The sequence below is a fragment of the Variovorax sp. SPNA7 genome, from assembly GCF_033807855.1.
Lineage (GTDB): Bacteria > Pseudomonadota > Gammaproteobacteria > Burkholderiales > Burkholderiaceae_C > Variovorax > Variovorax beijingensis.
This window is the reverse complement of the sequence record NZ_CP138513.1, coordinates 5,255,001-5,310,646: the sequence shown is the minus strand read 5'-3', so window position 1 is coordinate 5,310,646 and position 55,646 is coordinate 5,255,001. Positions and strand designations below refer to the sequence as shown.

49 protein-coding genes (1 of these 49 only partly in view) are annotated in these 55,646 nt (G+C 68.9%); 29 read left to right on the top strand and 20 right to left on the bottom strand.

Annotated elements, in window-relative coordinates; translation table 11 throughout:
* Positions 1–540: the 3' portion of an SIS domain-containing protein gene (locus RZE77_RS24830; RefSeq protein WP_319439701.1), read on the top strand. Its footprint begins 105 nt before the window's first position; only the last 540 of its 645 coding nucleotides appear in the window; its start codon lies beyond the left edge, outside the window; its stop codon occupies positions 538–540.
* A complete protein-coding gene (locus RZE77_RS24825; protein WP_319439700.1) occupies positions 537–1,304 on the top strand; it encodes a BON domain-containing protein in 768 nt (255 codons plus the stop codon). The genes RZE77_RS24830 and RZE77_RS24825 overlap by 4 nt, the downstream gene beginning before the upstream one ends.
* Positions 1,305–1,340: 36 nt before the next feature.
* On the opposite strand, the gene RZE77_RS24820 is transcribed toward RZE77_RS24825, so the two are convergent.
* The 3 genes from RZE77_RS24820 to RZE77_RS24810 are packed head-to-tail and all read right to left on the bottom strand — an operon-like array spanning position 1,341 to position 4,501.
* Positions 1,341–2,249, bottom strand: coding sequence for an NAD(P)-dependent oxidoreductase (locus RZE77_RS24820; protein WP_319427908.1), 909 nt, complete (start codon positions 2,247–2,249; stop codon positions 1,341–1,343).
* 43 nt (positions 2,250–2,292) lie between these two features.
* Complete coding sequence (locus RZE77_RS24815; RefSeq protein ID WP_124958857.1) at positions 2,293–3,429, bottom strand: PilT/PilU family type 4a pilus ATPase; 1,137 nt, start codon at positions 3,427–3,429, stop codon at positions 2,293–2,295.
* Between the two features lie 28 nt (positions 3,430–3,457).
* The gene (locus RZE77_RS24810) at positions 3,458–4,501 is read right to left on the bottom strand and encodes a type IV pilus twitching motility protein PilT (RefSeq protein WP_015867574.1); all 1,044 of its coding nucleotides are present in this window, start codon (positions 4,499–4,501) and stop codon (positions 3,458–3,460) included.
* A 51-nt stretch (positions 4,502–4,552) separates the two neighbouring features.
* Between RZE77_RS24810 and RZE77_RS24805 the strand changes: the two genes are divergently transcribed.
* The gene (locus tag RZE77_RS24805; protein ID WP_319439699.1) at positions 4,553–5,251 is read left to right on the top strand and encodes a YggS family pyridoxal phosphate-dependent enzyme; all 699 of its coding nucleotides are present in this window, start codon (positions 4,553–4,555) and stop codon (positions 5,249–5,251) included.
* Positions 5,252–5,257: 6 nt separating this feature from the next.
* Here RZE77_RS24805 and RZE77_RS24800 read toward each other — a convergent pair whose 3' ends face one another.
* Positions 5,258–5,731, bottom strand: coding sequence for an Lrp/AsnC ligand binding domain-containing protein (locus RZE77_RS24800; protein WP_319439698.1), 474 nt, complete (start codon positions 5,729–5,731; stop codon positions 5,258–5,260).
* A gap of 88 nt (positions 5,732–5,819) precedes the next feature.
* On the opposite strand from RZE77_RS24800, the gene RZE77_RS24795 reads away from it, so the two are divergent.
* Complete coding sequence (locus RZE77_RS24795) at positions 5,820–8,792, top strand: L-glutamate gamma-semialdehyde dehydrogenase (protein WP_319439697.1); 2,973 nt, start codon at positions 5,820–5,822, stop codon at positions 8,790–8,792.
* A 15-nt stretch (positions 8,793–8,807) separates the two neighbouring features.
* On the opposite strand, the gene RZE77_RS24790 is transcribed toward RZE77_RS24795, so the two are convergent.
* Complete coding sequence (locus tag RZE77_RS24790) at positions 8,808–9,269, bottom strand: hypothetical protein (protein WP_319439696.1); 462 nt, start codon at positions 9,267–9,269, stop codon at positions 8,808–8,810.
* Positions 9,270–9,470: 201 nt separating this feature from the next.
* On the opposite strand from RZE77_RS24790, the gene RZE77_RS24785 reads away from it, so the two are divergent.
* The 3 genes from RZE77_RS24785 to RZE77_RS24775 all read left to right on the top strand — a co-directional run bounded on the left by RZE77_RS24785 (position 9,471) and on the right by RZE77_RS24775 (position 12,200).
* Positions 9,471–10,742, top strand: a complete 1,272-nt coding sequence (locus tag RZE77_RS24785) for a Glu/Leu/Phe/Val family dehydrogenase (protein WP_319439695.1) — start codon at positions 9,471–9,473, stop codon at positions 10,740–10,742.
* 31 nt (positions 10,743–10,773) lie between these two features.
* Positions 10,774–11,427 (top strand): nucleoside/nucleotide kinase family protein, encoded by a 654-nt coding sequence (locus RZE77_RS24780; protein ID WP_319439694.1) that lies wholly within the window; start codon positions 10,774–10,776, stop codon positions 11,425–11,427.
* Between the two features lie 83 nt (positions 11,428–11,510).
* Positions 11,511–12,200 carry a DUF2242 domain-containing protein gene (locus RZE77_RS24775; protein WP_319439693.1) on the top strand — a complete coding sequence of 230 codons (690 nt, stop codon included), beginning with the start codon at positions 11,511–11,513 and terminating at the stop codon, positions 12,198–12,200.
* Between the two features lie 16 nt (positions 12,201–12,216).
* On the opposite strand, the gene rocF is transcribed toward RZE77_RS24775, so the two are convergent.
* The gene (gene rocF, locus RZE77_RS24770; protein WP_319427900.1) at positions 12,217–13,140 is read right to left on the bottom strand and encodes an arginase; all 924 of its coding nucleotides are present in this window, start codon (positions 13,138–13,140) and stop codon (positions 12,217–12,219) included.
* Complete coding sequence (locus RZE77_RS24765; RefSeq protein ID WP_319439692.1) at positions 13,137–15,194, bottom strand: prolyl oligopeptidase family serine peptidase; 2,058 nt, start codon at positions 15,192–15,194, stop codon at positions 13,137–13,139. Before RZE77_RS24765 ends, rocF begins: the two co-directional genes overlap by 4 nt.
* A 188-nt stretch (positions 15,195–15,382) precedes the next feature.
* Between RZE77_RS24765 and RZE77_RS24760 the strand changes: the two genes are divergently transcribed.
* The 5 genes from RZE77_RS24760 (at position 15,383) to RZE77_RS24740 (ending at position 19,851) form a co-directional block, all read left to right on the top strand.
* On the top strand, positions 15,383–17,053 hold the full coding sequence (locus tag RZE77_RS24760; protein ID WP_319439691.1) for a WS/DGAT/MGAT family O-acyltransferase: 1,671 nt from the start codon (positions 15,383–15,385) through the stop codon (positions 17,051–17,053).
* 146 nt (positions 17,054–17,199) lie between these two features.
* Entirely contained in the window at positions 17,200–17,757 is a 558-nt protein-coding gene (locus tag RZE77_RS24755; RefSeq protein WP_319439690.1) for a hypothetical protein, read from the top strand.
* A 17-nt stretch (positions 17,758–17,774) separates the two neighbouring features.
* On the top strand, positions 17,775–18,305 hold the full coding sequence (locus RZE77_RS24750) for a phasin family protein (protein ID WP_319439689.1): 531 nt from the start codon (positions 17,775–17,777) through the stop codon (positions 18,303–18,305).
* Between the two features lie 50 nt (positions 18,306–18,355).
* A complete protein-coding gene (locus RZE77_RS24745) occupies positions 18,356–18,991 on the top strand; it encodes a TetR/AcrR family transcriptional regulator (protein ID WP_015867559.1) in 636 nt (211 codons plus the stop codon).
* A gap of 86 nt (positions 18,992–19,077) precedes the next feature.
* Positions 19,078–19,851: an esterase/lipase family protein gene (locus RZE77_RS24740; protein ID WP_319439688.1), complete on the top strand. Its 774-nt coding sequence runs from the start codon at positions 19,078–19,080 to the stop codon at positions 19,849–19,851.
* 12 nt (positions 19,852–19,863) lie between these two features.
* Here the strand turns inward: RZE77_RS24740 and RZE77_RS24735 are convergent, their stop codons facing one another.
* The 3 genes from RZE77_RS24735 to RZE77_RS24725 all read right to left on the bottom strand — a co-directional run bounded on the left by RZE77_RS24735 (position 19,864) and on the right by RZE77_RS24725 (position 25,495).
* Positions 19,864–23,088: a bifunctional cytochrome P450/NADPH--P450 reductase gene (locus tag RZE77_RS24735; protein WP_319439687.1), complete on the bottom strand. Its 3,225-nt coding sequence runs from the start codon at positions 23,086–23,088 to the stop codon at positions 19,864–19,866.
* Positions 23,089–23,513: 425 nt separating this feature from the next.
* On the bottom strand, positions 23,514–24,776 hold the full coding sequence (locus tag RZE77_RS24730; RefSeq protein WP_319439686.1) for a branched-chain amino acid ABC transporter substrate-binding protein: 1,263 nt from the start codon (positions 24,774–24,776) through the stop codon (positions 23,514–23,516).
* Between the two features lie 32 nt (positions 24,777–24,808).
* On the bottom strand, positions 24,809–25,495 hold the full coding sequence (locus RZE77_RS24725) for a TetR/AcrR family transcriptional regulator (RefSeq protein ID WP_319439685.1): 687 nt from the start codon (positions 25,493–25,495) through the stop codon (positions 24,809–24,811).
* Between the two features lie 86 nt (positions 25,496–25,581).
* Between RZE77_RS24725 and RZE77_RS24720 the strand changes: the two genes are divergently transcribed.
* From RZE77_RS24720 to RZE77_RS24705, 4 genes are all read left to right on the top strand, one after another.
* Positions 25,582–27,195 (top strand): AMP-binding protein, encoded by a 1,614-nt coding sequence (locus RZE77_RS24720; protein ID WP_319439684.1) that lies wholly within the window; start codon positions 25,582–25,584, stop codon positions 27,193–27,195.
* An 11-nt stretch (positions 27,196–27,206) separates the two neighbouring features.
* Positions 27,207–30,503: a carboxyl transferase domain-containing protein gene (locus RZE77_RS24715; RefSeq protein WP_319439683.1), complete on the top strand. Its 3,297-nt coding sequence runs from the start codon at positions 27,207–27,209 to the stop codon at positions 30,501–30,503.
* A 122-nt stretch (positions 30,504–30,625) separates the two neighbouring features.
* Positions 30,626–31,906: a GDSL-type esterase/lipase family protein gene (locus RZE77_RS24710; RefSeq protein WP_319439682.1), complete on the top strand. Its 1,281-nt coding sequence runs from the start codon at positions 30,626–30,628 to the stop codon at positions 31,904–31,906.
* 132 nt (positions 31,907–32,038) lie between these two features.
* Entirely contained in the window at positions 32,039–32,416 is a 378-nt protein-coding gene (locus RZE77_RS24705) for a hypothetical protein (protein WP_319439681.1), read from the top strand.
* On the opposite strand, the gene RZE77_RS24700 is transcribed toward RZE77_RS24705, so the two are convergent.
* The 3 genes from RZE77_RS24700 to purU form a co-directional block, all read right to left on the bottom strand.
* The gene (locus RZE77_RS24700) at positions 32,417–33,694 is read right to left on the bottom strand and encodes a S1 family peptidase (protein ID WP_319439680.1); all 1,278 of its coding nucleotides are present in this window, start codon (positions 33,692–33,694) and stop codon (positions 32,417–32,419) included. It lies immediately after the preceding gene.
* A complete protein-coding gene (locus RZE77_RS24695; protein WP_319439679.1) occupies positions 33,691–34,371 on the bottom strand; it encodes a DUF2846 domain-containing protein in 681 nt (226 codons plus the stop codon). Before RZE77_RS24695 ends, RZE77_RS24700 begins: the two co-directional genes overlap by 4 nt.
* A 77-nt stretch (positions 34,372–34,448) precedes the next feature.
* Entirely contained in the window at positions 34,449–35,306 is an 858-nt protein-coding gene (gene purU / locus RZE77_RS24690; RefSeq protein WP_319439678.1) for a formyltetrahydrofolate deformylase, read from the bottom strand.
* Between the two features lie 67 nt (positions 35,307–35,373).
* Between purU and RZE77_RS24685 the strand changes: the two genes are divergently transcribed.
* Positions 35,374–36,708, top strand: a complete 1,335-nt coding sequence (locus tag RZE77_RS24685) for an omega-aminotransferase AptA (RefSeq protein ID WP_319439677.1) — start codon at positions 35,374–35,376, stop codon at positions 36,706–36,708.
* Here the strand turns inward: RZE77_RS24685 and RZE77_RS24680 are convergent.
* Positions 36,692–37,468: a ChaN family lipoprotein gene (locus tag RZE77_RS24680; RefSeq protein WP_319439676.1), complete on the bottom strand. Its 777-nt coding sequence runs from the start codon at positions 37,466–37,468 to the stop codon at positions 36,692–36,694. The genes RZE77_RS24685 and RZE77_RS24680 overlap by 17 nt on opposite strands.
* A gap of 126 nt (positions 37,469–37,594) precedes the next feature.
* On the opposite strand from RZE77_RS24680, the gene RZE77_RS24675 reads away from it, so the two are divergent.
* Positions 37,595–38,656 (top strand): AbrB family transcriptional regulator, encoded by a 1,062-nt coding sequence (locus RZE77_RS24675; protein WP_319439675.1) that lies wholly within the window; start codon positions 37,595–37,597, stop codon positions 38,654–38,656.
* Positions 38,657–38,732: 76 nt separating this feature from the next.
* Here RZE77_RS24675 and RZE77_RS24670 read toward each other — a convergent pair whose 3' ends face one another.
* Complete coding sequence (locus RZE77_RS24670) at positions 38,733–39,044, bottom strand: BTH_I0359 family protein (protein ID WP_124958830.1); 312 nt, start codon at positions 39,042–39,044, stop codon at positions 38,733–38,735.
* An 87-nt stretch (positions 39,045–39,131) separates the two neighbouring features.
* Positions 39,132–40,367 (bottom strand): DUF3108 domain-containing protein, encoded by a 1,236-nt coding sequence (locus RZE77_RS24665; protein WP_319439674.1) that lies wholly within the window; start codon positions 40,365–40,367, stop codon positions 39,132–39,134.
* Between the two features lie 134 nt (positions 40,368–40,501).
* Here RZE77_RS24665 and RZE77_RS24660 point away from each other — a divergent pair, with 134 nt between their 5' ends.
* From RZE77_RS24660 to RZE77_RS24645, 4 genes are all read left to right on the top strand, one after another.
* On the top strand, positions 40,502–41,569 hold the full coding sequence (locus tag RZE77_RS24660) for a fumarylacetoacetate hydrolase family protein (RefSeq protein ID WP_319439673.1): 1,068 nt from the start codon (positions 40,502–40,504) through the stop codon (positions 41,567–41,569).
* A 76-nt stretch (positions 41,570–41,645) separates the two neighbouring features.
* Positions 41,646–42,257 (top strand): DUF6088 family protein, encoded by a 612-nt coding sequence (locus tag RZE77_RS24655; RefSeq protein ID WP_319439672.1) that lies wholly within the window; start codon positions 41,646–41,648, stop codon positions 42,255–42,257.
* 5 nt (positions 42,258–42,262) lie between these two features.
* Positions 42,263–42,733: a nucleotidyl transferase AbiEii/AbiGii toxin family protein gene (locus RZE77_RS24650; RefSeq protein ID WP_319439671.1), complete on the top strand. Its 471-nt coding sequence runs from the start codon at positions 42,263–42,265 to the stop codon at positions 42,731–42,733.
* A 5-nt stretch (positions 42,734–42,738) separates the two neighbouring features.
* Positions 42,739–43,317, top strand: a complete 579-nt coding sequence (locus RZE77_RS24645; protein WP_319442408.1) for a nucleotidyl transferase AbiEii/AbiGii toxin family protein — start codon at positions 42,739–42,741, stop codon at positions 43,315–43,317.
* Positions 43,318–43,340: 23 nt separating this feature from the next.
* Here RZE77_RS24645 and RZE77_RS24640 read toward each other — a convergent pair whose 3' ends face one another.
* Positions 43,341–44,129, bottom strand: a complete 789-nt coding sequence (locus RZE77_RS24640) for a LuxR C-terminal-related transcriptional regulator (RefSeq protein WP_319439670.1) — start codon at positions 44,127–44,129, stop codon at positions 43,341–43,343.
* Between the two features lie 81 nt (positions 44,130–44,210).
* Here RZE77_RS24640 and RZE77_RS24635 point away from each other — a divergent pair, with 81 nt between their 5' ends.
* From RZE77_RS24635 to RZE77_RS24625, 3 genes are read left to right on the top strand one after another with little or no spacing between them, the layout of a single operon-like run.
* On the top strand, positions 44,211–46,001 hold the full coding sequence (locus RZE77_RS24635; protein WP_319439669.1) for an FAD-dependent monooxygenase: 1,791 nt from the start codon (positions 44,211–44,213) through the stop codon (positions 45,999–46,001).
* On the top strand, positions 45,998–46,228 hold the full coding sequence (locus RZE77_RS24630) for a hypothetical protein (RefSeq protein WP_319439668.1): 231 nt from the start codon (positions 45,998–46,000) through the stop codon (positions 46,226–46,228). Before RZE77_RS24635 ends, RZE77_RS24630 begins: the two co-directional genes overlap by 4 nt.
* A 3-nt stretch (positions 46,229–46,231) precedes the next feature.
* Positions 46,232–47,206 carry a Bug family tripartite tricarboxylate transporter substrate binding protein gene (locus RZE77_RS24625; protein ID WP_319439667.1) on the top strand — a complete coding sequence of 325 codons (975 nt, stop codon included), beginning with the start codon at positions 46,232–46,234 and terminating at the stop codon, positions 47,204–47,206.
* 31 nt (positions 47,207–47,237) lie between these two features.
* Here RZE77_RS24625 and RZE77_RS24620 read toward each other — a convergent pair whose 3' ends face one another.
* On the bottom strand, positions 47,238–48,449 hold the full coding sequence (locus tag RZE77_RS24620; protein ID WP_319439666.1) for a toxin-antitoxin system YwqK family antitoxin: 1,212 nt from the start codon (positions 48,447–48,449) through the stop codon (positions 47,238–47,240).
* Positions 48,446–48,859: a VOC family protein gene (locus tag RZE77_RS24615; protein ID WP_062364344.1), complete on the bottom strand. Its 414-nt coding sequence runs from the start codon at positions 48,857–48,859 to the stop codon at positions 48,446–48,448. Before RZE77_RS24615 ends, RZE77_RS24620 begins: the two co-directional genes overlap by 4 nt.
* Before the next feature lie 108 nt (positions 48,860–48,967).
* On the opposite strand from RZE77_RS24615, the gene RZE77_RS24610 reads away from it, so the two are divergent.
* The 4 genes from RZE77_RS24610 to RZE77_RS24595 all read left to right on the top strand — a co-directional run bounded on the left by RZE77_RS24610 (position 48,968) and on the right by RZE77_RS24595 (position 53,847).
* Complete coding sequence (locus RZE77_RS24610; RefSeq protein ID WP_319439665.1) at positions 48,968–50,122, top strand: TraB/GumN family protein; 1,155 nt, start codon at positions 48,968–48,970, stop codon at positions 50,120–50,122.
* 11 nt (positions 50,123–50,133) lie between these two features.
* Positions 50,134–50,505, top strand: coding sequence for a DUF2946 family protein (locus RZE77_RS24605; protein ID WP_319427871.1), 372 nt, complete (start codon positions 50,134–50,136; stop codon positions 50,503–50,505).
* A 116-nt stretch (positions 50,506–50,621) separates the two neighbouring features.
* Positions 50,622–52,904, top strand: coding sequence for a TonB-dependent receptor (locus tag RZE77_RS24600; RefSeq protein ID WP_319439664.1), 2,283 nt, complete (start codon positions 50,622–50,624; stop codon positions 52,902–52,904).
* 34 nt (positions 52,905–52,938) lie between these two features.
* On the top strand, positions 52,939–53,847 hold the full coding sequence (locus RZE77_RS24595) for a copper chaperone PCu(A)C domain-containing protein (RefSeq protein WP_319439663.1): 909 nt from the start codon (positions 52,939–52,941) through the stop codon (positions 53,845–53,847).
* Between the two features lie 12 nt (positions 53,848–53,859).
* Here RZE77_RS24595 and RZE77_RS24590 read toward each other — a convergent pair whose 3' ends face one another.
* Positions 53,860–55,596: a phospholipase D family protein gene (locus RZE77_RS24590; RefSeq protein WP_319439662.1), complete on the bottom strand. Its 1,737-nt coding sequence runs from the start codon at positions 55,594–55,596 to the stop codon at positions 53,860–53,862.
* Positions 55,597–55,646 lie beyond the last annotated feature (50 nt).

Below are 55,646 nucleotides of genomic sequence, written 5' to 3'. Positions count from 1 at the left end.
CTCGCGTGCGTGACCAGCGGCGGCAAGGTGCTGGCCTGCGGCGCGGGCGTCTCGGGCCTGCTGGCGGCGCAGTTCGCGGCGCAGTTCGTCGGCCGCTTCGAGCGCGAGCGTCCCGAGCTCGGCGCCATCGCGCTGCCCGGCGATCCCACCGATCCGGCGGCCGACAGCGCCGCTGCCACCGACGTCGACCGTTTTGCCCGCCAGGTGCGCGCGCTCGGCCAGGCCGGCGACGTGCTGCTGGCGCTGAGCGCGAGCGGCCAGTCGGCGGCCGTGCTGGCCGCGGTGCTGGCTGCGCACGAGCGCGACATGACGGTGGTGGCGCTGCTCGGCAACGCCAGCGCCGGCCAGCCGGCATCGCCCGGCGCTGGCAGCAGCGGAACCGGTGGCGCCATCGGCCGCGCGCTGCGCGAAACGGACGTCCAGATCGGCGTGTCGCACGAACGTGCGGCGCGTATCCACGAAATCCACCTGCTCGCACTGCACTGCCTGTGCGACGGCGTGGATGCCCAGCTACTCGGAGAACAGGAAGCTTCCACATGACAACGACACCGTTCCAGCGCTTCGCCATTGCACTTGCCTCGGGAACCGTCCTGGTTGCCGGGCTTTCGGCCTGCGTGCCGCTCGTGGTCGGAGGGGCCGCGGCGGTGGGCGTGGGCATGGTCGCCACCGATCGCCGCAGCTCCGGCGCCCAGCTCGACGACCAGGGCATCGAGCTGCGCGCGGCGGCCCGCGTGCGCGAGATCGCCAACGACAACATGTACGTGAGCGTCACCAGCTTCAACCGCCAGGTGCTGCTGACCGGCGCCGTGGGCAGCGAGGCCGACCGCCGCCGCGTCGAAGAAGTGGTGCAGCGCGTGGACAACGTGCGCTCGGTGGTCAACGAGCTCACCATCGGCCAGTCCAGCACCTTCCAGGAACGCTCGAACGACCTGTTCATCAGCGGCAAGGTCAAGGCCTCGCTGCTCGATGCCAAGGACATCTTCGCCAATTCGTTCAAGGTGGTGACCGAGCGCGGCGTGGTCTACCTGATGGGCATCGCGACGCGCCGCGAAACCGACCGCGCGACCGAAATCGCGCGCGGCATCTCGGGCGTGCAGAAGGTGGTGCGCGTGGTCGAGGTGGTGAGCGAGGCCGAGCTGGCCAGCCAGGCGCAGCGCGGCGGCACCGGGGCACCCGCCCCGGCGCCCGCGGCCGCGCCGCAGTCGGCGCCCGGGTCTTCTTCGTCGTCGCGCGTGCCGCTGCCGCCGATGGAGCCGCTGCCGCCGGCCCAGCCCGGCGGCGCAACGACCACGCCGGTACGCTGAGCCATAAAAAAAGCCCGCTTCGCGCGGGCTTTTTGTTTACTTGAGCCGGATGATCAGGCTCGACGTGTCCCAGCGCCGCCCGCCGGCCTGCTGCACGTCGGCATAGAACTGGTCGACCAGCGCCGTCACGGGCACGCGCGCGCCGTTGCGCTTGGCCTCGTCGAGCACCAGGCCCAGGTCCTTGCGCATCCAGTCGACGGCAAAGCCGTAGTCGAACTTGCCGTCGATCATGGTCTTGCCGCGGTTGTCCATCTGCCAGCTCTGGGCGGCGCCCTTGCCGATCACCTCGAGCACCAGCTTCATGTCGAGGCCGGCGCGCTGGCCGAAGGCAATGGCTTCGGACAGGCCCTGCACCAGGCCCGCGATGGCGATCTGGTTCACCATTTTTGCGAGCTGGCCGGCACCGCTGGCGCCCAGCAGCGTGACGGCACGCGCGAAGGCGTCCATCACCGGCTTGACGCGCTCGAAGCTCGACTTGTCGCCGCCGCACATCACGGTGAGCGCGCCGTTCTGCGCGCCGGCCTGGCCGCCGGACACCGGCGCGTCGATGAACTGCAGTCCGGCCGATGCCGCCGCGTTCGCGAGCTCGCGCGCCACGTCGGCCGAGGCGGTGGTGTGGTCGACCAGCACGCTGCCTTTCTTCATGCCAGCAAAGGCGCCGTTCGGGCCCAGCACCACGGCGCGCAGGTCGTCGTCGTTGCCCACGCAGCTGAAGACGATGTCGGCGCCCGCGGCCGCTTCGCGCGGGGTGGCGGCATGGCGGCCGGGCGCGCCGAATTCGGCGACCCAGGCCTCGGCCTTGGCCGGTGTGCGGTTGTAGACCGTGACCTTGTGGCCGGCCTTGGCCAGGTGCCCGGCCATCGGGCCGCCCATGACGCCAAGGCCCAGGAAGGCCACCGTCTGGGAGGGGGTGGATTCGTAGGTTCGGGGATTGATGCTGCTCATGGGCGAGAGCTTAAAGCCAACGCGAAGCCCGCGTCACCTGCGCCTAAACAATCGCAAAGTGCTCCGTACCCGCCGAGAGATCCGTGCTGCGCGCGCGCTGGCTGTTGAGCTTGATCTGCAGGCGCAGGTCGTTGGCCGAATCGGCGTTGCGGATGGCGTCCTCGAAGGTGATCGAGTGGCTCTCGAACAGGTCGAACAGCGCCTGGTCGAAGGTCTGCATGCCGAGGTTGCGGCTCTTCTTCATGATCTCCTTGATCTCGCCCACCTCGCCCTTGAAGATCAGGTCGGAAATGAGCGGCGTGTTCAGCAGCACTTCCACCGCCGCCACGCGGCCCTGGCCGTCCTCGGTGGGCACCAGGCGCTGGGAGATCAGCGAGCGCAGGTTCAGCGACAGGTCCATCAGCAGTTGGGCTCGGCGCTCTTCGGGGAAGAAGTTGATGATCCGGTCCAGCGCCTGGTTGGCGCTGTTGGCGTGCAGCGTGGCCATGCACAGGTGGCCGGTCTCGGCAAAGGCCACCGCGTGCTCCATGGTCTCGCGGTCGCGGATTTCGCCCATCAAAATCACGTCGGGCGCCTGGCGCAGCGTGTTCTTGAGCGCGGCTTCCCAGCTGTCGGTGTCGATGCCCACTTCGCGCTGCGTGACCACGCAGTTCTTGTGCGGGTGCACGAATTCGACCGGGTCTTCCACCGTCACGATGTGGCCGTAGGAATTTTCGTTGCGCCAGTCGATCATGGCCGCCAGCGTGGTCGACTTGCCCGAGCCCGTGGCGCCCACCAGGATGGTGAGGCCGCGCTTGGTCATCGACACGTCCTTGAGCACCTGCGGCATGCCCAGGCCGTCGATGGTGGGCAGCTTGGCCGGAATGGTCCGCAGCACCATGCCGACCTTGCCCTGCTGCACGAAGGCGTTCACGCGGAAGCGGCCGATGCCGGTTGGCGAGATCGCGAAGTTGCATTCCTTGGTGCGCTCGAACTCCGCCGTCTGGCGGTCGTTCATGACCGAGCGCGTGAGCGCCAGCGTGTGCTGCGCCCCCAGCGCCTGCTGCGACACCTTGGTGACCTTGCCGTCCACCTTGATTGCGGGCGGAAAGTCCGCGGTGATGAACAAGTCGCTGCCGTTGCGGCTCACCATGAGCTTGAGCAGGTCGTTGATGAACTGGCTGGCTTGATCGCGTTCCATGATGTGTCGGTGCTCCGAAGGGCTGGGATCAGCCAGGGAAATTCTCGGGGATCTTGGCTTTACCGCGTGCTTCCGCCGCCGAAATGGCATTGCGGCGCACGAGGTCGGTCAGGTTCTGGTCCAGCGTCTGCATGCCCGCGCCCTGGCCGGTCTGGATGGCCGAATACATCTGCGCCACCTTGGCCTCGCGGATCAGGTTGCGGATGGCCGGCGTGCCCAGCATGATCTCGTGCGCCGCCACGCGGCCCTGGCCGTCCTTGGTCTTGCACAGCGTCTGCGAGATCACGGCCTGCAAGGATTCGGACAGCATGGCGCGGATCATTTCCTTTTCCTCGCCCGGGAACACGTCGATGATCCGGTCGATGGTCTTGGCGGCCGACGAGGTGTGCAGCGTGCCGAACACCAGGTGGCCCGTTTCGGCCGCGGTCATGGCCAGGCGAATGGTTTCCAGGTCGCGCAGCTCGCCCACCAGGATGGCGTCCGGGTCTTCGCGCAGCGCCGAGCGCAGCGCGTTGGAGAACGACAGCGTCATCGGCCCGACCTCGCGCTGGTTGATCAGGCACTTCTTGGATTCGTGCACGAATTCGATCGGGTCTTCCACCGTGAGGATGTGGCCGTACTCGTTTTCGTTCAGGTAGTTGACCATCGCGGCCAGGGTGGTGGACTTGCCCGAGCCGGTGGGCCCCGTCACCAGCACCAGCCCGCGCGGCTTGAGCGCCAGTTCCGCGAAAATCTTGGGCGCGTTGAGCTGCTCCAGCGTGAGGATCTTCGAGGGAATGGTCCGGAACACCGCCGCCGCGCCGCGCGCCTGGTTGAAGGCATTCACACGGAAGCGCGCGAGGCCGTCGATCTCGAACGAGAAGTCGACCTCCAGGAACTCTTCATAGTGCTTGCGGTGGGTGTCGCTCATGATGTCGTACACCATGGCGTGCACCGACTTGTGGTCGAGCGCATCGACGTTGATGCGCCGCACGTCGCCGTGGACGCGGATCATCGGCGGCAGGCCGGCCGACAAGTGCAGGTCGGAGGCTTTGTTCTTGACGCTGAATGCCAGCAGCTGGGTAATGTCCACGGGGGTCCTCGGCTCGAGTTCGGTGACGTTTTGATACGATTTTGGAAGATTATGACGATGATTGGCGACGACCTCCAGCAAGTAAAGAACCGGATCGCAAAGGCCTGCGCCGAACATGGGCGCAACCCGGCCGAAGTCCGGCTGCTGGCGGTGTCCAAGACCTTCGGCCCCGAGGCCGTGCGCGAGGCCCACGCGGCGGGCCAGCGGGCCTTCGGCGAGAACTACGTGCAGGAGGGGCTGGACAAGATCGCGGCGCTTTCGGACCTGCGCGCAGAACTCGAATGGCACTGCATCGGCCCTCTGCAGAGCAACAAGACGCGGCCCGTGGCCGAGCATTTCGACTGGGTGCACGGCATCGACCGGATCAAGATCGCCGAACGTCTTTCGGCGCAGCGGCCGGCGCATCTGCCGCCGCTTCAGGTGTGCCTGCAGGTCAACGTGGACGGCGGCGCCAACAAGTCCGGCGTGCCGCCTGAAGAGGCGTTGCCGCTCGCGCGCGCTGTGGCGGCGTTGCCACATTTGCGGCTGCGCGGGCTCATGGCCATTCCCGAACCGGCGCCGGATTTCGCCGCGCAGCGCGAACTGTGCCTGCGCGCCCGGGCGGTGTACGACGCGATCCGCGCCGCTGGCATCGAACTCGACACGCTCTCGCTGGGCATGAGCGCCGACCTCGAAGCGGCCGTGAGCGCCGGCAGCACCATGGTGCGCATCGGAACCGCCATCTTCGGCGGTCGGCCCAAGGCCGCCTGACGGGCGCTAAACGGCCAGCGGCAGCCGCGCGCTGCTCTTGATTTCTTCCATCACCGCGTAGGTGCGGGTTTCGCGCACGCCCGGCAGTTGCCACAGCACCGTGCCCGCGAACTCGCGGTAGGCCGCCATGTCGGCCATGCGGGTCTTGAGCAGGTAGTCGAAGCCGCCCGCGACCATGTGGCATTCCATGATCTCGTCGCGCAGCTGCACCGCCGCCTTGAACTGGTCGAACACGTTGGGCGTGGTGCGGTCGAGCAGGATTTCGACGAACACCGTGAGTCCGCGCCCGAGCTTGTGCGGATCGAGCCGCGCCTCGTAGCCCTGGATGAAACCGTCGCGCGTGAGCCGCTGCACCCGGGCCAGCACGGCGGTGGGCGAGAGCGCCACCGTTTCGGCCAGCTTGAGGTTGGTGATGCGGCCGTCTTCCTGAAGAATCTTCAGCAGCCGGAGATCGATGCGATCCAGATCCAGGTCGAGCATTGGTGAATTATCCGGCTGGGCCCATATTTTTTGGCAAAAGATTCGGTCTATATCCAAAGACCATAGGGGATAGAACCAAGGAACTGCCATGCACCTGCCCATCCCTTACCGCCCTGAAGCCGATGTCGTCTCGCACCGGCTCGCCTCGCTCGAAGGCGCGCTCGACTGGCGCGCCGCGGCCGCCGCCGCCACGCCCTGGGTGGAGGCGGTGCGCCGCCATCCGCCGCCGTTCTGGGCCATGGAAAGCCTGCTGCGCGAATACCCGATCTCCAGCGCCGAGGGCCTTGCGCTGATGCGCCTGGCCGAGGCGCTGCTTCGCGTGCCCGACGCCGCCACGGCCATCGCGCTCACGGCCGACCAGCTGGGCCGGGCCGATTTCGAGGGCACGGCCGATTCCACGCTGTCGCGGCTGTCGTCCGCCGCCATCGCGATGTCGAAGAAATTCCTGCCCGAAGGCGACCATCCGCCCGGCCTCATGGCCAAGCTCGGCTCCCGCACGGTGGTGGCCGCCACGCTGCGCGCGGTGCAGCTGCTGGGGCGCCAGTTCGTGCTGGGCCAGACCATCGCCGAAGCCATGGACGAGGCCCGCTCGGCGCACCGCCGGCAGGGCGCGCTGCGCTTCAGCTACGACATGCTCGGCGAGGGCGCGCGCACCGACGCCGATGCGCTGCGCTACCTCGAGAGCTACACGCAGGCCATCGGCGCCATTGCGGCCGGTGCCGATGCGGCGCGCGGGCCCGAGCACAACGACGGCATCTCCATCAAGCTCAGCGCGCTGCATCCGCGCTACGAGGACGCGCAGCGCGAGCGCGTGATGCGCGAGCTGGTGCCGCGTGTGTGGCAGCTGTGCGAGCTCGCGGCCGATGCCGGCCTCAACCTCACCATCGATGCCGAAGAGGTCGACCGGCTCGAGCTGTCGCTCGACGTGTTCGAGGCGCTGGCTGCGCGCGTGGCCGCCGAACGGCCGCAGTGGCGCGGCTTCGGCCTGGCGCTGCAGGCCTACCAGACGCGCGCGCTCGAACTGATTGCGCACGTCACGGCGGTGGCGCGCCGGCACAAGCTGCGGCTGATGTGCCGCCTCGTGAAGGGCGCCTACTGGGACGCCGAGATCAAGCGGGCCCAGGAACTCGGCCTGCCGCACTATCCCGTCTTCACGCACAAGCACCACAGCGACGTGAGCTACCTGGCCTGCGCGCGCGCGCTGCTGTCGGCGCCCGATGCGGTCTATCCGCAGTTCGCCACCCACAACGCGGGCACCATCGCCGCCATCCTGCAGATGGCCGAGGCGGCCGGCGCGCCCTTCGAGCTGCAGCGCCTGCATGGCATGGGCGAGGGCGTCTACCGCGAAGTGATGAAGAGCACCACAGCGCCGGTGCGCGTGTATGCGCCGGTGGGCCAGCACAAGGACCTGCTCGCCTACCTCGTGCGGCGCCTGCTCGAAAACGGCGCCAATTCGTCGTTCGTGAACCAGCTCGGCGACGAGCAGGTGGACATCGGCGAGCTACTGATGTCGCCGCTCTGGCTCGAAGAGGCGAACCCCGCCCTGCCGCTGCCGCCCGCGCTCTTCGGCCCGGCGCCGGCGCGGCGCAACAGCGAAGGCATCGACCTTGCCGTCGAGCCGATGCGCGCGCCGCTGCTGGCGGCGCTGGAGACCACCGCGGTGCCGCATGTCGAGGTGTTCGATGCCGCCAGCGCGCCCAAGGCCGTGGCCGCCAGCGCCGCCGCCTTCCGCAGCTGGCGCAAGACGCCGGTCGAGGCGCGCGCCGCCATGCTGCGCCAGGCCGCCGACGCGCTGCAGCGCGAGCTGCCGCGCTTCTGCGCGCTGCTGGTCAAGGAGGCCTTCAAGACCTGGGGCGACGCGGTGGCCGAAGTGCGCGAGGCCGTCGACTTCCTGCGCTACTACGCCGACGAGGCCGAACGCATCATGCAGCCGGTGGCGCTGCCCGGCCCCACGGGCGAGAGCAACGAACTGCGGCTCACGGCGCGCGGTCCCTGGGTGTGCATCAGCCCGTGGAATTTTCCGCTCGCGATCTTCGCGGGCCAGGTGGCGGCCGCGCTCGCCACCGGCAACACGGTGCTCGCCAAGCCGGCCGAGCAGACGCCGGCTGTCGCGCTCGAAGCCGTGAAGCTGCTGCACGCCGCCGGCGTGCCGGCCGATGCGCTGCAGCTGCTGCACGGCCCCGGCGAAACCGTGGGCGCCGCGCTGGTGGCGGCGCCGGGCGTGGCGGGCGTGGTGTTCACCGGCTCGACCCAGGTGGCGCGCATCATCCACCGCGCGCTCGCGGCCAAGGACGGCCCGATCGTGCCGCTGATCGCCGAGACCGGCGGCATCAACGCGATGCTGGTCGATTCGAGCGCGCTGCCCGAGCAGGTGGTCGACGCCGTGGTGCAGAGCGCATTCCGCTCGGCCGGCCAGCGCTGCTCGGCCTTGCGGCTGCTGGTGCTGCACGAGGGCATCGCCGACGCGGTGATCGAGATGATCCGCGGCGCGGCCGGGGAACTGGCCGCCGGCGACCCGGCGCTGCTGTCGACCGACGTGGGGCCGGTGATCGACGCCGAGGCGGCCGACAACATCCGGCGCCACCTGAAGCGGCTGGATTCGGAGGCGAAGCGGCTGCTCGCGCCGGCTTCTTCTTCAACCGAAGGCAACCTGATCGCGCCGCAGGCCTACGAGGTGCCCTCGATCGACAGCGTGACCAGCGAGATCTTCGGGCCGGTGCTGCAGATCGCGCGCTGGGGCCAGGGCGCGCTGAGCGATCCCGCCGAGGTGATCGATCGCATCAACGCGCTCGGCTACGGCCTCACGCTCGGCATCCAGACCCGCATCGACTCGCGCGCGCAGGCGCTCGCGACGCGGGCGCACGTGGGCAACATCTACGTGAACCGCAACATCATCGGCGCGGTGGTCGGCGTGCAGCCCTTTGGCGGCGAGGGGCTCAGCGGCACCGGGCCCAAGGCCGGCGGGCCGCACTATCTTTACCGCTTCTGTGCCGAGCAGACGGTCACGGTCAACACCACGGCGGCCGGCGGCAACGCGGCGCTGCTGAGCGCGGTGGCCTGAGGCCGCTGTTCGTCTTCAGCGCAGGGGATTGCCGTCTTCTTCCGCGCGCGCGGAGGATGACCGGCTGTTGAACTCGTCGATCAGCGCGCCGTAGGCCGGGCTGGTGCGCAGCCGCGCATATTCGGCGGCGGCCTGCCGGTAGGCGGGGCTCGACGGATCGGCGCCCGCTTCGCCGTACTGCTGAGCGGCCAGGCCGGAGCGGACCCACAGCTGCGTGTCGGCCGCCACGGCCGCGCGGCTGTTCGCCGACACCCGCGGCTCGGGCTGCGGCGAACCTTCGGCATAGCCTTGCGTCGGCGCGCTCGCGAGCCACTGCCGGGCCTCGGCCGAGACAGCGGCGCGCGTGGTGGAGGAGGCGAACGGCACGGGGCGCGGATCGCCTTCCGCATAGTTGCCGGCAAGGCTCGGCGCGGCGGCCAGGCCCAGCAGCGACGAGATGGCGGCCGTGGCCAGGAGGCGGGTGCAAGAGCGGGTCATGGAATCGGTCCTTTCGATCGGTGGTTGGTAGCACCCACTCTAGAAACCCCAGCTGGGACGCCGATGACCCGGCGATGACCGTTTTGTCATGTTCGGCCAAACCTCTCTTGCATAACCGCCATCGCGGCGCGCATAAGACATGGCGCGGCGGGCGCGAGAGGTCTATCGTTGCGGCCATCCATTCAAACCAAGGGATCTCCCATGAGTGAAAAGCTCTCCTTCGTCAATCCGACCGCCAACAGCCCCTGGGGCACCTACCTTTCGCAGGTCGACCGCGTGGTGCCGTACCTCGGCCCGCTGGCCCGCTGGGTCGAGACGCTCAAGCGCCCCAAGCGCGCGCTGATCGTGGACGTGCCGATCGAGATGGACGACGGCACCATCGCCCACTTCGAGGGCTACCGCGTGCAGCACAACATGAGCCGCGGCCCGGGCAAGGGCGGCGTGCGCTTCCACCCCGATGTCACGTTGGAAGAAGTGATGGCGCTGTCGGCCTGGATGACCATCAAGACCGCGGCCGTCAACCTGCCGTACGGCGGCGCCAAGGGCGGCATCCGCGTCGACCCGAAGAAGCTTTCGCTGCAGGAACTGGAGAAGGTCACGCGCCGCTACACCAGCGAGATCGGCATCATCATCGGCCCGCACACCGACATTCCCGCGCCCGACGTCAACACCAACGCCCAGATCATGGCGTGGATGATGGACACCTACTCGATGAACGTCGGCGGCACCGCCACCGGCGTGGTCACGGGCAAGCCGCTGCACCTGGGCGGCTCGCTGGGCCGCGTCAAGGCCACCGGCCGCGGCGTGTTCGTCACCGGCCGCGAAGCGGCGCGCCGCCTCGGCATGGACCTGCGCGGTGCGCGCATCGCGGTGCAGGGCTTCGGCAACGTGGGCTCGGTCGCGGCCGAGCTCTTCGCGGAAGCGGGCGCGAAGATCGTCGCGGTGCAGGACCACACCGGCACCATCGTCAATTCGAACGGCCTCGACCTCGCGACGCTGATCCCGGTGGCCAACAAGGAAGGCGTCGTCGCCTTCAAGGGCGGCGAGGTGGTGCCCAACGAAGCCTTCTGGGACGTGGCCTGCGACATCCTTATTCCCGCGGCCCTCGAAGGCCAGATCACCGCCGAGCGCGCACAGAAGACCAGCGCCAAGCTGGTGCTCGAAGGCGCCAACGGCCCCACGGTGCCCACGGCCGACGACATCCTGGCCGAACGCGGCGTGCTGGTGGTGCCCGACGTGATCTGCAACGCCGGCGGCGTGACGGTCTCGTACTTCGAATGGGTGCAGGACTTCTCGTCCTTCTTCTGGGACGAGGACGAGATCAACGTGCGCCTGGACCGCATCATGATGAAGGCGCTCAACCAGATCTGGGACACGGCCGACAGGCACAAGATCACGCTGCGCACCGCCACCTATGCCGTCGCTTGCGAGCGCATCCTGATGGCCCGTCAAGAGCGGGGCTTGTACCCCTGATCCGCTGAAGCCAAGGTTGTACGCTCGGGGGATGAGCATCTCTCCCGAGCAACAACTTCCGTCCATTCCCGAAGACAGCCTGGCCCGCCTGCAGGCCCTGATGGCCGATGGGCGGCGCAAGTTGCTGGGGCTGGTCGGTGCACCCGGCGCGGGCAAGTCCACGCTCGCGCTGGCGCTGCTGCGGGCCGTGGGCGCCGGGCGCGCGCAGGTCGTGCCGATGGACGGCTTCCACCTGGCCAACGTCGAGCTGCAACGGCTCGGCCGCGCCGGCCGCAAGGGCGCTCCCGACACCTTCGACAGCGCCGGCTACGTGGCGCTGCTGCAGCGGCTGCGCGAGCAGGGCCAGGACGACCCGATCGTCTATGCGCCCGAATTCCGCCGCGAGATCGAGGAGCCGATCGCCGGTGCCATCGCGGTGCTGCCGCAGACCCAACTGGTCATCACCGAAGGCAACTATCTTCTGCACGACGACGGCCCCTGGGCCGGCGCGGCGGCCATGCTCGACGAGGCCTGGTACGTCGACATCGATGACGCCGTGCGCGAGGAGCGGCTGCTGAAGCGCCACCAGCAGTTCGGCCGCAGCGCCGAGGCCGCGCGCGACTGGGTGGCCGCCACCGATGCGCCCAACGCGCGCCTGATTGCCGCCACGCGCGGGCGTGCGCACCACCTGCTGCACTGGTCCTGAAAATTTGCGGCGGCGGGGAACACCGGCGCTCGGGCGTGCTCGAAGCTTCGCCGGCGGACACGCCGGTTAGGATTCGCCGCTCCATGACCCTGCCTCCCCTTTCCACTTCGGTTCTTTCCGTCCTTCGCACGCCCGCTCTGGTTCTCGGCCTCGCGTCCATGCTGGTGCTCGCCGGCTGCGGCAGCAGCGGCACGCGCCGCGTGTCGTACGAGACCGAGGAGTTCGACTCCACCACCACCCACACGCGCAGCTACGCCGCCACGGAGGCCCAGACCTGCGAAGCCGCGCGCCGCGCGCTGCTGAGCCAGGGCTACATGATCAGCGCGGCCAACACCGACCTGGTGACCGGTCGCAAGAGCTTCCAGCCGGCGTCCGAGGTGCATGTGGAGGTCGAGTTCCGCGTGGTGTGCGCGCGCGAGGGCGGCAAGGCCGGCAAGCGCAGCACCGTGGCCTTCGCGACCGCGCTGCAGGACCGCTACGGCATCAAGAAGGTCAACAACTCGGCCAGCGTGGGCGTGGGCGCCTTCGGCTCGCTCTCGCTGCCCTTTGCCGGCAGCGACGACGCGATGGTCAAGGTGGCCAGCGAGACGCTCACCGACGAGCTGTTCTATGACCGCTTCTTCGTGCTGCTCGACCGCTTCCTCGAAGGCCAGGGCGGCGAAGAGCCTGAAGTTCCGAGCGTGGCGCCCGAGGCGCCGCGGCCCGCCGCGCCGTTGAACCCCGCGGCGCCGGCCACCACCTTTCCGGTGAAGCCGGTGCCGAATCCGGGCTGATTGCGCGCCAGGGCGCTCAGCGCACCAGCGTCGATTTTCCGAACAGGCTCTCGATCAGTTCCACCGCCACCTCCGCGGTCTGGTTGCGCACGTCGAGCGCGGGGTTGAGTTCCACCACGTCGACCGAGCCGAGGCGGCGGGTGTCGGCGACCATTTCCATGCACAGCTGCATCTCGCGGTAGGTCGGGCCGCCGCGCACGCCGGTGCCCACGCCGGGCGCGATGTTCGGGTCGAGGCAGTCGAGGTCGAAGCTCACGTGCAGGTGGGTGTCTTCGTCCACGTCCTGCAGCGCCTCGGTCATGGTGGTGCGCATGCCGTGCTCGTCGATGTGGCGCATGTCGAACACATGCAGGCCGAGCGCGCGGATGGCGTCCTTCTCGTCGGTGTCGACGCTGCGGATGCCGATGAAGCGGATGGCATCGTGCTCCAGCGCCGCGCGCTCGCCGCTCCAGCCGGTGAGCGCCGCCGGCCCGTGGCCCAGCAGGCAGGACACGGGCATGCCGTGCAGGTTGCCGCTCGGGCTGGTGGTTTCGGTGTTGACGTCGGAGTGCGCATCGAGCCACAGCACACGCAGCTTCTTGCCCCGCTTGCGCACATGCCAGGCCACGGCGCTGATCGAGCCGATGGCCAGGCAGTGGTCGCCGCCCATCATGAGCGGCACGTGGCCGGTGCCCAGGGCGGTGTCGACGGCGGCATAGACCGAGCGGTTCCAGGCAATCACCTCGTCGAGGTGGCGCAGGCCGTTGGCCGGCGCGGTCCACGGGGTGGCGGGGCCCGCGAGGTTGCCGCGGTCGATCACGGTGAAGCCCTGCCGCGCGAGCGCCTCCGGCAGCCCGGCCACGCGCAGCGCATCGGGGCCCATGCCGGCGCCGCGCACGCTGGCGCCGACGTCGGTGGGCGCGCCGATCAGTTCGAGGGTGGTGCCGTTGTCGTTGCTCATGTGGATGTTCGTCCGATGTGCTCCCACAGGTAGGCGTAGCCCAGGGCGTCCATAAAGGCCGCCTCCTTGTTGTCGGTGGCTGCGCTGTGGCCGCCTTCCATGTTTTCGTAGAAGCTGCTGTCGTAGCCCATGGCGGCCAGCTTCGCATGCATCTTGCGCGCATGCACCGGGCCCACGCGGTCGTCGCGCGTCGAGGTGGTGAAGAGCGCCGGCGGATAGGGCTGGCCCTTCTTCGCGTTCTCGTAGGGCGAGAAGGCCTGGATCCAGGCCCATTCTTCCGGGTCGTCCGGGTCGCCGTATTCGGCAATCCACGAGGCGCCGGCCGAAAGATGCGTGTAGCGCTTCATGTCGAGCAGCGCCACCTCGCTCACGATGGCGCCGTAGAGCCTGGGATGGAGCGTGAGCATGTTGCCCATCAGCAGGCCGCCGTTGCTGCCGCCCATGGCGCCCAGGTGCCGCGGCGAGGTGATGTTGCGCGCGATGAGGTGCTCCGAAACCGCGGCGAAGTCTTCGCAGGTGCGCAGGCGGTCGCGCTGCAGCGCGGCCTGGTGCCAGCGCGGCCCGTACTCGCCGCCGCCGCGGATGTTGGCGACCACGTAGACGCCGCCCTGCTCGAGCCATGCGCGGCCGATGGCACCGCTGTAGCTGGGCTGCAGCGAGATCTCGAAGCCGCCGTAGGCGTACTGCAGCGTGGGGTTCCTGCCGTCGGCCTGCAGGTCCTTGGGCGCAATCTCGAAGTAGGGCACGCGCGTGCCGTCCTTCGAGGTGGCGAAATGCTGGCTCACGCGATAGCCGGAGGCATCGAAGAAGGCGGGGCTGTCCTTCAGCGGCTCGGGCTCGCCCCGGCCGATGGTCCCGATGTAGAGCGTGGTCGGCTGCAGGAAGCCGCTCACGGTCAGGAAGTAGTCGTCGTTCTCGTCCTCGTCGATGCCGCCGGCCGCGATGGTCGAGAGCTCGGGCGCGCCGCCCAGGCTCTCGCGTTTCCATTCCTTGGAGCCGGCCCCTGGCGTGAGCACTTCGAGCCGGTTCACCACGTCGTGCATCACGTTGAGGATCAGGTGGTGGCGGGTCCACGAATAGTCGTCGAGCGCGGTGGTGTCGTCGGGCTCGAACAGCACGGTGATCTCGCGCTGGCCGGCCATGTAGTCGTCGAAGCGCGCCGCCAGCAGCGAGCCCGGCTTGTAGGTGGCGCCGCCCACGGTCCAGGGGCTGCGCGGCTCGACCAGCATCCACTCGCGCGTGACCTCGGTGCTGGCATCGTCGGGCACGTCGATCTTCACCAGCCGGCCGTCGCCCGCGCGCAGCCAGGTCTCGCTGTCGTAGAAGTCCATCTGGCGCGAGACGAAGTCGCGCTCGAAGCCCGGCGTGTTGTCGCGCCAGGCGCTGACCGTCATGTCGTCCTCGCCGCCTTCGTAGACCGTGGCCGCGCTCGCAAGCGGCGTGCCGCGCTTCCATTCCTTGACGATGCGCGGGTAGCTCGAACTGGTCATCGAGCCGGGGCCGAAGTCGGTGGCCACGTAGAGGTGGTCGATGTCCTTCCACGCCACGTTGCTCTTGGCCTCGGGCAGCGTGAAGCCGCTCGCGACGAACTGCTTGAGCTCGAGGTCGAACTCGCGCACCACGTCGGCATCGGCGCCGCCGCGCGAGAGCGAGATCAGGCAGCGCTTGTAGCCGGGCTGCAGGCAATCGGCGCCGTGCCAGACCCAGTTTTCCTTGTCGGCCTCGGCCAGCGCATCGAGGTCGAGCACGGTTTCCCAGTCGGGCTGGGGCTTGCGGTATTCGGCCAGCGTGGTGCGCCGCCACAGGCCCTTGGGGTTCGTCTTGTCGCGCCAGAAGTTGTAGAAGAACGGGCCGATCTTGCGCACCATCGGAATGCGGGCCTCGGAGTCGAGCACTTCGAGGATGCCCTGCTTCATCCGCTCGAAGGCGGGCGACTGCGCATAGCGCTGCACGGTCTTCGCGTTGTGCTGGCGCGCCCATTCGAGCTGTTCGGCGCCGTCGATGTCTTCGAGCCACTGGTGCTCGTCGGTCTGCGTGGAAGCGGTGGATGTCATGGGCGCAGTGTACGAATCCGCCGTGAAGAAAGGCATGCCGCCGTCAGGGTCGGCCGAAGCTATTGAATTCATAGCGCACCGCGCACCGCTCTAGTGACAAACCCGCGTTCGGTGGTTTGGCCTCGATGCGCGGGGCTCCCACGGGTATCCTGCCGGACGGCGCCTGCGCACACAAGGAGACACGACACATGAAACACCTGAGCGGTCTTGATGCCACCTTCCTGCACCTGGAAACCCCCGAGATGCCGATGCACGTGGGCTCGCTCAACGTGCTCGACCTGCCCAAGGGCTACAACGGCGATTTCTACGAGGACGCCAAGCAGTTCATGGCCAGCCGCATCCACCTGGCCGACGTGTTCACGCGCAAGCTCGCGCTGATGCCCTTCGACATGACCAACCCGGTGTGGGTGGCCGACGACGACATCGACCTCGACTACCACGTGCGCCACATCACGCTGCCCAGGCCGGGCACCAACCGGCAGCTGCAGCAGTACGTGGCCCGGCTGCATTCCACCTTGCTCGACCGCAGCCGCCCGATGTGGGAGTTCTTCATCATCGACGGCCTGAAGAGCGGCCAGGTGGCGCTCTACACCAAGGTGCACCATGCGGGCATCGACGGCCAGGCCGGCGTGGCGCTCGGCAAGGCCATCTTCGACCTCGAGCCGACGGGCCGCGTGGTCAAGCCGCCGCGCGCACGCCCGCGCAGCAGCGGCTACCAGCTGGGCATGGCCGAGCTCGCGACCGCGGCGCTGCGCAACACGGCGCAGCAGTACGTCAAGCTCTTCAAGATGGCGCCGGCCATCGCGCGCGCGCTCGGCGGCCTTGCCAAGCCCGACGAAAAAGCGGCCGAGAAGGACGCCGCCACCGCGCCGAAGAAGTTCAACCTGTTTGCGCCGCGCACCTCGCTGAACGTGTCGATCACCAACCAGCGCACCTTTGCCGGCCGCACCATTTCGCTGGCCGAGACCAAGCACATCGCCAAGCATTTCGGCGTGTCGCTCAACGACGTGGTGATGGCCACCGTGGCCGGCGCGCTGCGCCACTACCTGGCCGACAACAACGAGCTGCCCGCCAAGCCGCTGGTGGCCGGCGTGCCCGTGAGCCTGCGCGAAGCGGGCGACGACACGGCCAACAACCAGGCCAGCATGATCCTCGTGAGCCTGGCCACCGACATCACCGACCCGGTGCAGCGGCTGAAGGCGATCAATGCGTCGTCGAACAGCTCGAAGTCGACCATGAACCGCTTCAAGGCGGTGATCCTGGACGACTTTCCCACCTTTGCCGCGCCCTGGCTGGTGTCGGGCATCGCCTCGATGGTGGGCCGCTCGGGCCTCGTGAACCTGCTGCCGCCGGCCGCCAACGTGGCCATCTCCAACGTGGCGGGCGCGCCGTTCCCGATGTACTTTGCGGGCGCGCTGGTCACCAGCTACTACCCGGTGTCGATTGCGAGCCACGGCACCGCCCTCAACGTCACGGTGCAGAGCTACAACGGGCGCATGGACTACGGCCTCATCGCCTGCCGCCGCGCGGTGCCCGACATCACCGAGATCGGCGACTACATGCTGGCCGAGCACCAACTGCTGCTGGGCCTGACGCAGACGCACCCGGCAGCGGCGGGCGCGGCGCCCGCGAAGACAGCGGCGGCTCCCGAGCCGGCACCCGCCGTGAAGGCGGCGCCCAGGCCGGTTGCAAAAAAAGCCGCAGCGAAGAAGTCGCCGGCGGCAAAAGCCCCCACCGCCAAGCCACCGGTCGCCAAGACCGCCTCGAGGAAAGCACCGGCCAAGGCCGCAGCACCCAAGGCCGCGCCGCGCAGGCCCGCGGCGCCCGCCAAGCGCGCCAGGGTGGCCGCTGCGGCATGATCGGCAGGCCCGCACGCCGGAAAATTGGGGCAGTTGGACTAGTTTTCCGACCGTTCTAGCTTTCCAGGCCTAGGCACTCTGGAAGAAGATCACTTCATCGCGAATCCCATGAATCTCGCTATCCGATCAACTTCCAGGAAATCCAAATGACCACCACGCAAGCTTCCTTCTCTTCCGCCGCCATCCACGTCATCGGCCAGTACAACGACGCCGGCAAGACCCTGGTGGGCGCCTACCGCGCCGGCGTCCATCGCCTGCTCGGCGGCGCTGCTTCGCGCTACAGCGAATTCCTGGGCAGCCGCCAGATTCCGCTGGTGAGCGAGCAGGTCAAGGCCAACCTGATCGGCGCGCAGGAAAAGATCAACGGCTTCCTGGCCAACCGCCTGGACATCGACACCGGCCGCATCGTCTCGGTGATGGACCGCGTCGCCGCGGGCACCACGAGCGGCATCGAAACCGTGGCCGGCCGCGTGGCGCGCGTCGAATCGCCCGTCGTGAGCTCTGTGGTCAAGACGCTGAATGCGCTGAACCAGCCGATCGCCAACGTGTCGGTGCAGATCGCCGACAAGGTGGCTGCCGGTGCCAGGCAGATCGAAGTGCGCGTGAGCGGCGCTGAAGAAGCCAAGCCCGTGCGCAGCGTGAAGGCCAAGGCCGCCGCTGCCAAGAAGCCGGTTCGCCGCACCGCCGCCCGCAAGGCGGCCTGACCCTGGAGCAACAACGCATGGCGACCCGCCCCGATCCGACGGACGATTCCAGGAAGAAGAGGGCGGCGCCTGCGAAGCCTGCAAGGAAAACTCCTGCGGCCAGGAAGGCGCCCGCAGCCGGGAAGAAGGCTGCGGCATCGAAGAAGAGAACGGCTGCTGCCGCACCGGACACCGCGCCGGGCAAGAAGGCCGTCGGCGCCGAGGGCCTGCTGCGCGCCGGCCTCAAGGTGCTCGGCAATGTGCGCGACGACGTCGCCAAGCGCCAGGCCAATGTGATCGAGGGATTGCTGGGCATCGGCCAGGCCCGGTTCGATCCGGCGGCGGGTGCCAAGGCCGCGGTTCCCCGCGGCTTTCCGGGCCTCGACAGCTTCGGCCTGCGCAAGTTCGAGGACGTGTTCGACCAGCGCGTGGCCACCGCGCTGCAGCGCCTGGGCATGCCCAGTGCGCAAGAGGTGCAGGCGCTGCGCGAAGAAGTCATTCGGCTGCGCGAACGCCTCGCGCAACTCGAGCCCAGGAACGCCGGCCCGCGCGGCAGCGGCAAGCGCTGAGCGCCAGCAGCCCGGCGAAGCACCGACGCACGCAGCAGCACCAGCCGGTTGTGGCCAGTTCCAACACCACGCGTGACCGCATCCTGCAGGCCAGCCTCGCGCTGTTCAATGCGCAAGGCCTGGCGGCGGTGTCCACGCACAAGATCGCGGCCGAGCTCGGCATCAGCCCGGGCAACCTGCACTACCACTTCAAGGCCAAGCAGCTGATCGTCGAATGGCTGTTCCGGCGCTTCGAGCAGCGGCTCGAGGTGCTCGACGGCTCCGCGGGTTCGATCACCGCCATCGACGACCTCTGGCTCGCGCTGCACCTGCGCTTCGAAGCCATCGACCAGTACCGGTTCATCTACCGCGACATGGCCTTCCTGGCCGGCGAATACCCCGCGCTCGGCCAGCGCGCCCAGGCGCTCACTGCGCAGAACCTGCTGGCAGCCCAGGCGCTGTGCGAAGGGCTGGTGGCCTCGGGCGTGATCGAGACCAGCGCCGAGCAGGCCCGCATCCTCGCGCTGCAGATGGTCTTCACCACCACCTGCTGGCTCTCGTTCGAACGCCTGGTGCCGGGGCGCGACGCGCTCGCGCAGGCCGACCCGGGATTGGCGGCTTTCTACACGCTCACCCTGATTTCCCCGTATGTTTCGAGCGAATCGAGGGCTTACCTTGATTACCTGCGGGGCAAATACCTCGGATAAAGATCGTTGTTGTCCGACGAGGCGGTGAAACTTTGGTTCGCCATGCTCGTCCCACAGAACAAGGAACAGAAAGGAAAGCCGCCCTCATGACCACCGCCACCCGAGACCCCATCGCGCCGCCGTCGGGCCTGCTGCTGCTGGCCGAAGCGCGCGCGCTCTGGGAAACGGGCGCCGGCATCGCCATGTGGCCGCTGCTGCAGCTTGCGCCGCGCGGCGACGGGCATCCGGTGCTCGTGCTGCCCGGCCTCGTGGCGGGCGACGGCTCCACGCTGGTGCTGCGCCGCTACCTGTGCAGCCGCGGCTACGACGCGCACGGCTGGGGCCAGGGCCGCAACTTCGGCCCGCGCGAAGGCGTGGAAGACGGCATGCTCGCGCTGCTGAAATCCCTCGCTGAAAAAAGCGGCCAGAAGGTCAGCGTGATCGGCTGGAGCCTGGGCGGCGTCTATGCGCGGCTGCTGGCGTCGGCGCAGCCGGCGCTGGTGCGCAACGTCATCACCCTGGGCAGCCCGTTCTCCGGCAGCCCGCGCGCCACCAACGCATGGCGCGTGTACGAGGGCGTGAGCGGCCAGAGCTCGCACGACCCGCGCCGCATGAAGTTCGTGCAGCCCACGCCGCCGGTGCCCACGACCTCGATCTTCAGCCGCACCGACGGCGTCGTCGCCTGGCGCTGCAGCCTCGAGAAGCCGGGGCCGCAGGCGGAAAACATCGAGGTGGTCGCGAGCCACCTGGGGCTTGGCGCGCATCCGGCGGTGCTCTTTGCGGTGGCCGATAGGCTTGCGCAGCCGGAGGACGGCTGGAAGCCCTTCAACCGCGGCCTGCTCGGGCCGCTGGTGTATCCCGATCCAGGCCGCAAGGCCTGAGTTCCGGCGGGGTCAGGCCCCGGCCCAGACGTCCAGCACGTAACGCTGGTCGGCAATCATCTGGTCCATCCATGCCGTGCCGTCATGGCCATGCTCGCGCGCCAGGTCGGCCAGCGTGCGCCGCACATCGGGCTCCATGCGCGAACCGTCGCCGCACACATAGATCACCGCGCCCGCTTCCAGCAGCTTCCACACGGCCGCGCCCTGCTCGCGGATCAGGTCCTGCACATAGACCTTGCGCTCGCCCGCGCGCGAGAACGCCGTGTGCAGCTTCATCAGGCCGCGGTGCGACCAGGCCTCGAGCTCCTCGGCATAGATGAAATCCTGCTCGGGATGGCGGCAGCCGAAGAACAGCATCGCATCGCCCAGCACTTCGCCGCGCTCGACCTGCGCCGCGCGCTCCTGCAGGAAACCGCGGAACGGTGCAAGGCCGGTGCCGGGGCCGATCATGACGAGCGGGCGCTGCGCATCCTCGGGCAGGCGGAAGCCTTCGGCCGTGGTTTCGCGGATCACGCCGTGCACCGTGTCGCCCGCCTCGGCGCGCGCCAGGTAGTTGGAGCACACGCCCTCGAAGGTGCCGTTGCCCGACAGCGCCGGCGCGCTCACCACGCCCACGGTGACGCTGCAGCGCCCCGGCGTCATCGTGGGCGAGGACGAGATCGAGTAGTAGCGCGGCGAGAGCGGCGACAGCATCTCGAGGAACACCGCGAACGGCAGCTGGCAGGCGCGGTGCTCCTCGAGCAGGTCGAGCAGCGACCTGCGCCTGTGCAGCACTTGCGCCTTGTAGGCGGCCTGCGAGGCGTCGTCGCTGCCCGAGAGCGCGGCGAGCTTCGGCCGGGTGGCCGGGCACTCGGTGTATGCCGCGAGCGTGGCGATCTGCTTGCGCGTGGCCACGTCCTGCAGTTCGACATAGTCGCCGAGCAGGCGGTCGACCGCGATCACCTGGTCGACCGGCAGCGCGGTCTTGCGGCCCGAGTCGGCATGCAGCCGCACATGCGCGGCGCGGTCGAATCCGAAGCGCGCCATCGCGCGCTCCACCTGCGCCGGGCTGTTGCGCGGCACCACGCTCAGGTGGTCGCCGGCGCGGTAGTCCACGCCTTCGGGCAGCATCAGCTCGACGTGGCGCGTGGAGCGGCCCGCTTCGCCGGCGCTGCCGGGATCTTTCTGCAGTTCGCGGTTCTCGATCACGCGCAGCGCCACCGCGCCCAGCGCGTCGACGAGCGCGTTCTTCTGCGGCGGCGGCAGTTCCTCGAGCGTGTAGAGCGGCTCGGCCTCGGCAGGCGTGTCGGCGCCGGACTGGATGCCGAAGGCCTTCACCAGTTCGGGCCAGAGCGCGTCGCTCCAGTCCTGGAAGGCGCCGTCCATGTCCTCGCGCGCATCGCCCTCGCCGCGCGGATGCACGCGCGTGGCGCCGAGCGCGCCGAGCCGCTCGTCGATGCGCCGCGGTACCGCCTGGTAGGTGGCGGCCCAGTCGGTGTTGCCGCAGCCGAAGACGCTGAAGCGCACGCCGTTGAGTGAGTCGTCGGCCTTGTCGAGCCAGCGGTGGAACTCGGCCGCGTTGTCGGGCGCCACGCCGTTGTACGAGGCGCAGACGATGGCGACGGCGCCATTGGCGGGCAGACGCTCGGCGTAGTCGTCGAGCGAGGCCACCTGCGTCGAGAAGCCGCGCAGCTCGCCGGCCTCGGCCAGCTGGCGCGCCAGGTCTTCGGCCGTGCCGAGGTTGGAGCCCTGCAGCACCAGGAGCGACGTGCCGTGCCGCGCGGCCTGCGGCTTGCGCGCAGCGGGCCTGGTGGGCTGCACCGGCGCGGCGGCCGCATCGGCGGTGTTGCCGCGCGGCCGCGTGGCCGGGTCGCGCAGCAGCGCCTTGATCCTGAAGTTCTCCGGCTTGATCGTGAGCGCCTCCTTGATCCTGAGCTTGTAGCCCGTGTGATCGACGAGGTCGAAGCGCTGCAGGATCATGCCCAGCGTGAGCACCGCTTCCTGCAGCGCGAACTGGCGCCCGATGCAGGCGCGCTGCCCGTTGCCGAAGGGCTTGAAAGCATTCACTGGCCGCTCGCGCTCGGCCTCGCGGCTGAAGTGGTCGGGGTTGAACTCGTCGGCGTCCTCGCCCCAGATGCCCTTGTCGCGATGCAGCGCCAGCGCATGCATGATGACCATGTTCTTCTTCTTGATCGTGTACTGGCCGCCGATGGTGGTGTCTTCCTTCGCGCGCATCGCGATGGCGGGCGCGGTCGGGTACAGGCGCAGCGCCTCCTTCAGCACCTGCATCACGTACTGCAGCCGGTTGACCTGCGCATAGGTCGGCTTCAGCGAGGTGTCGGGGCCGAACACGTTGTCGACCTCGGCCTGCGCCTTGGCCAGCGCCTCGGGGTTCTTCAGCAGGAAGTAGATCGCGAACGAGAGCAGGCCGCTGGTGGTCTCGTGCCCCGCGATGAGGAATTCGATGCACTCGTCGCGGATCATCTTGTCGGTGAGCTTCTCGCCGCTCTTCTTGTCGACCCCCGCGATCATGTAGCTCAGCAGGTCGGGCTTGGTGGCAATGTCGGCCCCGCCCGCGCGGCGCTCCTCGATGATGTCTTCCACCATCTTGTGCATGAAGCGGATGTCCTTGCGCTGCTGCGCGAGCTCCTTCTTGAGCATGAACTCTTCGAGCGGCAGGCCGCGGCGGTTCTGCACCGTCTCCAGCGTGCGCACCATCGCATCGACGAAGGGATGGAAGCCTTCGCGGTAGAACGAATTGAAGCGGTAGCCGAAGCCGCACAGGCCGATGGTGTCGAGCGTGAGCGCGGTCATGTCGCGCACCACGTCCACCTCTTCGTCGAAGTTCAGCCGCTCCCACTTGGTGACCAACTGGCCGGCGATGTCCAGCATCATCGGGTGGTAGGCCTGCATGGCACGCTGGCTGAAGTTGGCCAAGAGGATGTTGTGCGGCTTCGACCAGGTTTCCTCGTGCGTGTCCGAGGTGAAGAGCCCGTGCGATGCGGCACGCAGCCTGCGCAGCGCGCCGCGCGTGCTCTTGTCGAAGCGCGCCTCTTCGCAGAGCTCGTCGACCAGCGCGGGCGAGGACACCACGATCACCGGCATGCCCGGCATGTCGAGCCAGTAGATGCCGCCGAGCTCCTGCGCGATCTTCCACATGTCGAGCACGGGGGAGTCGGAGCCGATCGACAGCAGGTTGCCGACGAACGGCTTCTTGGCGGGATGCGGGATCGGATGGAGCGAGTTTTTGCCTGCCATGGGTGTCGTGCCTTTGGAGTGGACCCGCTTCGGAGATTCCGGCGTGTGACTCCGGAGTATCCCGAGGGCACCGGTGGGGGGCAGGACGGGGTTTCCCTTAGGCTGGTTCGGTGCTTTGTTCGGTGGCGCCGCTGATTCAGGGCGCGCTCCCGCCGACGGGGTACCTTGCTCCGCGAATGTCCCCCGCGCTTCGCGCTCCTCCTTTATTTCGCTGCGCAAGGCACCCCATCGGCGGGAGCGTGATCAGAGCACTGGTTGATCAGCGGTGCACCCGGAGCGTGCCCTGGTGCACAGAGCATCGGGTGCTCCCCGCAGCGAAATAAAGGAGGAGGGGCGTAGCCCCGGGGGACATTCGCGGAGGGGAGTACCCGGTGATCTGTGCACGCGCCCTGAAGGACTTCAGCCGCAACAGCAAGCAGAAGCCCTCAAGGCCGAACCATCTTGCATTCAGACCCCTGCGCCAGTTCGTTGCCCGTATAGACAGCATCCGTCCGGAAGCCGTAGTTCGTCCCTTCCCAACCCACCTTCACGCTCTTGCCGTCGACCGGCGCAATCGTGTTGACCACCTGCGGCAGCAGCAACTGGTGGTCCTCGGCGCGCATGCGGATCGGCCCCACCACCGAGTCGTAGCTCATGTCCTCGAGCGCACGTGCCACCTTCACCGTGTCGGTGCTGCCGGCCTTGTTGATCGCGGCGGCCAGAAGACGCGGCGTGAAGTCGATGCGCGGCGCCAGGAAGTCCTTGCCCGTCTTCGCCTTGTAGGCCTTGGCCAGCGCATCGGCGCGCGGCGTGTCCGCCTGCCCCGGATGCCATTCGGCCACCCAGGTCAGCTGCCCGAGCTTGGCCTGCGACACCGCCAGCACCGTGCCCGGCACCGAGCCCGCGCTGTGGTTGAAATAGCGCAGGTTGTAGCCGGCGTCGCCCGCGGCCTTGAGCAGCAGCGTCATGTCCTGGCCCCAGTTGCCGGTGATGACCGAGTCGGCACCGCTCTGCTTGATGTTCGCGATGTAGGGTGAGAAGTCCTTCACGCGGCCGATGGGGTGCAGCGTTTCACCGGCGAACTGCACATCGGGCCGCGCCAGGCCCACCAGCTGGCGCCCATAGCTCGCCCACTGCTTGCCGTGGGCATAGTCCTGGTTCAGCAGGTAGACCTTCTTCACGTCGGGCGTCTTCTTGATGTAGTTGGCCAGCGCCTTCATCTTCATCGCGGTGTTGGCCTCGGTCTGGAAGTGCCAGAAGCTGCAGTTCTTGCCGGTCATCTCGGGGTCGATCGACGAATGGTTCAGCACGATCAGCTCCTTGCCCGGGTTGCGCTGGTTCCAGCGCGCCACCGACTGCACCAGCGCCGTCACCACCGAGGAGCCCGACCCACCCGTGACGATGGCCTTGGCGCCCTGGTCGATGGCCGCCTGCAGCGCGCTCTGGCTCTCCTGCGCCGAGAGCTTGCTGTCGAACTGCAGCAGCTGCAGCTTCGTGCCGCCGAGCACGCCGCCCTTGGCGTTGATTTCTTCGATGGCGTACTGCGTGTGCGTGAGCATCAGCTCGCCCACGTTCGCGAACGGCCCCGAGAGCGGGTCGATGTAGGCGATCTTGTAGCTGGGCTGCTGCTGCTGAGCCTGCGCGCCGCCGGCAACGGCCAGCAGGCAGGCGAGGGCGATCGGCGCCAGTGGCGCGTGCTTGGACTTCATGGTTTGTCTCTCTCGGTTTTCTTGGGGGGGAGTCAGTCCGGGCTGCGAAGGCCGATCACCCGGCTTGCGAGCTTCGTGAGCTCGGCCACCACCTCGTCGGGCGAGAGGCGGCCGTTCGGCCGGTACCAGCTGTAGAGAAAGCCCGGCAGGCTGCAGGCCGCGAGCGCGGTGATCTTGGTTTCGGTGAAGTCCAGGTCGCCGTCGCGGCGCGCTTCTTCAAGAAGCGGGCACAGCAGGTCGTAGAAGTGGTGCGCGAGCTTCTTCTGCGCCGCTATGTATTCGGGCCGGTACACCTGCGGCTCGCGGTACGGAAAGAAGGCGCAGGGGTGGTGCGCAATGGTCGCGCGGATCAGCCGCTCGATGCCTTCGAGCACCTTCTCGCTCGCGCGGCGCGGATCGCCGGCCGCAAAATCGAGCGCGGTGAAGCAGTCGACCGCGGGACGCCACGACAACGTTTCGAAGATCTCCTGCTTGTCGCGGAAGTAGTAGTACACGAAGGGCTTGGTCACGCCCAGCGCGCGCACGATCTGCGCCATGGTGGTGTTGGCATAGCCCTGCGCCGCGAAGAGCTGCGCCGCCGCCTGCAGGATGCGCTCGCGCTGGAGGTCGGTGCCCTGCGTGGCCGCGCGCTGGCGCCCGGTGCCCTGCGGCAGGTGCGGCTGTGCGGTGGCGGCGGCCTTGCCAGAGGGTTTGTGCCGTGTCGCGGAAGTTATACCCATGGGTAGGATTGTTGGTGCACCATGCACCCATTGGCAAGCGCTTGGCTCCTGCAGCCGGCTATCGATAACCCTGAGAAAGTGACGCCATGGAGACATTGCCCGACCGTCCGCAACAACCCCTGCACGAGTACCTGCGCGCCCATGCGCGCGAGCGCGGTGAACGCCCGGCCTGCATCTGGTACGGCCACGCCATGAGCTGGGCCCAGCTCGACCGCGCGAGCGATGCCTTCGCGGCGCGGCTGCAGGCCATCGGCGTGAAGAAGGGCGAGCCGGTGGTGCTGTTCCTCAACAACTGCCCGCAGTACCTGGTCGCGCATTTCGGCATCCAGAAGATCGGTGCCATCGTCTGCCCGGGCAGCCCGCTCAACAAGGAGCACGAGCTGGCCTACCAGGTCAACGACCTCCAGGCGCGCGTGATCGTCGCTGCCGCACCGCTGCTGCCGGTGGTGCGCAAGGTGCAGCCGCAAAGCGCGCTCGCGCATGTGTTCGTGGTGCACTACGCCGACCTGCTGCCCGAAGAGCCCGTGCCCGAGCTGCCGGCCGAACTGCTCGCCGAGCGCAGTGCCCCGCGCAGCGTGCCCGAAGGATGCGAGGACTTCCTGGCCGTGATGCAGGGCGATGCGGTGCCCCGGCCCGTGGCCATCGACCTCGACGACGTGGCGCTCATGACCTACACCTCCGGCACCACCGGGCTGCCCAAGGGTGCGATGCTGAGCTACGGCAATGCGCTCTTCAAGACCCGGGCGGCGGCCGACTGCAACGGCGTGGCCGGCGACGACGTGCTGCTTTCCATTGCGCCGCTCTATCACATCGCCGGCATGCTGATGGGCGTGAACGTGCCGGTGCTCAGCGGCGCGGCGTCGGTGCTGCTGCACCGCTTCGATCCGCGCGCGGTGCTGCAGGCCATTGCGCGCTACAGGGTGAGCTGGTGGTACAGCATCGCGCCGATGAACGTGGCCTGCATGCAGGTACCGGACATCGCCAGCTTCGACCTCTCGAGCCTGCGGCGCAATCCGGTCACGAGCTTCGGCATCGCCTTCACCGAGCCGCTGGCGGCGCAGTGGCGCGCGCATGCGCCCAACTGCACGTCGTTCGAAGCCGCCTACGGTCTCAGCGAAACCCACACCTGCGACACCTACACGCCGCACCATGCGCCGCGCTGGGGCACGCAGGGCATCGCGGTGCCGGGCGTGAGCATCCGCATCCTCGACCCCGACACGCAAGCCGACCTGCCCGCGGGCGAGGTCGGCGAGATCGTGCTCGCGAGCCCCGGCTCCTTCAAGGGCTACTGGAACAAGCCCGAGGCCACGGCGGCCACGCTGCGCAATGGATGGGTGCACACCGGCGACATGGGCAAGCTCGATGCCGACGGCTACCTGACCTTCATCGGCCGCTTCAAGGAGATGATCAAGGTCTCGGGCTACAGCGTGTTCCCCGAGGAGGTCGAGACCATCCTCATCAAGCACCCCGCAGTGGCCCAGGCCGCGGTCATTGCGCAGCCCGATGCCGAGAAGGGCGAGGTGGTCAAGGCCTTCATCGTGCGCAAGCCCGGCGCGGCGCTCGAGGCCGATGCGCTCATCGCCTGGTCGCGCGACAACATGGCCAGCTACAAGGCGCCGCGCGCCGTGAGCTTCATCGACGCCCTGCCGACCACCGGTGCCGGCAAGGTGCTGCGGCGCCTGCTGAAAGACAAAGCCTGAAAGGTTCTCCCTTGTTCTCCAAAGTCCTGATTGCCAACCGCGGCGAGATTGCGGTGCGCCTGGTGCGTGCGCTGCGCGACCTCGGCATTGCGAGCGTGGCGGTGCATGCGCGCGACGATGCATCCGCGCTGCATGTGCAGCTGGCCGACGTGGCTGTCGCGCTCGACGCGGCCGGGCCCTCGGCGTATCTCGACATTGCTGCGCTGATCGGCGTGGCGAAGGCGCAGGGCTGCGACGCGGCGCACCCCGGCTATGGCTTCCTGAGCGAGCGCGCGGACTTTGCGCAGGCCTGCGCGGATGGCGGGCTGGTCTTCATCGGCCCCGCGCCCGAGCAGCTGGCGCTGTTCGGCGACAAGGCGCGCGCACGTGCGCTTGCCACGCAATGCGATGTGCCCGTGATGCCCGGCAGCGCCGGCGCAGTGACGCTCGCGCAGGCGCAGGCCTTCTTTGCCGAACAGCAGGCGCAGGGCGCTGCGGGCGTGATGATCAAGGCCATCGGCGGCGGGGGCGGGCGCGGCATGCGCGCTGTCATGAATGCGGACGAGTTGCCCGAAGCGCATGCGCGCTGCATGTCCGAGGCCAAGGCCGCCTTCGGCGTCGAAGGCGTGTATGTGGAGCGCCTGATGCGCAATGCGCGCCATATCGAAATTCAGGTGCTCGGCGACGGCCAGGCCGTGGCCAGCCTCGGCGAGCGCGAATGCACCCTGCAGCGGCGCTTCCAGAAGCTGGTGGAGATCGCGCCCAGCCCCTCGCTGCCCGATGCGCTGCGCACTTCCATCACGCAGGCGGCGCTGCGCATGGCCAGGGCCGCGGGCTATCGCAGCCTGGGCACTTTCGAATTCCTCGTCGATGCCGAATCGGCCACGCTCCCTTTCGTCTTCATCGAGGCGAACCCGCGGCTGCAGGTCGAGCACACCGTGACGGAGGCCGTGACGGGCCTGGATCTCGTGCAGCTGCAGATGGCGGTGGCAGCCGGCCAGCCGTTGAAGGCGCTCGGCGTGGAAGCCGACCGCACGGCGGCGCAGCGCGGGTTTGCGCTGCAATGGCGCATCAACGCCGAGACGCTCGATGCCCATGGCAGCGCGCGGCCCTCGGGTGGCACGCTCGCGCGCTTCGACCTGCCGAGCGGGCCCGGCGTGCGCGTCGATACGCACGGCTATGCGGGCCTCGCACCGTCGCCGCACTACGACACGCTGCTTGCCAAGCTGATCGTTCATTCGCCGTCGCCACGCTTTGCCGATGCGCTGCGGCGCTCGCTGCGCGCACTGGACGAATGCCACATCGACGGCATCGTGACCAATCTCGCATTGCTGCGCGCCATTGCGGCGCGGCCCGAGTTCGCGGCGCAGGCGGTGCACACGCGCTTCGTCGAAGCGCACCTGGGCGACCTGCTGGCCGCCGCGGCATCGCTTGAAAAACATGCAAGGAAGATCGCACCTGCCGATGCGCAGGCGGCGGCAATCGAAGACGACGATGCGGACGACCTGACGGTCAAGGCGCCGATGCCCGCCAAGCTGGTGCAGTTCGAAGTGGCGGTGGGCGATGTGCTGCCTGCCGGCGCGCAGCTCGGCGTGCTCGAGGCCATGAAGATGGAGCACCTGCTGCACGCGCCCGTCGCGGGCCGCGTGGTTGCGCTGCTCGCCGAGCCAGGCGACTACCTCGTCGAAGGCCAGTCGCTGGTGCGGCTGGAAGCGGTCGATGCGCAGGCTGTGGAAACCGAGGCGCGCACCGAACAAGACCTCGATGCGATCCGCCCCGACCTGCGGAAGGTGATCGACCGCCATGCCTTCACGCTCGATGCCAACCGCGGCGCGGCCGTGGCCAAGCGGCATGCGCAGGGCGGGCGCACCGCGCGCGAGAACATCGCCGACCTGTGCGACACCGCCGCCGACCCCGGCAGCTTCATCGAATACGGCGCCCTTGCCATCGCCGCGCAAACGCGCCGCCGCACGCTCGAAGACCTGATCGCCAACACGCCGGCCGACGGCATGGTGACGGGCCTCGGCAGCATCAACGCGAGGCAGTTCGGCCCCGAGGCTTCGCGCTGCGCCGTGCTGGCCTACGACTACACGGTGCTGGCCGGCACGCAGGGCATGCGCAACCACCATAAGACCGACCGCATGCTGTCGATCGCGCACCAGTTGAAGCTGCCGGTGGTGCTGTTCGCCGAAGGCGGCGGCGGGCGGCCGGGCGATACCGACATGCCCATCGTCGCGGGCCTCAACAACCACACCTTCAGCCAGTTCGCGGCGCTCTCGGGCAAGGTGCCGGTGCTCGGCATCGTGCATGGCCGCTGCTTCGCGGGCAACGCGGCGCTGCTGGGCTGCGCCGACGTGATCATTGCCACGCGCGGCAGCAACATCGGCATGAGCGGCCCCGCGATGATCGAGGGCGGCGGGCTCGGCAGCTTCGCGCCCGAGCAGATCGGGCCGAGCAGCGTGCAGTCGCGCAACGGCGTGATCGACATCCTGGTGGAAGACGAGGCCGCGGCGGTGGCTGCGGCAAAGCAATATCTTTCGTATTTCCAGGGGCCGGTGAGCGACTGGCAGTGCGCCGACCCGCGCGCGCTGCGCCACGTGGTGCCCGAGAACCGGCTGCGCGTGTACGACGTGCGCGCCGCGATGCGCGGCGTGGCCGACACGGGCTCGCTGCTCGAGCTGCGCGCGGGTTTCGGCGCGGGCATCGTCACCGCGCTGGCGCGCATCGAGGGCAAGCCGGTGGGGCTGATGGCCAACAACCCGCACCACCTCGGCGGCGCGATCGACGTGGAGGCGGCCGACAAATCGGCGCGCTTCATGCAGCTGTGCAACGCGCACGGCTTGCCGATCGTCTCGCTGTGCGACACGCCCGGCTTCATGGTCGGCCCCGAGATCGAGGCGCAGGCGCAGGTCCGCCATGTCTGCCGCATGTTCATGGTGGCCTCGCACCTGCGCGTGCCTTTCTTCGCGGTGGTGCTGCGCAAGGGCTACGGCCTGGGCGCGCAGGCCATGACGGCCGGCGGCTTCGATGCACCGGTGTTCACGGTGGCCTGGCCGACCGGCGAATTCGGCGCGATGGGGCTCGAGGGCGCGGTGCGCCTGGGCTATCGGAAGGAGCTGGCGACGGCGGCCGAAGGCGCCGAGCGCGACGCGCTGTTCAAGACGCTGGTGGCGCAGCAATACGCCAATGGCGAGGCGATCCACATGGCGCAGACGCTCGAGATCGATGCAGTGATCGATCCCGCCGAAACGCGCACCTGGCTGGTGCGCGGACTCGCCTCCGCGGGGCGTTCCGCGCAGGCGGCTTCGCCCTATGTAGACACTTGGTAACCATGCACTAGACCTCGTCACATGCAATGGCAAGGGGGCTCCTTAAACTGAGTCGCTTTGTGCGCATGAAACTGGGTTTGCATCGGCTTTCCGCTCTTCGCAAAGGTGCTCTGCGGCATTGGATGGCCGCGGTGGGTTGCCTGCTGTTTGCCGTTGCAGTGGCCGTGCAGGCCGTCCAGCCCGATACCGATGGGCAGCCGCAGCCGAAGCAGCCCGTCGAGGCGCACTGGGTGGCCGGATGGGCGGCCGCTCCGGTGGATTTCCGCGAACTCAGCGCGAATCCGCTCCTCACGGCCGCGGCACCCCGGCCCGGCGGCGATGCATTCCGCGGGCAGACGCTGCGGCAGCAGGTCGAGCCCGCGCTGAGCGGCGAGCGCGTTCGTATCCGCTTCTCGAATCGGTTCGGCAAGACGCCTATGCACATCGCCGAAGCCAGCGTGGGGCACGGCACCGGTGGCGGCGCGGTCTCTCCGGCCACGCTGCGCAAGCTGCGCTTCGGCGGGCGCGCAAGCACGGTCGTCGCGCCGGGCGCCGAAGCCTGGAGCGATGGCGCCGACCTGAAGGTCGAGGCCGGGCAGGCGGTGGCGGTGAGTGCCTTCTTCGATCGCGCCGTGCCCTTCGCGACCGTGCACCTGCGGTCGCCCGACACCAGCTGGGTGGTGGGCGGCAATGCGGTCGCAACGCCGAGGCTGCACGATGCCGCGCCCTTGCCGCTGAACCACATCGTGACCGGACTCGACGTGATGACCACGCAGCCCGTGCGCACGGTGGTGGCCTTCGGCGACTCGATCACCGCGGGCGGCGGCGAGGCTGGCGATGGGTCGTATCCCGAACTGCTTGCCACGCGCCTGCGCAACAGCCCTTCGGCGGCGCAGGCGGTCTCGGTGCTGAACATGGGCATCGGCGGCAACCGGCTGCTGGTCGACGGCATCGGCCCCAACGGCCTGTCGCGCTTTGCGCGTGATGCGCTCGGGCAGAGCGGCGCGACGCACGTGATGATCCTGCTGGGCACCAACGACATCGGCCGCAGCGTGTTCGTGCTGCCGGGCCGGCCGACGCCGGAGCACGAGGTGCCGACGGCGGAGCGCATCACCGACGGCCTGCAGCAACTGATCAAGCAAGCCCGCGCCAAGGGCGTGAAGGTGCTGATCGGCACCGTACCGCCGTTCAGGAACACGCCCTACTGGACCGAGGCCACGGAGGCCATGCGCAGCGAGGTCAACCGCTGGATCCGCAGCCGCCAGGACGTGGACGGCATGATCGATTTCGACGCCGTGCTGCGCAACCCGGCCGATCCGACGACGTTGAACCCCGCCTACGACAACGGCGACCACCTGCATCCCAACAAGGCGGGTCATGCCGCCATGGCCGCGGCCGTCGATCTTCGCGAACTGCAGGAGTAGCGGCCGTAGTAAGTGCCTACAAAGGTACTACTTTGGTGGAAACACCTCTACACAAAGTCCCGTCGAGTGCTTACAGGCGCTTCACATGGCTTGGTCAGCATGAAGGCTCCAACCACTCATGAGGGGACCCCCATGAAAAAACTCGCAATTACCCTTTCCGTCGCTGCGGCTTCGCTGCTCTCGGTGGGAGGCGCGCTGATGGCGCCGACCGCCGCCCAGGCGCAGCCCGGGGTGTATGTCGAAGTGCCGCCGCCGCCGCCCCGCCACGAGCGCATTCCGCCGCCGCGCCGCGGCTACGTGTGGGCGCCGGGGCACTACGAATGGCAGAACGGACGCCATGTGTGGGTCCGGGGCATGTATGTGCGCGCCCGCCCGGGCTACGCCTACCGCCCGCCGGAATGGCGCGAGCGCGATGGCCGCTGGGAATACCGCCGCGGCTATTGGGACCGCGACCGCGACGGCGTGCCGAACCGCTACGACCGCCGTCCGAACAATCCGAACCGGTATTGATTAGCGCAGGCTCACCAGTTCGAGGGCTTCATTGACCTGGAATGCCCCGCTGCTCGCGCCGCCGCGCGTCTTCGCCTCGAAGCGAATGACGCGCCCGAGCTCGGGCGAAAACCACACTTCGGCCCGGTAGGGGCCGTACTGGTTGCCGGAAACCGCTCCGGCGTTCGCGAAGCGCTGCGTGAACCCGCGGTATTCGATCCGCACCACCTTGAACTCTTGTCCGCCCACTGTCAGCACGGTGTCTTCCATCACCGTGGCGGAAAGATCCATGTTGATGCGGATTCCGCCCAGCGTGGAGCTGTAGCTCTTCTTCCAGGCGGCTTCTTCCTTGAGGTTTTCCTTGGCCCAGCCACCCGGCGGCATTGCCGTGTCGAACTCGCCGGCGACGGCGCTCGTGACGCTGATCACCTCGCCGCCCGGCTTCTCGATCCATCCGCCGCTGTTGAAGCTGATGCGGTCGTCCGTTGCGGGATCCGCACGGTAGACCACCTTGCGATAGACGTTGGTGAGACGGTCGTGCAATTGGTATTCGATAACGTTCGGCCGGCCGGAGCCCTGGCCCGGCGCCGCAATGCCGCCGCCGGAAAGCGCCGCGGGTTGCGTTGCCAGTCGCTCGATCGCAAGCTGCCCGCGCAGGGGCAACTCCGCAATCCACGATGCGGGAATGGCGAGATTTGCCGAGCCCGATCCAGCAGTCGCTGCGCTGACCAGCCCGGCCAGCCGGCCCTGCGCGTCGAAGAGGCCGGCTCCGCCGAGGCCCGCCTCGGGTTGCGCGGCGAGCTGCAGCGCTTCGAGCTCGCCGGTGTCGTTGCGGCGCAGACCGGCGAGCATGCCGATGCCAAGCGTCAGTTCCTTGCCGCGCGGAGATCCGACGATATGAAGCGGCATTCCGACCTGCAGGTCGTTCGCGGGTGTGATGCCGATCGGCGGTGCGGAGAAATTGGGGATCCGCAGCTGGCACAGGTCGCGTGCGACGTCCGGGAACACCAGCGTGGCGCCATAGCTCACGTTGTCGCGCTTCAGCGCCACGCCGGCGGCCTTCGCGAGCAGCTGGCAGTTGGTGACGGCGGTGCCCGCGCCGGTGGCAACCGCGCTGCCGGTGGCCAGCACCTTCCCTTGCGCATCGTGGGTCTGCACCACCCAGACGCTGGGCGAAACCCGGGCAAAGAGCGCATCGGGTGCGAGCGCGGCGCCGCTTCGCGCATCCTGGGCGGATGCGGCGGGGACTGCCATCGCAATGGCAAGGGCCAGGATAAAAGTCGGAGGCTGGTGTTTCATCGGTTGGCCTGCAGAAGCAGCCGCAGATCGTTGATCGAGGTCTTGGCGAAAGGCGTTGCTGCGGGCGCCGCGGGGGGCGTGCTGCGGACCGGCGGGCGCGCGGTGGCGGCGGCAGTGTCCTGCACGAGCGCCGCGGCACCAACCGCCTTGGGCGGCGGTGTTGCCGGAGGCGTTGTTGTCGCCGCAGCCGCCGGGGGGGGGGGCGCAGCAACAGCAGCGGGCGGCGATGCGTTCGCCGGCGTGGCCGGCAGCGGCATCCTTCCACCATAGGCCAGCGATGGCAGCGCCTTGCGGCCTGCTGCCTCCGCCACCCGTTCGAACGCCGGGCGGCCGACCAGAAAGCCCATGCCGATGCTCATCTCGATATAGGCGGTCTGCCGTGGCCGCAGCACGATGTCGATACTGGCTTCGGCCTCGGTGCGGGCGCTGGCCTTGTAGGCGCCGGCCGGCCGATCGATGAAGAAGAAACTGCCGGGCTGCGACTTTCCGACGACCTGGCCATTGACCGTGACCTCGGGCTGTATCGCGGCACCGAGGATCGAGTCGCGATAGAAATAGATCCGCCCCTCGTTCTCGCCCAGCGAGGGGAGGCTTTGCGCCATCTCCGAATACCGGGGCCCGGTAGCGGAACACCCGAACAGGCAGGCCGCAAATGCGGCCAGCAGGAAACCACCCATCCAACGTCGCATCGCGCCTTCTCCTCTTTTGGCGCTGGATGCTACACCCGCTTACATGCGCTGCTGACCTTGGATGGCTACCGGAACACGACCGTGCGGTGCCCGTTCAACAGCACGCGGTGCTCGCTGTGCCACTTCACGGCGCGGGCCAGCACCTGGCTCTCGGTGTCGCGGCCGCGGGCCGTGAGGTCTTCGACCGTATCGGTGTGGTCGGCGCGCGCCACGTCCTGCTCGATGATCGGGCCTTCGTCGAGGTCGGCCGTCACGTAGTGGGCGGTGGCGCCGATGAGCTTCACGCCGCGGTCGTGCGCCTGGTAGTAGGGCTTGGCACCCTTGAAGCTGGGCAGGAACGAGTGATGGATGTTGATGGCCCGGCCGGCCAGGCTCTTGCACAGGTCGTTGCTCAGGATCTGCATGTAGCGCGCGAGCACCACGAGCTCGGCGCCCTCGGCCTCGATGATCTCCAGCTGGCGGGCTTCGCCCTGCGCCTTGGTGGCGGCCGTCACGGGAATGTGATGGAAGGGCACGTTGTAGCTGGCGGCCAGCTGGTAGAAGTCGCGGTGGTTCGAGATGATGGCGCGCACGTCGATGGCGAGCAGGCCGCTCTTCCAGCGGAACAGCAGGTCGTTCAGGCAGTGGCCTTCCTTGCTGACCAGGATCACGGTCTTCATGGGCTCGGCCGCGGCATGCAGCTGCAGGCTCATGCCGAAGCCGGCGCCGAAGGTGGCGAGCTGCTCGCGCAGGGCCGCCTCGGTGTGGTCGCTGCAGGCGAAGCGCACGCGCATGAAGAACAGGCCCGTGTCATGGTCGTTGTACTGGGCGGCTTCCTCGATGTTGCCGCCGCGTTCGAGCAGGAAGCCCGAAACGGCATGCACGATGCCCGTACGGTCGGGGCAGGAGAGGGTCAGGATGTAAGCGGGCGTAGTGGTCGTCATGAGGGGCACGATTGTCGCAGGGGTGCCAGAATGCCGTTTTTTGGTGCGCGTTAAGCAGGAGCAATCGATGGCTTATCAGGACTTCAACATGGGCAACCAGTGGTTGCCCTTCACTCCCAACCGACACTTCCAGAAAGACCCTCGCGTTTTCGTGGCCGCCGACGGCATGGAGTTCACCACGCACGACGGCAAGAAGGTGATCGACGGCATCTCGTCGCTGTGGTGTGTGGGCGCGGGCCACAACCGCAAACCGATCAACGAGGCGATCAAGAAGCAGCTCGACACGCTCGACTACGCCACCGCCTTCCAGGTCAGCAACGACAAGGCCTTCAAGGCGGCCGAGATGATCGCCTCGCTGGCGCCCGGCGACCTCAACAAGGTGCTGTTCTGCAATTCGGGCTCCGAGGCGGCCGACACCTCGATGAAGGTGGCGCTGGCCTACCACCGCGCGCGCGGCGAGGGCCACCGCAACGTGTTCATCGGCCGCGAGAAGGGCTACCACGGCGTGGGCTTCGGCGGCATGTCGGTGGGCGGCATCCCGGGCAATCGCAAGGTGTTCGGCTCGGCCTTTTTGCCGCGCGTGGACCACATGCGCTTCATCCATGATCCGGTGAACCACGCCTACATCCACAACGAGGAGCCGGTGTGGGCCGAAGACCCGCTGGTCGAGCTCGAAACGCGCATCCTGCCGCTGCACGACCCGAGCAACATCGCCGCGATCATCGTCGAGCCGGTGGCCGGTTCGGCCGGCTGGTACCTGCCGCCCAAGGGCTACCTGAAGCGCCTGCGCGAGATCTGCGACAAGCACGGCATCCTGCTGATCTTCGACGAGGTCATCACCGGCTTCGGCCGCATGGGCACCAACTTCGCGTCGGACTATTTCGGCGTGGTGCCCGACATGCTCAACTTTGCCAAGTGCGTGACCAACGGCGTGATTCCGCTGGGCGGCGTGATCTGCCGCGACAAGCTCTACGACGCGATGATGAAGACCGACGCGCCCGAGCACGTGGTCGAGTTCTTCCATGGCTACACCTACTCGGGCCATCCGGTGGCCTGCGCCGCCGCCATTGCCACGCTCGATCTCTTCAAGGAAGAAAACCTGTTCGCGCGCGCCGGCGAGATGGGCAGGGTGCTGGGCGATGCGTTCCACAGCGCCTTCAAGGGCCTGCCGAACGTGGTCAGCATCCGCAGCCTCGGCCTGGCCGCGGCGGTGGAGCTCGCGCCCATCGCGGGCACGCCGGGCAAGCGCGCCTACGACATCTTCCTGGACTGCTTCCACAAGGGCGCGCTGGTGCGGCCCGCGGGCGACGTGCTGGTGATTGCGCCGCCCTACATCGTGGAGAAGCAGCACATCGACACGCTGGTCAACACGCTGGCGGATTCGATCAAGAAGTTCGCTTGACGATTCCTGCGCAGTAGTCCTTCGGCGGCAGCGGGGCCGTGCGCCAGACGGCGTCGTAAGCGCCCTTGTTTTCGTCCTCGTCCGCCGATTCCCCGGCCTGCAGCCGCACCGACTTGACCGACACGTCGGTCGGCAGGTGCTGCGGCACGCCCAGCACCTTGGTGGCATGGCCCGCGCCGCTGACCAGCAGCACCGTCTTGCCCGGCTGGCGGGCCTTGACGATGGCCTGCGCCATGGCGCGGTCGCGCCCGACCTGGATGCGCGTCATCGGCACGATCTGGGGCTCGGGCAGCAGCTTGCAGTGGCCTTCCCGCACGGCATCCTGCTGCGCGGTGTAGGCCTCGCCGTTGAGCTGCACGTCGAGCGAGACGTCGGCCATCGCGTTCTTCATGCGCGAACGCGGCAGGTTGGCGCCGATGACGGGCACGCCGGCGCGCACCGCGGCCATCACCACCGGGCCGTAGCTCTGCCAGGGCCAGGCTTTGTCGTTCCAGGCCAGCGCGTCACGCACCTGCGCATCGGTGGCCGCGGCGTCGAGGCGAAGGGTGCTGTGGCCTTCCTCGGCCATTTCGAGCAGCAGCGCGGCCAGCTTGCCCCGGCTGGCCAGCGCCTCGACGGTTTCGCGCTCGATCGCGTGGTGCTCCGGGGCGTCGTGCTGCTCGCCGAGGATCAGCGCGTCCACCGGCAGCAGCGCCGCCGCGCGGCGCGCCACGGGCGCATCGGGGCCGTCGAGGAGCGCGGAGCAACCCGCAAGGGCCATGGCAGCGAACAGGGTCAGCAGGAAGCGGGAAGCCCGTACGGGAAAGGGTTGGCATCGCATCGCGCCATACTATGCGCTGGCGCTCGACCGCAGCGCCATCCAATTCCGCTTCTTCCCTTCCCGCCCGTGTCTCTCCGCTTTCCGGTTCGCGTGCTGGCCACGCTGTTGCTCGCGCTCGCCGCGGCCGAAATCTGCCTCGCCCTGCACACGCCCCTGCCGTGGATGATCGGCCCGCTGCTGGCGGTGTCGCTGGCATCGATTGCCGGCGCGCCCACGGCCAGCTTCACGCCGCTGCGCAATGCCGGGCAGTGGACCATCGGCACCGTGCTGGGCCTTTATTTCACGCCCCAGGTGGTGGCGCTGGTGGCCGGCGTCTGGTGGGCCATTGCGCTGGCCATTGCCTGGGCCCTGCTGCTCGGATGGGGATTCGGGCGCTGGCTGCACGGACTGCACGCCCAGCGGATGCCGCATGTGCCGGCCAGATCCATGAGAGCCACGACTTACTTCGCAGGTGCCATCGGCGGCGCCTCCGAGATGACGCTGCTGTCCGAATCGGCCGGCGCGCGCACCGACCTGGTCGCTGCCGCGCACAGCCTGCGGCTGGTGGTGGTGACCATCGCCATTCCGTTCGCAATGCAGTGGAGCGGCCTGCACGGCCTCGAAGTCAATCCGCCCACGGTGCGAGAAGTGAATGCGGGCGGGCTCCTGCTGCTCGCGCTGGCCACCGGCGCCGGCGGGCTTGCGATGCGGGCGCTGGGCCGCACCAACCCCTGGTTCATGGGGCCGCTGGTGGTGGCAATGGGTTTCACCATTGCGGGCCAGCCGCTGTCGGCCGTGCCTGGCTGGATGTCGAACACCGCGCAGCTCGTGATTGCGGTGAGCCTGGGCGTGCGCTTCAGCCGCGAATTCCTGCATACGGCGCCGCGCTGGCTGGGATCGGTGGCGCTGGGCACCGTCGGCATGCTGGTGCTGTGCGCGGGCGCCGCCTGGCTGCTGGCCTGGGCGACGGGGCTGCATCCCGCCACCATGATCCTGGGCACCTCGCCGGGCGGCATCGCCGAGATGTCGATCACCGCCAAGGTGCTGCAGCTGGGCGTGCCGGTGGTGACGGCGTTCCAGGTGTGCCGGCTGGTGGCGGTGCTGCTGCTCGTGGGGCCGATGTACCGATGGATTTACCAACGGAAATGAGCGGCGGGCGCTGAAAAGACGCAAAAAAAGCGCCGGTCGGGCGCTTTTCTGTTCTGGGGGCGGGGAGCCCGGGTTTTCAGTGCACCAGCACCGGGGTGTGGGCCAGCTCGGCATAGCCCTCGAGCGTGTCCTCGACCTCTTCCTGCGTGGGCGTGTTGAGCTGCCAGGCGGCAATCTGCTGCTGGAACAGTTCGGCCCAGGAACCGTCGAGGTAGACCTCCTTGCCCGAGCGCTTGTCGACGATCTCGAAGCCGTGGCGTTCCAGCACCGGGACATTGGGCTGGTCCGGTGTGTCGCTTTCGTTCGGCTGCACGTGCACGACGACGAAGGACTCCGAGTCATAGAGCATGTTCATTGCGGGGCCTGTGAGGATGTCGATGGCGTTCATGGGGGTTAGATAGCAATCAACGCGCCAGTTTCAAGAAGGGTTGTCGCATTGCGGTCACAACGGTGTTTCTTTACCTCATTTGTACTATCAGCTGGACGGCCCCGCGGGAAGGGATTCACGCAACTGCATGTCGGCGAAGTCGCCGTTGGGCTGTGTCTGTTTCATCCGCACCGGTAGGTACCCCAGCGCCGGCGCGAGCCAGATCTCGATCTTGTCGTCGAACTCGCGCCGCGGGCTGCGCGTGAGCTTGCGCACCGCGTAGTCGCCCGCCGGCACGCTCATCTGCTCCTCGCCCTCGATGTTGAACACCCAGACGCCCGCCTCGCGCGGCCCTGCCGTCTGGATGGAAATGCGGCTGCCGGCCGGGTAGCGGCCCGGATCGCCCGCCAGCATGCCGCCCAGCTGCATCACCACGCTGAGCCGGTCCTGCGCGCCGGGCAGCAGGGGAACGCTGGGTGCGTTGTTGCTGAACATGATCTGCCCCTGGTCGCGCAGGAAGTGCGAGGCGACCTCGCCCTTGCGGCTTTCCGAAAAGCGCGCCGGCTCGATGCCGGTCGGCCCGATCCGGCCGGTGCTGTGCTGGCTGCGGATGGTCCGGAACAGGAATTTGAGCGACAGCCGGGCGTCGTAGCTGCTGCCGTCCTGCAGCCAGACCAGGTCGCCGAAAACGCCCTGCATCGGCGAGGCGCCCTGCTGGCCCGTGACCGCGAAGGCAAGCTTGACCGAACCGGGGATGCGCAGCGCTTCAGGCCCGACGACATTGCCCGCCGCGGCGTTGGCGGCGCCCGCCGCCTCGCCGGGCGGCCCGTTTCCGACGCCGGTGTTGGCCGTGCTGCCCGCCCCGCCCAGCACGGCGCCTGCCGGGGCGCTGGCCGCCTGCTCGGGAGGTGCTGCTCCTGAATCAGTAGCGTTCTGCGCCGTGAGGTCGGGCGTTTGTGCGGGGGGCGCCGGGGGCTGTTCCGAAACCTGGGGCTCCGGCGCCGGTTGCGGCACCGGCTCGGGTGGCGGCGCCACCGGCCGGGGCCTGGACGGCTCGCGCGGCCGGCGCGGCTTTGCGGGCGGCGGCGGCTTGGCTTGCGCAACGGGCGGTGCGGCGGCCGGCGCGGCCGGCTTTTCCGCGGCCGGCGGCGCGATCACGATGGTGCGGGTGATGAACTTGTTCGCGAGCGGCGAGGGGTCCGGCCCGATGGCCGTGGGCGCGAGGTCCAGCAGCAGCACATGGGCCAGCGCCACCGCCAGCGTCAGCCCGGCCAGCGCGCGCCATGACGGGCGTGGGGGCGGGGCGGCGGAGGACGGCAACTGGGAGGCGACGAGCGTCGGCATGAGGAGGTGGAGTGAGCGCCGGCGCCGAGGTTCACAAGGAGCACCTCGGTACACTGCCGCCCGTTCAACCAGTTTAGTGGGCGCGGCGCCGGCTCTCGTGTTCGCGCCGTGTCCTTCATCACGCATTTGCCATCATGAAACTCGCCACCCTGAAGGACGGCTCGCGCGACGGCCAGCTCGTCGTCGTCTCGCGCGACCTCACGCTCGCCCACTACGCCACCGGCATCGCCAGCCGGCTGCAGCAGGTGCTGGACGACTGGGGCTTCATGAGCCCGCAGCTGCAGGACCTGTATGACGCGGTCAACACCGGCCGCGCACGCCATTCCTTCCCGTTCGACCCCGCCCAGTGCATGGCGCCGCTGCCGCGCGCCTACCAGTGGGCCGACGGCTCGGCCTACCTGAACCACGTCGAGCTGGTGCGCAAGGCGCGCAACGCCGAAGTGCCCGAGAGCTTCTACACCGACCCGCTGATGTACCAGGGCGGCAGCGACGACTTCCTCGGCCCGGTCGACGACGTGGTCGTGCCCAGCGAAGCCATGGGCATCGACTTCGAGGCCGAGATCGCGGTGATCACCGGCGACGTGAAGATGGGCGCCACGCCCGACCAGGCGCTCGACGGCATCCGCCTGGTGATGCTGGCCAACGACGTGAGCCTGCGCAACCTGATCCCGGCCGAGCTGGCCAAGGGCTTCGGCTTCTTCCAGAGCAAGCCCGCCACCGCCTTCAGCCCCGTGGCCGTGACGCTCGACGAAATCGGCGAAGCCTGGCAGCACGGCCGCGTGCACCTCACGCTGCAAAGCAGTTGGAACGGCCGCAAGGTCGGCATGTGCGACGCCGGGCCCGAGATGACCTTCCACTTCGGCCAGCTCATCGCCCACATCGCCAAGACGCGCAACGTGCGCGCCGGCAGCATCGTCGGCAGCGGCACCGTGAGCAACAAGGGCGTGGAAAAGAACGGCCAGATGGACTGGCCCAAGGGCTACTCGTGCATTGCCGAGAAGCGCTGCATCGAAACCATCCAGGGCGGCGAACCCGTGACCGGATTCATGAAGTTCGGCGACACCATCCGCATCGAGATGAAGGGCCTGGACGGCCGCTCGCTGTTCGGAGCGATCGACCAGGAGATCGTGTCGGCGGCGGGGCGGCCGAAGGTGGCGCCGGTGTCGCTGGTCGATCCGTCGTCTGAAGTCTCGGACGATTGAAGCAGCGCGCCTTCTAGCGGCGAAAAGCTGAATGCCTTGTTTTTGCCACGAATAACTGCTATTTTTCGTGGCAAAAATGGGAAAGCACACCAATTCTGTCGACTCGCTTGTCTTGGCACGGGTGCAATCGCACGAAGCCGGCTGGGTGTTCACGCCCGCAGACTTCATGGACCTGGGCAGCAGGACCGCAGTGGCCACCGCGCTCAAGCGCCACAAGGCCCGAGGAGTGATCCGCCTGCTGGGCCGCGGGCTCTACGACGTGCCGCGCGAGCATCCTGTGCTCGGCCTGCTGTGGCCGTCCATCGAGGCGGTGGGGAAGGCACTCGAGCGCAAGGACGGCCTTCGGCTGCAGCCTTCGGGCGCGTACGCGGCCAATCTGCTCGGCCTCTCGGAGCAGGTGCCGGCCAAAGTGGTGTTCCTCACCGATGGCGCGACGCGCACGGTCAAGGTCGGGCCGACCCAGATCATGCTGAAGCGCACCACGCCCCGCAACATGGCGGCGGCCGGTCGGCTGAGCGGCCTGCTGGTCCAGGCTTTCCGCAGTCTGGGCGCGGCGCACATCACGCCGGAGCGCATCGAGCGTCTGCGCAGGAATCTGCCGGCCGCGAAGCGGGCTGAACTGGTGAAGGATCTGGCCCTGGCGCCGGAATGGATGCGCGCCCATTTCGTCGAACTCGCGAAACCCTGAACACCATGCCCACGCGCCATCTCGGCCCCGCGTTCGCGACGCTCTCGACGGAAGATCGAACCTTGGCCATTGCCGACGCCGCGGTGCGCACCGGTGTGTCGACGGTCATCCTCGAAAAGGACTTCTGGGTCACTTGGCTGCTGGGGCTGCTCTTCGCATTGCCCGAGGTGGCTCCGCACCTGGTCTTCAAGGGCGGTACCTCGCTTTCGAAGGCCTACGGCGTGATCGATCGATTTTCGGAAGACATCGATCTTTGCCTGGTGCCCGATTTCGTCGGTGCCGATGCGGCCGCCTTCGATGCGCTGGACAGCCGCACGCGCCGCGATGCCGCGGTGCTGGAAATGCAGCAGATGTGCGGCATCAAGACACAGGAAGTCGTGCAGCCGGTGCTGGAAACAGGCATCCGCAAAGCGCTGGGCGAGCCGCAAGTTGGCAATGCATGGCTGCGCTATGAAGTGGATGCCGCTGCGCGCTAACCGTCATCTACTTTCGCTATCCCACGCAGGAGCACACCGGTTTTTCCTATATCCAGCGCGAGGTCAAACTCGAACTCGGCACGCTGACCGATCAGCAGCCGACTGGGCGCTACCCGATCCGTCCGCTGGTCGCCGACGCTTTTCCAGCGCTCTTCGGCGACTGGCAGTGCGAGGTCACCACGCTCGCGCTGGAGCGCACTTTCTGGGAGAAAGCGACGATCCTGCACTCGGAGTTCCACCGCCCGCCGGACCAGCACATGCCGGATCGCTACGCGCGCCACTATTCGGACATGGCGCGCCTGCTGGAGCGTGAAGATGCGGCGCGCCACCTGGCCGATGCGGCGCTGTGCGCGCACGTGGTCGACTGGAAGAGCCGCGTGTTTCCCCGTGCCTGGGCTCGCTATGACCTCGCGCGGGCCGGCAGCTTTCGCTTGGTGCCGGCCGAATCGCGCCGTGCCGCGCTGGCACAGGACTACATAGCGATGCAACAGATGTTCATCCGCACGCCGCCGGCTTTCGACCGGTTGCTCGACCGCCTTGCCCGGGCCGAAGCACAGCTCAACGCGGGCAAGAACGCTCCCTGACGGCAAGCGCAATGCCAGAGGCGCTACAGGACTTTTTCCGGGGCCCGCAGCAGCAGCTCCTTCTGGCTGCGTATCCCCAGCCGCCGGAACGCCCGGTACTGGTGGGTGCGCACCGTCGTGAGTTCGATGCCGATCTCGCGCGCGGCTTCCTTGGCCGTGCGGCCGGCCATCAGCTGGCCGATGACTTCGCGCTCGCGCAGGCTCAGGGTCAGGAGGCGCGAGGCAAGGGTGGGCGCCACCGCTTCGCGGGCGGCCATGGCGCTGCGGCCGTGGGCCAGGGTGGCGTCGGCCAGCAGCGTGGCGTGGCGCTCGATGGCCGCGAAGTCGGCGGCGCCGAATTCGGGCTGCGCGAGGCTCCGGTAGAAGCTCACGGCCACGCGCTGGCCGGTGGGCGTCAGGCGCAGCACCGACGCGCGCTCGCGGATGCCCACGTCGCCGTAGCAGGCCGCGCGGTAGGCCGGGTCGGCCACCTCGTCGGCGCGCTGGTGGCCCAGCCAGAGCTGCGCGCGCCGGGGCAGCTTGCGCGCCGCCAGCCAGGTCATGTTGGGATCGAGCAGGTCGAAGCGCTGCGCCACGTAGCGCTCGGCCGTACGTTCGGCCGTGGTGCCGTAGCTGCTGGCGGCCGACACCGCCTCGATGCGGCCGGTGGCGTCGACGGCGAACACGGTGCAGAAGGTGACGGGCATCACGCGGTGCATGGCCGCGAGGCAGCTGGCCGCCAGGTGCGGCGTGCCGATGCCCGCGAGCACGTCGCCGGCGAGGGCGGCGGATAGCGTGGTGTCCGCGGCGGGCTGGATGCGCCAGCGTCTCATGGGTAAGCAGAAGGGAAGGGTAATTACTTCGTACGAAGTTATGACAATGGCCCACGCCGCGCATCGGGACAATCCCGCTGCATGATGACGAACCCCACCGTTGCGGCCACCGCGCCGCCGCCCGGCACACGGGCCGCCGATGCCGCCAGCGGCCCCGTGCCGCCGCCGGCCAGCGCCACCGGACTGCCGCCCTCCGTCGGCGCCTTTCACTACACGCGCTACCAGGCGCGCACGCCAGAACTCGGGCACGACGGCGTGGAGCCCGGCCGCCATCCGGTGGTGATTGCGGGCGCCGGGCCGGTCGGCATGGCGCTTGCGCTGGGGCTTGCGAACCAGGGCGTGCGCAGTGTGGTCCTCGAGGCCGACGACACGGTGTGCGTGGGCAGCCGCGCGGCCTGCATCTCGCGACGCAGCCTGGAGATCATGGAGCGGCTCGATGTGCTGCCGGCCTTCATGGCCAAGGGCCTGCCGTGGACCGGCGGGCGCAGCTTCTACAAGACGGACGAGGTGTTCCGCTTCGAGATGCCGCACGACGAGCGGCAGAAGCTGCCGCCGATGATCAACCTCGAGCAGTACTACATCGAGCAGTTCCTGCTGGACGAGATCCTCCGCCGCAACGAGGCGTCGCCGGGGCTTGTCGACATCCGCTGGGGCACCGAGCTCACCGGCCTCGCGCAGGACGAAGACGGCGTGACGCTGGACGTGCGCAACCCCGAGGGCGCCTACCGGCTGCGCGGCCAGTGGCTTGCCGCCTGCGACGGCGGCCAGAGCTTCGTGCGCAAGGCGCTGGGGCTCGCGCTCGAGGGCACGGGCTACGAAGGCCGCTACGTGATCATCGACATCGAGCTGCACAGCACGCACCCCACCGAGCGCCGTGCATGGTTCGATCCGCCGTGGAACCCGGGCTCGACCGTGCTGATGCACCGCCAGCCCGACGACATCTGGCGCATCGACTACCAGCTGCGCGCGGGCCAGGGCACCGAGGACGCGCTGAAGCCGGCGGCGGTGGCCGAATTCGTGCAGCGCCACCTCAACGCCATCGGCGAAGGCCACCTGCCGTGGAAGACGGTCTGGACCTCGGTCTACCGCGCGGGCGCGATGACGCTCGACAGCTACCGCCACGGCCGCGTGCTGTTCGCGGGCAATGCGGCGCATGCGATGCCGATCTTCGGCGTGCGCGGCCTCAACTCGGGCTTCGACGATGCGGACAATCTGGCCTGGAAGCTGGCCTTCGTGGCGCGCGGGCTGTCGGATGCGTCGCTGCTCGACTCGTACTCGCAGGAGCGCATCGCGGCCTTTCACGTCAACGCCGAGAACGCGATGCGCAGCACCGAGTTCATGTCGCCGCCCTCGCGCGGCTTCGACCTTCTGCGCGAGGCCGCGCTCTCGCTGTCGCAGATCCACCGCGGCATTGCGCAGCTGATCAACCCGCGCCAGACCCAGGCCGTGCGCTATGCGGATTCGGCGCTGTCGAGCGAGGGCGACGCGCTGCCTGCGGGGCCGTTGCCTGGAGAAGTCATGGCCGAGCAGCAGCTCGAGCAAGGCCACCTGAGCGACTGGATCGGGCCGGTCTTCACGCTGCTGGTGCTCCGGCCGGGCGCCAATGCCGTGCCGCTGCCGCAGGACGAACTCGCGCAGGCGCTTGGCGGCGCGCTGCCCTTTGCGGTGCGCACCATTGCAGGCCCGGGCATCGCAGGCGCCGACGCGCAGGCCGGCCCCGCCGTGTTCGAGGCGCTGGGCGCGCACGACGGCGCCGTCTACCTGCTGCGCCCCGACGGCCATGTGGCCGCGCGCTGGCGCCGCATGCCCCGCGGCGCATTGCAGGCCGCATTGGCCCGCGCTGCAGCCGCTTCCACGGAGATTGCCCGATGACCACACCGCTTCCATCCGAGGCGCGCGACCGGCTCTACGCAGAGTGCGCGCGCGCCATCACCGAGGCGGGCGCCGAGCGCGAATCGCTGTTCCTGGCCCGCCTCGCGCTGCTGCTGTTCGAGCAGGTCGGCGACGAGGCACGCTGCCGCGCCGCGCTGGCCGACGCGTTGCGCGCGCTGCCCGTACCATCGCTGTCCGCCACCGAACCACTACAAAAAGGAGACTGATCCATGGATCGCCGCACCCTTCTCGCCACGCTTGCCTCCGGCGCCGCCGCGGCCGCCGCGCCCTTTGCCCGCGCACAGGACTACCCCGCGCAACTCATCAAGTGGGTGGTGCCCTACCCGGCGGGCGGCGGCACCGACGTGATCGCGCGCGTGCTGGCCGAAGCCATGCGCCAGGCTCTGGGCCAGCAGATCGTGGTCGACAACCGCCCCGGCGCCTCGACCAACATCGGCGCCGACCTCGTCGCCAAGAGCAAGCCCGACGGCTACACCATCCTCTCGGCGGACAACGCCGTGCTGGCCTTCAACGAGCACCTGTTCAGCAAGCTGCCGTTCCATCCGGAAAAGGACTTCACCTACATCGGCGCGATCGGCAAGTTCCCGCTCGCGCTGGTGGTGCATCCCGACTTCCCGGCCAGGAACTTCAAGGAGTTCCTGGCCTACGTGAAGGCCAATCCGGGCAAGGTCAACTACGCCTCGCCGGGCAATGGTTCGCCGCACCACCTGGCCATGGAAATGTTCAAGGCCCGCACCGGCACCTTCATCACCCACATTCCCTACCGCGGCGCGGCGCCCGCCATGGCCGACGTCATGGGCGGCCAGGTGCCGTGCATGTTCCTCGACCTGGCCTCGGGCCTGCCGATCATGCAGGGCAACAAGGTGCGCGTGCTGGCCATCGGCTCGGGCGCGCGCAGCAAGGCGCTGCCCAGCGTGCCGACGCTGGCCGAAGTGGGCGTGCCCAACACCGAGGTCTTCGCGTTCCAGGGCATCCTCGGCCCGGCCGGATTGCCGCCCGCGGTGGTCGCCAGGCTCAACAGTGAGCTGAACCGCGCGTTCGGCACGCCGGCCGTGCAGAAGCGTTTCGACGATTTCGGCATGGAAGCCATGCCGGGCACGCCGGCGCAGTTCGCGGCGCTGTCGCGCGCCGAGTCCAGTCGCTGGGGCCCGATCATCAAGCAGGCCGGCATCAAGCTGGACTGATGAAGCCTGCGCGGCCCGGGGGCGGGCCGCGCTACTGCGTGTAGGCCTTGCGCGAGCCGTCCTCGAAAACGTGCTCGTCGTGCTGCAGTTCGCCGCCCTCGTCCCAACTGCGCTCGCGCGTCACGCGGCCCTTGGCATCGAAGCTCGATTCCGCCAGCAGGATGCCCTTTTCGCTGAAGCGCCGGTGCGTGCCCAACGGCACCTGGCGCCCACGGCCCGCCACCAGGTAGCGGCCATGGGCGGCGCGCTGCCCGCTGTCGTAGAACTCGGTGATCTCGACCGTGCGCGCATCGCCGCTTCCGCGGTAGACCGCCTTGCTGCGGGGCCGGCCATTGAGGTGGTAGCTGTCGTCGCCGATTGGTTCGCCCGCCGGGTTCCATCGCTGGTCGCGGATCAGCGTTCCCTTCTCGGAGAACTCCTGCTCGCGTTGCCGCACCGCGCTGCGCTCGACCAGCAGCCACACCGTTTCGCGGCGCTTCACGCCCTCGGATGAAAACTGGCGCTCGGTGCGCTGGCTGCCGACGATCTCGTCCTGCACGGAAGGCTTGCCGTTGTCGTAGAAGCTCTGCGAACGCACCCGCTTGCCCGACAGGTACGACAGCCGCGAGCGCAGGGTGCCGCCCGCATCGAACAGCTCGACCTGCGACGGCCCGCCGACGAATCCGCACAGCCTGGCGTCGTCGGCGGCCGGCGCCAGCATGGGGGTTTCGCCGCAGCGCAGCGCCGACATCTGGCCGCGCTCCGTGAACTCGACGAAGGCGCGGTCGGTTCCGACGGCCGGATAGAAGGTGACCCGGCGCAGCTGGCCGCCCGGGTAGAAGCTGCGCACGAGGCCGTGCTCCTGCCCGTCGTCGTAGACCGCCTCGCGCACGACCTGACCGTTGGGCGCGAACTCGCGGGCGGGGCCGTGGATGTTGCCCTTGGCGTTGAGCGTGTGCTCCCTGGCCAGCTTGCCCTTTTCATAGAAGCGCGCCAGGCCCATGAAGACGCCGTTCTGGATCTGCTGCTCGCGCTGGAGCTCGCCGGTTTCGCGCTCCTTGCAGCGCATCAGCCCTGTCTTGCCCGCGGTGCTGCCGCCGTCGGACGGATCGACCTTGCGGCCGTTGAGCTCGCAATCGAGCGCAGCGTGGGCGGCGCCCGCGGCAAAGAGCCAGAGTGCGGCGGCCGCGATCCGGAATGCGGCTGTGCCGGTGCCCGCAGTGGCTGCGAGCCGGCCGGGGGCGGCTCGGGGCGGAGGGCTCATTTGTCGTAGAGCGCTGCCAGGGAACGAAAGCCCTTGGCCTCGATCGGATTGCCGAACGGGTCGCAGAAGAACATGGTCCACTGCTCGCCCGGCTGGCCCTCGAAGCGCACCTGCGGCTCGAGCACGAACTCGATCTCGGCGGCCTTCAGCCGCTTCGCGAGCGCCTGCCAGTCGGGCAGCGCGAGCACGATGCCGAAGTGCGGCATCGGCACCATCGCGTCGCCGACGCGGCCGGTGCGCGTGGTGGCGAAGGGTTCGCCCAGGTGCAGCGAGATCTGGTGGCCGAAGAAGTCGAAATCGACCCACGTGTCGGTGCTGCGGCCTTCGGCACAGCCCAGAACCTGGCCATAGAAGCGGCGGGCCGCGTCGAGATCGCGGACGTGGAAGGCAAGATGGAAGATGCTCTGCATGTTCCGGATTATGGGCAGCGGTGCTGTGAGAATGCCGGACTTTCTTTCATCGTGGAGCAAGCCTTGCGGATACTCCGGATCCTGGTTGCGCCAAGGCGCGACACCCTTTTGAAGACGCCCGCGCGTGCGTCCCTGCTTTCGCGCCTGCCGCGCCTCGCGCTGGCCGGCGCCTGCTGCGTTCTCGCGCTGGCGGCAGAGGCCGCCTGCCCGCCGTCCGCCATTGCCAGCCTCGGAAAGCCCGGTGCGGCCGTCGGCCAGTGGAATGCGGCCGACCGCGGCCTGCTGTGGCGCGCCGAGCGGGACGGGCGCACCTCCTGGCTCTATGGAACCATTCATCTCGGGCGCGCCGAATGGGTGCGGCCCGGGCCCACCGTGCAGAAGGCGCTGGAGCAAAGCGATGCGCTCGCGCTGGAACTCGACCTGCGCGACCCGGTTGCCATGCAGCCCATGACGCAGCAGGCCGACCCGGCGGTGGTGGCGCGGCTGCTCAGCGGCGAGCGCGCGCAGCGGCTGGCGCGCCAGAACGAGGCCGCCTGCGTGCCGCCCGGCCAGACCGCGGGGCTGCAGCCCATCCTGCAGGTCATGTCGCTGGCGGGCCTGGTGGCGCGCGGCGATGGCCTGTACCCCGAGTTCGGCGCCGACGAGGCCCTGGCGGTTTCCGCGCGCAACAACAACAAGCCGGTGTTCGCCCTCGAAAACGCCGCCGCGCAATTGAAGGCGCTGACCGGCGGTTCCGAAGCGGAGGAGGCCGAGCAGATCGACGCGGCGCTGACCGAACTGGAATCGGGCCAGCTGCGCGCGCAGATGAAGGAGCTGGCCGACATCTGGGCCCGCGGCGACGCGGACAAGCTCAGCCGCTACCCCGAGTGGTGCAACTGCCTCAACACGCCCGCCGAGCAGCGGCTCATGAAGCGCCTGCTGGACGACCGCAACCCCGGCCTGGCCGACGGCATCGAGCGCATGCACGTGGGCGGCAAGCGCGTGTTCGCCGCCGTGGGCGCGCTGCACATGGTCGGCCCGCAGGGGCTGCCGGCGCTGCTGGCGGCGCGCGGATTCCAGGTGGCGGCGGTCCCGCTGGTGGCGCAGCCGCCCGCCGCGGTGCCGACGGCACCCGCGCCCAAGGCGAGCGCCCGCGGTGCGCAAGGGGCCAGGAGCAATCGCGGCGCCAAGGCTTCCGGTGCCAAGGCCTCGGGCACCCGGAGCACGGGCAATGCCAAGTCCGCCCAGCGCGCACCGGCACCAAAGAGCAAACAGCGCCGATAATCGCCAACGCCATGCACCTGCTGCGAAACCACCCCCGCTTCCTCGGCCTCGTCGGCCGCTGGGTGCTGCTGTGGTTCGCGCTCTCGATCGGCGCGGCGGTGGCCTCGCCGATCGTGCATCCGCAGGCCGTCGAGCTGGTGTGCTCGAGCGCCGGTTCGATCAAGGTGGTGGTCCACACCGAAGACGGCGTGCAGGAGATGGGCGCCTCGCACATGGACTGCCCGCTGTGCGTGCTGACCGGCGCTCCGCCGCCGTCGCCGTCCGCCGCGGCTTTCGACCTTCCCCTGCCGCTGGGCCGCGTGGTCCAGTCCATTCCCGCCGCGCGCCTGGCCGCGGCCACCGCCGCGCCGCTGCCGGCGCGCGGGCCTCCCGCCCTCTCCTGAAGCTGTCAAAACCGTAGCTGCGTGCGCCCGATCGACGGGTGCATGCGGCCTGTCCGGCTTGAAGTTCGTGGAGCAGGTTCCCAGTGAAAAAGCATTCCCGCGCCGTGGCGATCGCCATGGCATTTCCCCTTGGCGCGCCCGCGTGGGCGCAGGGCGCGCCTGATCCATCCGGCGGCAGCGGTGCGCGCACCCTGAGCACCGTCACGGTCAGCGACGGCCGGCCGACCTCGCTGCCGACCCAGATCCCGACCACCATCGAGGGCGTGACGCATGAGCAGATCGCCGAAACCGTCAACGCCACCGACAGCGAAGACGCGCTCAAGTACCTGCCCAGCCTCGTGGTGCGCAAGCGCTACATCGGCGATTTCAACCACGCGGTGCTTGCCACGCGCGCCTCCGGCACGGGCAACAGCGCGCGCTCAATGGTGTATGCCGACGGCATCATGCTGTCGAACCCGCTGGGCAACGGCGCCACCTACGCGCCGCGCTGGGGCATGGTGTCGCCCGAAGAGATCGAGCGGGTCGACGTGCTTTACGGGCCGTTCTCGGCGGCCTATCCGGGCAACTCGGTCGGCGCCGTGGTCGACTACGTGACGCGCATGCCCACCCGGCTCGAAGCGCACGCCAAGCTCAGCGGCTTCGCCTCGAACTTCGACCTGTACAACAGCCACTCTTCTCCGGCGGGCCAGCAGCTCGAGCTCTCGCTGGGCAGCCGCAGCGGCGACTGGTCGTGGTGGCTCAGCGCCTCGCGCACCCACAGCAAGGGGCAGGCGCTGGTGTTCGGCAACCGGTTCGCGAGCGCCGGCACCCTGGGCAATGCCGGCACGCCGGTCACCGGCGCGGTGCCGGGGCTGAACCCGTCGAACCAGCCCTGGTGGCTGGTGGGCGGCGCGACGATCTACGACACCACGCAGGAGCAGGCCAAGCTCAAGCTGGCCTACGACTTTTCTCCCACGGTGCGCGCCACCTACACGCTCGGCGCCTGGAACAACACCACGCACGGCGGCGTCGACACCTACCTGCGCGATGCCTTCGGCCGGCCGGTGTATTCGGGGCGCGTGAACATCGCCGGGCGAAGCTACAACCTCGATGCGCCGAGCGCCGCGCTGGCACCGACCGAGACGGCGCTCACGCACTACATGCACGGACTTTCGGTGAAGAGCCATACCGGCGGCGTGTTCGACTGGGAGCTGTCCGCAAGCCTGTTCGACTATGCGCGCGACACCTCGCGCACGCCCACCACGCCCCTGCCCGGCGCCTTCAACGGCGGACCGGGCCGCACCACCGACATGGGCGGCTCCGGCTGGCACACCTTCAAGGCCGCCGGCACATGGCGGCCCACCGGCTCGGCCGAGGGCGTGGGCGCGCACGTGGTCGACTTCGGCTTCCAGCAGGACACGGCCCGCCTGCGCACCAGCGTCGGCAACACGCTCGACTGGATCGCCGGACCGGCCGTGTCGCCGTTCTCCGCCTTCAACGGCAACACCCGGCTGCAGTCGCTCTACGTGCAGGACACCTGGCGCTTCGCCAAGGACTGGAAGACCACCCTCGGCCTGCGCCACGAGCGCTGGGAGGCCTACGGCGGCCAGCTCGGCAATGCGACGAAGCTGCTCGACTTCGCGCCGCGCAGGAACAGCTACGACTCGCCCAAGGCCGCCCTCGCCTGGCAGGCCACGCCGGACTGGCTGCTCAAGGCATCGACCGGCCGCGCGGTGCGCATGCCGACGGTGAGCGAGCTCTATCAGGGCTCGATCGAGGGCAACCGCATCGTCAACACCAATCCGAACCTGCGGCCCGAGCGCTCGTGGACCACGGAGCTCAGCGCCGAGCGCGACCTGAAGGGCTGGGGGCTCGATGGCCTGCTGCGCACCACGCTCTTCTTCGAGAACACCAAGGACGCGCTCTACAGCCAGGCCCTCACCCATCTTGTGAGCACGGTGCAGAACGTCGACGCCATCCGCACGCGCGGCCTGGAGGTGGCGCTGAACGCGGTCGACGTGGGCATGAAGGGCCTGGACCTGAGCGGCAGCCTCACGCTGACGCGCTCGAAGATCGCGGCCAACAGCGGTTTTCCCGCCAGCGTCGGCCGCGAACAGCCGCGCGTGCCGAAGCTGCGGGCCACGCTGCTCGCCACTTACCGGCCCGACGCCAGATGGAGCTACACCGTCGGCGCACGCTACAGCGGCAAGCAGTACGGCACGCTCGACAACAGCGACGGCAACGGCGCGGCCTACATGGGCTTCTCGAAATTCTTCGTGGTCGATGCGCGCATCCGCTACCGGATCGACCGGCAATGGAGCGCCGCCGTCGGCATCGACAACCTGAACAACAACAAGTACTGGGCTTTCCACCCCTATCCGCAACGCACCTACGTGGCCGAACTCAAGTTCGACCTCTGATTCTTTTCAACCGCTTTTTCAAGGAGTTCCCGCAATGAACCACCCGCGCACCATCCTCAAGACCGCCGCCGCCTGCGCCCTGCTGGCGGGCACGGCCGCCGCGTTCGCCCATGTCACCCTGCCGCGTGGCGGCGTCACCGTCGGCAGCGACTACAACGCGGCTTTCCGCGTCGGCCATGCCTGCGAAGGCGCCAAGGCCACCACCGGCCTGGCCGTGCGCCTGCCCAAGGGTTTCCTGCTGAGCGACGCGCAGGCGCGCAAGGGCTGGAAGCTCGACGTGCAGAAGAACGCCGGCGACGGCGAAGTGCGCTGGACCGCCGAGAGCCCGCAAGCCGCGCTGCCCGCCAGCGAGCGCGCCGAGTTCGTGCTGCGCGGCAAGGTGCCCGGCACCCCCGGCCCGCTGTGGTTCAAGGTGCTGCAGACCTGCGACGTGGGCAGCATCGACTGGGCGGAAGTGCCGGCCTCGGGCAGCTCGACCGCGGGGCTCAAGAGCCCTGCCGCCAGGCTCGACGTGGTGGCGCAGGGCGTGGCCACGGTCGACGTGCGCGATGGCTGGGTGCGCCAGTCGGTGCCGGGCCAGAGCGGCACCGGGGCCTTCATGAAGCTCACCGCGCCCACCGGCACCAGGCTGGTCGGCATCACGACCCCGGCCGCCGGCGTGGCCGAGGTGCACGAGATGAAGATGGAAGGCGACACCATGAAGATGCGCGAACTGCCGGGCGGCCTCGAACTGCCCGCCGGCCAGACGGTGGAGCTCAAGCCGGGCGGCTACCACGTGATGATGATGGACCTGAAGCAGGCGCTGGCCAAGGGTTCGACCGTGCCGGTGACGCTGCGCTTCGAGGATGCCAAGGGCCAGAAGAGCTCGCTCGACCTGAACCTGCCGGTGGGTGCGCCGGCCGGCGCCGAAGCGGCCGCGCCGGCCCATCAGCACAAGCACTGACGCCCGCGCCTCCTACAGCAGCTGGTCCGGCGCCAGCGGACCGAACAGCCGAAGCAGCAGGCGCAGGGTCAGGCTGGCGTCGGGCTCGGTGGAGGTGTCCTTCAGCCCGCTGCCTTCGGGCGCCCGCCAGACCAGCGAGCCGCCGTCCAGCTCGACCCGCCATGAGCCCTCGCGCATGCCGCGCTCGATCTGGGCGGACGCCGCGCGCGAGAGCTCGGCGCTTCGCACGAGCAGGGCGATCTCGGTGTTCTGCAGCTGCGAGCGCAGGTCCAGGTTCATCGAGCCGACCACCAGCAGCCGGCCGTCCAGCACCAGCACCTTCGAGTGCAGCATCGAGCGCGATTCGCCGAGGCTGCCGCTGCCCGAAGAGCCGAAGGCATTGCTGACGCTGGCCTGTTCGCTGCGCAATTCGTAGAGTTCGACACCGATCCTGAGCAGGTCCTCGCGATGGCGGGCATAGCCGACATGCGCCACCGGCGCGTCGTTCGACGACAGCGAGTTGGTCAGCACGCGGATGCGTACCCCTCGGCCCCGAGCCGCCGCGAAGGCCTGCTTCATGTCCGGGCCGGGCACGAAGTAGGGCGAGATGACGAGCAGGTCGCTGCGCGCCTGTCCGATCAGCTGCAGCAGGCCTTCGACGACCGTGTCGCTGCCCGCGGCAAGATCGGAACTGGCTTCGAGCGCCGCCGCGCGCCGCGACGAGCTGGCGGCGTCCCCGGGCTGGCTCACCACCAGGCCCGGCGCCCTGGTCTTCTCGGCGCCCTTGTCGGCCGGGATCTTTCCGGGCTGGTCGGCGAGCATCACCGCGGGCGCCCAGACGAAACGGGCGGTTCGCAGATCCATCGGCTTTTCATCCCAGGCGCGGGCGAGCTGTGCCGGCGTGGGGGCGGCGCCTGGCTTCGGTTCTCCTGCGGGCGTTGCCGGCGGCGGCGAGTTTTGCGCCCGGGCCGATTCGTCGGCCAGCTCCCGGTCGGCCTGTCGCGCGCGCTCGCGGATGGCCTCCAGCTCGCTGCGCTCGACCAGCGACTGGACCGGATAGGCGCGTTCGTTGTTCCAGTAGCTGTCGAAGCTGCGCGACAGGTCCTGCACGATCGGGCCGGCCGCCAGGATGTCGACGTCGATGTAGTTGCCCTTCAGCGCGTTGCCGAAATAGGCGTCGCCCAGGTTGCGCCCGCCGGTGACGCCGAGCACGTTGTCGGCGAGGAAGAGCTTGTTGTGCATCCGTTGCTGGATCCGCGAGGCATCGCCGATCGAGTTGAGGACGCGCGCCAGCGAAGTCCCGCGCGCGCCCGCCAGCGGGTTGAACAGGCGCATCTCGATGTTGGGCACGAACGCCAGGCCCAGCACCAGTGCATCGCGCCCGGTGCTGTGCAGGTCGTCGAGCAGGATCCGCACGCGCACGCCGCGCTCGGCCGCCGCCCGGATGCCCCGCACCAGCCGGCCGGTGCTGGCATCGGCGTGGATGGCGTAGTACTGCAGGTCGAGCGTTTTCTGGGCGCCTTCGATCAGCGCGAGCCGGCTGCCGTAGGCGGCCGGGGGCCCCGCGAGCAGCAGGAAGCCGGATTCGAAGCGCGCTCCGTCGGCTTTGCGCCGCTGCTGCACCAAGGCTTCCAGTGCGGTGCCGTTGGGCGAGGGGAGTGCGGTCGATACCGGCCGGTCGACGTGCTCAGGCAGTTGTGCGCAGGCGCCCTGCAGAACGAGGACAAGAAGCGCAGTGGTTCGGCCAAAGAGCGCGTAGAAGGAAGACATGCGGCGTTCCTGGAGCTTGGAAGCCGCATATATAGCCCAGTCGGCGCCGC

Excerpts from the sequence above, each read along its gene's own strand:
- RZE77_RS24650 (WP_319439671.1), top strand. The coding sequence starts at position 42,263 with ATGCCCACGCGCCATCTCGGCCCCGCGTTCGCGACGCTCTCGACGGAA.
- RZE77_RS24720 (WP_319439684.1), top strand. The coding sequence starts at position 25,582 with ATGGAGACATTGCCCGACCGTCCGCAACAACCCCTGCACGAGTACCTG.
- RZE77_RS24820 (WP_319427908.1), bottom strand. The coding sequence starts at position 2,249 with ATGAGCAGCATCAATCCCCGAACCTACGAATCCACCCCCTCCCAGACG.
- RZE77_RS24700 (WP_319439680.1), bottom strand. The coding sequence starts at position 33,694 with ATGAAACACCAGCCTCCGACTTTTATCCTGGCCCTTGCCATTGCGATG.
- purU (WP_319439678.1), bottom strand. The coding sequence starts at position 35,306 with ATGACGACCACTACGCCCGCTTACATCCTGACCCTCTCCTGCCCCGAC.
- RZE77_RS24785 (WP_319439695.1), top strand. The coding sequence starts at position 9,471 with ATGAGTGAAAAGCTCTCCTTCGTCAATCCGACCGCCAACAGCCCCTGG.
- RZE77_RS24670 (WP_124958830.1), bottom strand. The coding sequence starts at position 39,044 with ATGAACGCCATCGACATCCTCACAGGCCCCGCAATGAACATGCTCTAT.
- RZE77_RS24590 (WP_319439662.1), bottom strand. The coding sequence starts at position 55,596 with ATGTCTTCCTTCTACGCGCTCTTTGGCCGAACCACTGCGCTTCTTGTC.
- RZE77_RS24765 (WP_319439692.1), bottom strand. The coding sequence starts at position 15,194 with ATGACATCCACCGCTTCCACGCAGACCGACGAGCACCAGTGGCTCGAA.
- RZE77_RS24815 (WP_124958857.1), bottom strand. The coding sequence starts at position 3,429 with ATGGAACGCGATCAAGCCAGCCAGTTCATCAACGACCTGCTCAAGCTC.
- RZE77_RS24725 (WP_319439685.1), bottom strand. The coding sequence starts at position 25,495 with ATGGGTATAACTTCCGCGACACGGCACAAACCCTCTGGCAAGGCCGCC.
- RZE77_RS24775 (WP_319439693.1), top strand. The coding sequence starts at position 11,511 with ATGACCCTGCCTCCCCTTTCCACTTCGGTTCTTTCCGTCCTTCGCACG.
- RZE77_RS24760 (WP_319439691.1), top strand. The coding sequence starts at position 15,383 with ATGAAACACCTGAGCGGTCTTGATGCCACCTTCCTGCACCTGGAAACC.
- RZE77_RS24795 (WP_319439697.1), top strand. The coding sequence starts at position 5,820 with ATGCACCTGCCCATCCCTTACCGCCCTGAAGCCGATGTCGTCTCGCAC.
- RZE77_RS24740 (WP_319439688.1), top strand. The coding sequence starts at position 19,078 with ATGACCACCGCCACCCGAGACCCCATCGCGCCGCCGTCGGGCCTGCTG.
- RZE77_RS24695 (WP_319439679.1), bottom strand. The coding sequence starts at position 34,371 with ATGGGTGGTTTCCTGCTGGCCGCATTTGCGGCCTGCCTGTTCGGGTGT.
- RZE77_RS24780 (WP_319439694.1), top strand. The coding sequence starts at position 10,774 with ATGAGCATCTCTCCCGAGCAACAACTTCCGTCCATTCCCGAAGACAGC.
- RZE77_RS24680 (WP_319439676.1), bottom strand. The coding sequence starts at position 37,468 with ATGGCCCTTGCGGGTTGCTCCGCGCTCCTCGACGGCCCCGATGCGCCC.
- RZE77_RS24655 (WP_319439672.1), top strand. The coding sequence starts at position 41,646 with ATGGGAAAGCACACCAATTCTGTCGACTCGCTTGTCTTGGCACGGGTG.
- RZE77_RS24595 (WP_319439663.1), top strand. The coding sequence starts at position 52,939 with ATGAACCACCCGCGCACCATCCTCAAGACCGCCGCCGCCTGCGCCCTG.
- RZE77_RS24605 (WP_319427871.1), top strand. The coding sequence starts at position 50,134 with ATGCACCTGCTGCGAAACCACCCCCGCTTCCTCGGCCTCGTCGGCCGC.
- RZE77_RS24710 (WP_319439682.1), top strand. The coding sequence starts at position 30,626 with ATGGCCGCGGTGGGTTGCCTGCTGTTTGCCGTTGCAGTGGCCGTGCAG.
- RZE77_RS24750 (WP_319439689.1), top strand. The coding sequence starts at position 17,775 with ATGGCGACCCGCCCCGATCCGACGGACGATTCCAGGAAGAAGAGGGCG.
- RZE77_RS24615 (WP_062364344.1), bottom strand. The coding sequence starts at position 48,859 with ATGCAGAGCATCTTCCATCTTGCCTTCCACGTCCGCGATCTCGACGCG.
- RZE77_RS24685 (WP_319439677.1), top strand. The coding sequence starts at position 35,374 with ATGGCTTATCAGGACTTCAACATGGGCAACCAGTGGTTGCCCTTCACT.
- RZE77_RS24705 (WP_319439681.1), top strand. The coding sequence starts at position 32,039 with ATGAAAAAACTCGCAATTACCCTTTCCGTCGCTGCGGCTTCGCTGCTC.
- RZE77_RS24805 (WP_319439699.1), top strand. The coding sequence starts at position 4,553 with ATGACGATGATTGGCGACGACCTCCAGCAAGTAAAGAACCGGATCGCA.
- RZE77_RS24825 (WP_319439700.1), top strand. The coding sequence starts at position 537 with ATGACAACGACACCGTTCCAGCGCTTCGCCATTGCACTTGCCTCGGGA.
- RZE77_RS24660 (WP_319439673.1), top strand. The coding sequence starts at position 40,502 with ATGAAACTCGCCACCCTGAAGGACGGCTCGCGCGACGGCCAGCTCGTC.
- RZE77_RS24635 (WP_319439669.1), top strand. The coding sequence starts at position 44,211 with ATGATGACGAACCCCACCGTTGCGGCCACCGCGCCGCCGCCCGGCACA.
- RZE77_RS24625 (WP_319439667.1), top strand. The coding sequence starts at position 46,232 with ATGGATCGCCGCACCCTTCTCGCCACGCTTGCCTCCGGCGCCGCCGCG.
- RZE77_RS24800 (WP_319439698.1), bottom strand. The coding sequence starts at position 5,731 with ATGCTCGACCTGGATCTGGATCGCATCGATCTCCGGCTGCTGAAGATT.
- RZE77_RS24790 (WP_319439696.1), bottom strand. The coding sequence starts at position 9,269 with ATGACCCGCTCTTGCACCCGCCTCCTGGCCACGGCCGCCATCTCGTCG.
- RZE77_RS24640 (WP_319439670.1), bottom strand. The coding sequence starts at position 44,129 with ATGAGACGCTGGCGCATCCAGCCCGCCGCGGACACCACGCTATCCGCC.
- RZE77_RS24665 (WP_319439674.1), bottom strand. The coding sequence starts at position 40,367 with ATGCCGACGCTCGTCGCCTCCCAGTTGCCGTCCTCCGCCGCCCCGCCC.
- RZE77_RS24630 (WP_319439668.1), top strand. The coding sequence starts at position 45,998 with ATGACCACACCGCTTCCATCCGAGGCGCGCGACCGGCTCTACGCAGAG.
- RZE77_RS24735 (WP_319439687.1), bottom strand. The coding sequence starts at position 23,088 with ATGGCAGGCAAAAACTCGCTCCATCCGATCCCGCATCCCGCCAAGAAG.
- RZE77_RS24755 (WP_319439690.1), top strand. The coding sequence starts at position 17,200 with ATGACCACCACGCAAGCTTCCTTCTCTTCCGCCGCCATCCACGTCATC.
- RZE77_RS24730 (WP_319439686.1), bottom strand. The coding sequence starts at position 24,776 with ATGAAGTCCAAGCACGCGCCACTGGCGCCGATCGCCCTCGCCTGCCTG.
- RZE77_RS24620 (WP_319439666.1), bottom strand. The coding sequence starts at position 48,449 with ATGAGCCCTCCGCCCCGAGCCGCCCCCGGCCGGCTCGCAGCCACTGCG.
- RZE77_RS24600 (WP_319439664.1), top strand. The coding sequence starts at position 50,622 with ATGGCATTTCCCCTTGGCGCGCCCGCGTGGGCGCAGGGCGCGCCTGAT.
- rocF (WP_319427900.1), bottom strand. The coding sequence starts at position 13,140 with ATGAGCAACGACAACGGCACCACCCTCGAACTGATCGGCGCGCCCACC.